The 40,428-nt window shown below is 57.7% G+C and carries 35 protein-coding genes and 1 pseudogene; 13 read left to right on the top strand and 23 right to left on the bottom strand.

Going from position 1 to position 40,428, the window contains the following annotated elements; all coding sequences use genetic code 11:
* Positions 1–440: 440 nt before the first annotated feature.
* Together pbpG and CWM53_RS25120 are read right to left on the bottom strand one after the other, a co-directional pair.
* Positions 441–1,391, bottom strand: coding sequence for a D-alanyl-D-alanine endopeptidase (gene pbpG, locus CWM53_RS25125; protein ID WP_165784241.1), 951 nt, complete (start codon positions 1,389–1,391; stop codon positions 441–443).
* Between the two features lie 188 nt (positions 1,392–1,579).
* Positions 1,580–2,167 (bottom strand): Yip1 family protein, encoded by a 588-nt coding sequence (locus CWM53_RS25120; protein ID WP_100729467.1) that lies wholly within the window; start codon positions 2,165–2,167, stop codon positions 1,580–1,582.
* A 153-nt stretch (positions 2,168–2,320) separates the two neighbouring features.
* On the opposite strand from CWM53_RS25120, the gene CWM53_RS25115 reads away from it, so the two are divergent.
* On the top strand, positions 2,321–2,890 hold the full coding sequence (locus CWM53_RS25115; RefSeq protein ID WP_061153879.1) for a DedA family protein: 570 nt from the start codon (positions 2,321–2,323) through the stop codon (positions 2,888–2,890).
* Positions 2,891–2,922: 32 nt separating this feature from the next.
* Here the strand turns inward: CWM53_RS25115 and mdtQ are convergent, their stop codons facing one another.
* On the bottom strand, positions 2,923–4,362 hold the full coding sequence (gene mdtQ / locus CWM53_RS25110; protein ID WP_074388051.1) for a multidrug resistance outer membrane protein MdtQ: 1,440 nt from the start codon (positions 4,360–4,362) through the stop codon (positions 2,923–2,925).
* Between the two features lie 128 nt (positions 4,363–4,490).
* Here mdtQ and CWM53_RS25105 point away from each other — a divergent pair, with 128 nt between their 5' ends.
* Positions 4,491–5,225 (top strand): class I SAM-dependent methyltransferase, encoded by a 735-nt coding sequence (locus CWM53_RS25105; protein ID WP_100729468.1) that lies wholly within the window; start codon positions 4,491–4,493, stop codon positions 5,223–5,225.
* A 33-nt stretch (positions 5,226–5,258) separates the two neighbouring features.
* Here CWM53_RS25105 and CWM53_RS25100 read toward each other — a convergent pair whose 3' ends face one another.
* From CWM53_RS25100 to dusC, 5 genes and pseudogenes are all read right to left on the bottom strand, one after another.
* A complete protein-coding gene (locus tag CWM53_RS25100; protein ID WP_074388049.1) occupies positions 5,259–6,653 on the bottom strand; it encodes a glycoside hydrolase family 1 protein in 1,395 nt (464 codons plus the stop codon).
* A gap of 15 nt (positions 6,654–6,668) precedes the next feature.
* A pseudogene (gene bglF / locus CWM53_RS25095) lies at positions 6,669–8,643 on the bottom strand (PTS beta-glucoside transporter subunit IIABC).
* Between the two features lie 29 nt (positions 8,644–8,672).
* Entirely contained in the window at positions 8,673–9,506 is an 834-nt protein-coding gene (bglG, locus tag CWM53_RS25090; RefSeq protein ID WP_074388047.1) for a transcriptional antiterminator BglG, read from the bottom strand.
* A gap of 155 nt (positions 9,507–9,661) precedes the next feature.
* Entirely contained in the window at positions 9,662–11,026 is a 1,365-nt protein-coding gene (locus CWM53_RS25085; protein ID WP_074388046.1) for a carbohydrate porin, read from the bottom strand.
* Positions 11,027–11,382: 356 nt separating this feature from the next.
* Positions 11,383–12,315 carry a tRNA dihydrouridine(16) synthase DusC gene (dusC, locus tag CWM53_RS25080; protein WP_074388045.1) on the bottom strand — a complete coding sequence of 311 codons (933 nt, stop codon included), beginning with the start codon at positions 12,313–12,315 and terminating at the stop codon, positions 11,383–11,385.
* 358 nt (positions 12,316–12,673) lie between these two features.
* Here dusC and CWM53_RS25075 point away from each other — a divergent pair, with 358 nt between their 5' ends.
* The 5 genes from CWM53_RS25075 to sanA all read left to right on the top strand — a co-directional run bounded on the left by CWM53_RS25075 (position 12,674) and on the right by sanA (position 15,769).
* Complete coding sequence (locus tag CWM53_RS25075) at positions 12,674–13,078, top strand: CidA/LrgA family protein (protein WP_004201620.1); 405 nt, start codon at positions 12,674–12,676, stop codon at positions 13,076–13,078.
* Positions 13,068–13,763, top strand: a complete 696-nt coding sequence (locus tag CWM53_RS25070; protein WP_008804035.1) for a CidB/LrgB family autolysis modulator — start codon at positions 13,068–13,070, stop codon at positions 13,761–13,763. Before CWM53_RS25075 ends, CWM53_RS25070 begins: the two co-directional genes overlap by 11 nt.
* Before the next feature lie 128 nt (positions 13,764–13,891).
* Complete coding sequence (gene cdd, locus CWM53_RS25065) at positions 13,892–14,776, top strand: cytidine deaminase (protein ID WP_074388044.1); 885 nt, start codon at positions 13,892–13,894, stop codon at positions 14,774–14,776.
* Positions 14,777–14,797: 21 nt separating this feature from the next.
* A complete protein-coding gene (locus tag CWM53_RS25060; protein WP_074388043.1) occupies positions 14,798–15,016 on the top strand; it encodes a hypothetical protein in 219 nt (72 codons plus the stop codon).
* A 36-nt stretch (positions 15,017–15,052) separates the two neighbouring features.
* Positions 15,053–15,769 carry an outer membrane permeability protein SanA gene (sanA, locus tag CWM53_RS25055; protein ID WP_004201624.1) on the top strand — a complete coding sequence of 239 codons (717 nt, stop codon included), beginning with the start codon at positions 15,053–15,055 and terminating at the stop codon, positions 15,767–15,769.
* A 69-nt stretch (positions 15,770–15,838) separates the two neighbouring features.
* Here sanA and mglC read toward each other — a convergent pair whose 3' ends face one another.
* The 6 genes from mglC to folE form a co-directional block, all read right to left on the bottom strand.
* A complete protein-coding gene (gene mglC / locus CWM53_RS25050) occupies positions 15,839–16,849 on the bottom strand; it encodes a galactose/methyl galactoside ABC transporter permease MglC (protein WP_002912871.1) in 1,011 nt (336 codons plus the stop codon).
* 15 nt (positions 16,850–16,864) lie between these two features.
* On the bottom strand, positions 16,865–18,385 hold the full coding sequence (gene mglA, locus CWM53_RS25045; protein WP_100729469.1) for a galactose/methyl galactoside ABC transporter ATP-binding protein MglA: 1,521 nt from the start codon (positions 18,383–18,385) through the stop codon (positions 16,865–16,867).
* Positions 18,386–18,503: 118 nt separating this feature from the next.
* Entirely contained in the window at positions 18,504–19,502 is a 999-nt protein-coding gene (gene mglB / locus CWM53_RS25040; protein ID WP_074388041.1) for a galactose/glucose ABC transporter substrate-binding protein MglB, read from the bottom strand.
* A gap of 296 nt (positions 19,503–19,798) precedes the next feature.
* Positions 19,799–20,821 carry an HTH-type transcriptional regulator GalS gene (gene galS / locus CWM53_RS25035; protein WP_012967553.1) on the bottom strand — a complete coding sequence of 341 codons (1,023 nt, stop codon included), beginning with the start codon at positions 20,819–20,821 and terminating at the stop codon, positions 19,799–19,801.
* Positions 20,822–20,976: 155 nt separating this feature from the next.
* Positions 20,977–22,134 carry a DUF418 domain-containing protein YeiB gene (yeiB, locus tag CWM53_RS25030; RefSeq protein WP_074388040.1) on the bottom strand — a complete coding sequence of 386 codons (1,158 nt, stop codon included), beginning with the start codon at positions 22,132–22,134 and terminating at the stop codon, positions 20,977–20,979.
* Positions 22,135–22,149: 15 nt separating this feature from the next.
* Positions 22,150–22,818, bottom strand: coding sequence for a GTP cyclohydrolase I FolE (gene folE / locus CWM53_RS25025; RefSeq protein ID WP_023290444.1), 669 nt, complete (start codon positions 22,816–22,818; stop codon positions 22,150–22,152).
* A gap of 360 nt (positions 22,819–23,178) precedes the next feature.
* On the opposite strand from folE, the gene fghA reads away from it, so the two are divergent.
* Positions 23,179–24,012, top strand: coding sequence for an S-formylglutathione hydrolase (fghA, locus tag CWM53_RS25020; protein WP_100729470.1), 834 nt, complete (start codon positions 23,179–23,181; stop codon positions 24,010–24,012).
* A 70-nt stretch (positions 24,013–24,082) separates the two neighbouring features.
* On the opposite strand, the gene cirA is transcribed toward fghA, so the two are convergent.
* The 3 genes from cirA to yieE all read right to left on the bottom strand — a co-directional run bounded on the left by cirA (position 24,083) and on the right by yieE (position 28,869).
* Positions 24,083–26,056 carry a catecholate siderophore receptor CirA gene (cirA, locus tag CWM53_RS25015; RefSeq protein ID WP_061153866.1) on the bottom strand — a complete coding sequence of 658 codons (1,974 nt, stop codon included), beginning with the start codon at positions 26,054–26,056 and terminating at the stop codon, positions 24,083–24,085.
* Positions 26,057–26,355: 299 nt separating this feature from the next.
* The gene (locus tag CWM53_RS25010) at positions 26,356–27,825 is read right to left on the bottom strand and encodes an amino acid permease (protein WP_074388038.1); all 1,470 of its coding nucleotides are present in this window, start codon (positions 27,823–27,825) and stop codon (positions 26,356–26,358) included.
* A gap of 177 nt (positions 27,826–28,002) precedes the next feature.
* The gene (gene yieE, locus CWM53_RS25005; protein ID WP_061153864.1) at positions 28,003–28,869 is read right to left on the bottom strand and encodes a DNA-binding transcriptional regulator YeiE; all 867 of its coding nucleotides are present in this window, start codon (positions 28,867–28,869) and stop codon (positions 28,003–28,005) included.
* Positions 28,870–29,136: 267 nt separating this feature from the next.
* Between yieE and CWM53_RS24995 the strand changes: the two genes are divergently transcribed.
* On the top strand, positions 29,137–30,186 hold the full coding sequence (locus CWM53_RS24995) for a YeiH family protein (protein WP_012967550.1): 1,050 nt from the start codon (positions 29,137–29,139) through the stop codon (positions 30,184–30,186).
* A 71-nt stretch (positions 30,187–30,257) separates the two neighbouring features.
* A complete protein-coding gene (gene nfo / locus CWM53_RS24990; protein WP_061153862.1) occupies positions 30,258–31,112 on the top strand; it encodes a deoxyribonuclease IV in 855 nt (284 codons plus the stop codon).
* A 52-nt stretch (positions 31,113–31,164) separates the two neighbouring features.
* On the opposite strand, the gene fruA is transcribed toward nfo, so the two are convergent.
* Genes fruA through fruB form a run of 3 tightly spaced genes read right to left on the bottom strand, consistent with a single transcriptional unit; the run spans position 31,165 to position 34,945 of the window.
* Positions 31,165–32,859 carry a PTS fructose transporter subunit IIBC gene (gene fruA / locus CWM53_RS24985; protein WP_100631147.1) on the bottom strand — a complete coding sequence of 565 codons (1,695 nt, stop codon included), beginning with the start codon at positions 32,857–32,859 and terminating at the stop codon, positions 31,165–31,167.
* A gap of 16 nt (positions 32,860–32,875) precedes the next feature.
* On the bottom strand, positions 32,876–33,814 hold the full coding sequence (fruK, locus tag CWM53_RS24980) for a 1-phosphofructokinase (RefSeq protein WP_061153860.1): 939 nt from the start codon (positions 33,812–33,814) through the stop codon (positions 32,876–32,878).
* On the bottom strand, positions 33,815–34,945 hold the full coding sequence (gene fruB, locus CWM53_RS24975; RefSeq protein ID WP_074388034.1) for a fused PTS fructose transporter subunit IIA/HPr protein: 1,131 nt from the start codon (positions 34,943–34,945) through the stop codon (positions 33,815–33,817).
* Between the two features lie 334 nt (positions 34,946–35,279).
* Here fruB and setB point away from each other — a divergent pair, with 334 nt between their 5' ends.
* Complete coding sequence (gene setB, locus CWM53_RS24965; RefSeq protein ID WP_061153857.1) at positions 35,280–36,461, top strand: sugar efflux transporter SetB; 1,182 nt, start codon at positions 35,280–35,282, stop codon at positions 36,459–36,461.
* 34 nt (positions 36,462–36,495) lie between these two features.
* Here the strand turns inward: setB and CWM53_RS24960 are convergent, their stop codons facing one another.
* Positions 36,496–37,632, bottom strand: a complete 1,137-nt coding sequence (locus CWM53_RS24960; RefSeq protein ID WP_100729471.1) for an HlyD family secretion protein — start codon at positions 37,630–37,632, stop codon at positions 36,496–36,498.
* A 1-nt stretch (position 37,633) separates the two neighbouring features.
* Positions 37,634–37,978, bottom strand: coding sequence for a DUF3302 domain-containing protein (locus tag CWM53_RS24955; protein ID WP_061153855.1), 345 nt, complete (start codon positions 37,976–37,978; stop codon positions 37,634–37,636).
* Between the two features lie 213 nt (positions 37,979–38,191).
* Between CWM53_RS24955 and CWM53_RS24950 the strand changes: the two genes are divergently transcribed.
* Positions 38,192–39,124: a LysR family transcriptional regulator gene (locus CWM53_RS24950; protein WP_061156333.1), complete on the top strand. Its 933-nt coding sequence runs from the start codon at positions 38,192–38,194 to the stop codon at positions 39,122–39,124.
* A gap of 2 nt (positions 39,125–39,126) precedes the next feature.
* On the opposite strand, the gene CWM53_RS24945 is transcribed toward CWM53_RS24950, so the two are convergent.
* Complete coding sequence (locus CWM53_RS24945; protein WP_100729472.1) at positions 39,127–39,381, bottom strand: YkgJ family cysteine cluster protein; 255 nt, start codon at positions 39,379–39,381, stop codon at positions 39,127–39,129.
* A 147-nt stretch (positions 39,382–39,528) separates the two neighbouring features.
* Between CWM53_RS24945 and yeiP the strand changes: the two genes are divergently transcribed.
* Positions 39,529–40,101 carry an elongation factor P-like protein YeiP gene (gene yeiP / locus CWM53_RS24940; protein WP_002912951.1) on the top strand — a complete coding sequence of 191 codons (573 nt, stop codon included), beginning with the start codon at positions 39,529–39,531 and terminating at the stop codon, positions 40,099–40,101.
* The last annotated feature ends 327 nt before the right edge of the window (positions 40,102–40,428 follow it).

Raw genomic sequence — 40,428 nt, 5'->3', positions numbered from 1 at the left:
CAAAGGGGACGAACCCGGCGCCAAATAACGTAGGCCGGATAAGGCGCGAGCCGCCATCCGGCACAAACGCGGCACGGTGCCGGGTATATTGCCCGGCGGCGCTGCGCTTGCCGGGCCTACGAAGAAGATGAACCAGGCACCAAATAACGTAGGCCGGATAAGGCGCGAGCCGCCATCCGGCACAAACGTGGCACGGTTCCGGGTATATTGCCCGGCGGCGCTACGCTTGCCGGGCCTACGAAGGGGGCGAACCTGGCGCCAAATAACGTAGGCCGGATAAGGCGCGAGCCGCCATCCGGCACAAACGCGGCACGGTGCCGGGTATATTGCCCGGCGGCGCTGCGCTTGCCGGGCCTACAAGCCCTGATAACCATTTGATGTATAAATACATCTGTAGCCCGGATAAGGCGCAATGCGCCGTCATCCGGGGGACAGGCAGATTAATCGTTCTGCGCGGTCTGCGCGCCGCCTTTCAGCATCGCCTCTGCCATCTGCGCTTCGCGCTGCTTTTTATAGCTCAGCGCCGAGGCGGGTACCGGCATCACCTTCCCGGTCTCGATCCAGGTCCGCAAGCGGCTGGCGTCGGCGAAGTGGGTGTATTTCCCGAAGGCATCCATCACCACCAGCGCCACCGGGCGTTGGTTAATCACCGTACGCATAATCAGACAGTGGCCGGCAGCATTGGTGAAGCCGGTTTTGGTCAGCTGAATGTTCCAGTTATCGCGATACACCAGATGGTTGGTGTTGCGGAACGGCAGGCTGTAGGCCGGATGGGCGAAGGTGGCAGTCTCTTCTTTGGTGGTGCTCAGTTGGCCGATCAGCGGATACTGCTCGCTGGCGATCAGCAGTTTGGACAGATCGCGGGCGGTAGAGACGTTATGTACCGACAGGCCTGTCGGCTCCACGTAGCGGGTATGGGTCATGCCCAGCGCCTGCGCTTTGGCGTTCATGGCGCGAATAAAGGCGTCGTAGCCGCCCGGGTAATGATGCGCCAGGCTGGCGGCCGCGCGGTTTTCCGAAGACATCAGCGCCAGCAGCAGCATTGTGCGGCGGCTGATTTGACTGTTGAGCCGCACGCGGGAGTAAATCCCCTTCATTTCCGGCGTCTGGCTGATATCCACCGTCAGCATCTCATCCATCGGCAGATGGGCATCGAGCACCACCATGGCGGTCATCACTTTGGTGATCGACGCCATCGGGCGCACCAGATCCGGCTGGCTGGCATAGATGATTTTTTTGCTCGCCAGATCGACGATTATGGCACTGCCGGAGGCGATATCCGGCTGCGAGGCGGCAACCGCCGCGGAGGTTTTTGCTAACGCCTGGGGCGCAAAAGGCACAGCCAGTAGCAAGGTCAGGCTGAGCAAAGAGACTCGAAATTTCGGCATCATGGGCATTCTGAAAAGTATTTTTGCACGTTATGGAACGTACGCCGCGAGGTTAAGTGGGCAACATCGCTGGCAAACGCCATCATACCGCGCCGTAAGGCCCTGTGCCTAATAAGAATCGTGAAGAAATGCTGCATTGCCGACACAAAATACATATTTGCCGGCAATGCATAATAACCCGAGACGTCCGATCAGAAGAGTCGGTAGCCATACCCCCACAGTAACACAGTGATCGCCAGCAACACTTCCAGCACCAGTACCCCGATGGCCAGCGTCGAACTGGCGAAGCTTAACCCCTCTTCCCGGTTAATGCTCAGGAAGGTCGGGATGCCCAGGTAGAGCAGATAGCCGGTGTAAAACAGCGCGATGGTACCGATAAGCGCACACAGCCAGACCAGCGGATAGAGCGCCACAATCCCGCTCAGGAACAGCGGCGTGGCCACATAGCCGGCAAACACCATGCAGCGTTTCAGCGAGGGTTGCTGCGGATATTGCCTGGCCATCCACCAGATAACCCGTCCCATGATCGCCACCCCGGCCAGCATCACGGCGTAAAACAGTACCGCCAGCGCCAGACCGGTCAACATCGACAGTTTAATAACGGTGCCGTCGCCGAAGTTCCAGCCCAGCTGCGTAGTGCCGATAAAGGCGCACACCACCGGAACCGCCGCCATCAGCAGCACATGGTGCGTATAGTGATGAGAAATGGTTTCATTCTCGCTCTTTATCACGCTCATCTCCCGGTTGGGATGAGCGAAGAGCCCCCAGACATGGTTCATAGCGTCCCCCTTGTCACGGCTTCGTACTGCACTGATCCAAGTATAATTCACCCTACAGATTATTTTGTGTACAGCGCAAAAAATCTGCGTCACCGCGTTTTGGTCAGCAGGGTGTATGATTAACAGGTGATGAGGTAAGGAGATAAGCTTTTTATGGATATTAATCACCTGATTTCCCAGTATGGCTACGCGGCGCTGATCGTCGGCAGCATAGCGGAAGGTGAGACCATTACCCTGTTGGGCGGCGTCGCAGCGCATCAGGGGTTACTGAAGTTTCCCCTGGTGGTGATCGCCGTCGCTCTCGGCGGAATGATTGGCGATCAGCTGCTCTATCTGCTCGGCCGCCGCTTCGGCGGGCGCATTCTGCGCCGTTTCGCCAGCCAGAAGGCGCGAATACGTAAAGCGCAGCGCATGATCCAGCACCGGCCGTGGCTGTTTGTCATCGGCACCCGCTTTATGTACGGCTTCCGGGTTATCGGCCCCCTGCTGATCGGCGCCAGCCGCCTGTCGCCACGGGTTTTCCTGCCGCTCAATGTCCTCGGGGCGCTGGTATGGGCGCTGCTGTTTACCACCATTGGCTATCTCGGTGGCGAAGTGATCGGCCCGTGGCTGCATCATCTGGACGCGCATCTGAAACACTGGATCTGGCTGATCCTCGCGGTGGGACTGGTGGTCGCCGCCCACTGGTGGCTCAGGCGGCGAGAAAGAAAGAAGAAAGACTAAGCGGCGCACCCGCAGGCGCGCCGTTGCGCCGGTTATTTCACGCTCTGGTGATAGCCGCCGCCGAGAGCAGAAGTCAGCTGAATGCTGGCGTCAATCCACTGGCCGTGCAGGCGCAATGCGGTAATGCGCTCCTGCAGCGCCGGGAGCTTCGCCATACTGACTCTGGAGCCGGGTAAGATCCCCGCCGCCATTCGGGCCTGCGCCAGGTTCACCACCCGCTGGGCGTCTTTTTCAACCTGCTGCTGCTGCTGGCTTTTGGCCATCAGCGTCTCGACCTGGCTGGCGGTTTTCGCCACCTGGTTGACGGCATCCACCACCGCTTTGTTGTACTGCGCTATCGACAGGCTGTTCTGCGCGCTGGCGATATCCAGATTGGCATTGAGGCGACCGCTGTCAAAGATCGGCAGCGTCAGCCCGGCGGTGACGCCCATCTGCTGCGCCGAGTGACGGAAAAGATCGCTTAAGTGCAGGGCATCCTGCTGCAGGAACGCCATCAGATTGATGTCCGGATAAAACGCCGCTTTCGCCGCGTCCACTTCGCTCAGCGATGCCTCAATGTACCAGTGAGCGACCTGCAGATCCGGGCGGCGCGCCAGTAGCTCATAGCCGAGGGTATCAGGCAGCTGCGCGCTGACGGTCGGCAGGCTGACCGGTTTGAGGTTCAGCGACTGACTCTGGCTGTTGGTCAGGGCCATCAGACGCGCTTCAATCTCTTTCATTGTACCCGCGACGTCCGCCAGCTGCTGGTCGGTTTTGCTGACGTTAATATCATTCTCCGCCCCTTCGGCGGAGTTGGTGATCCCGCGCTGCAACAGCGCCTTGTCGACCGTCACGATATTATTTTGCTCACTCTTCACCTGCTGCAGCACGGCTTTAATCGCCGCTTCCGTCTGCCACTGCCAGTACAGACGCGCCACGCTGCCGGAGAGCAGCTCGCGGGTCTGGGCCTGCTCTGCCACCTGAGCTTTCAGCTCGCCGATACGGGCTTTTACCAGCGCGCGGTTTTTGCCCCACAGGTCCAGATCCCAGCCGGCGGTCAGGCCGAAGGTGCCGTTGGTGTACCACGGGCCGGTGTTGCCGTCGGTGTCGGTGGCGAACGGCCCCATCAGGCCTTCAGCGGACATTTTCTGCCGTTCGATATCGGCGGAGAAATCCATCTCCGGGCCAAGATTCGCCTGCGACATTCGCGCCTGCGCTTCGGCAAGCCTGATGCGCTGTTCGGCAATTTGCATATCCGGCGCATTAGCGAGTGCGCGCTGAATCAGATTATCCAGTTGGGCATCGTGGTAGTCTTTCCACCAGTCGGTCTGCGGCCAGCCATTTTTCACGGCAGCAGGGAGATCCATGGAAACATGGGACGCCGGAATTTGCTGCTGCGGCGGATGAGCAATCTCATGTGATGGCGCGCAGCCAGCCAGCGCGATGGCCAGGGGCAATGCCGCCAGCACGCTTTTATTTAATATCAATTTCATTAGACAGGTCAGATAACTTAATCAGGTTGGTTATCATAAGTTAATTGAATTAAACGCGTTTAGTAAAGCGTGTGACTAAATTATTAGTTAGCTAAAAATAAACAACCTTATCAATTCAAGGGATGAATATGAGCCAGAATATTTATGACGATCCGCACTTCTTTGCCGGCTATGCGACCCTCGATCGCTCGGTGAAGGGGTTGGATGGCGCACCGGAGTGGCCTTCCCTGCAGGCGATGCTGCCGCCGATAACCGGTTTGCGGGTGGTGGATCTCGGCTGCGGCTACGGCTGGTTTTGCCGCTGGGCGCAGCAGCAGGGAGCCAGCCAGATAACCGGTTTCGATATCTCCCAGCGGATGCTGGCGCAGGCGCGGGAAATGACCCGCGGGGATGAGATTGTCTACCGCTTCGCCGATCTGCAAACCCTGACGCTGCCCGCCAACAGCTGCGATCTGGTCTACAGTTCGCTGGCGCTGCATTACTTACCGGACATCGCCCCGCTCTTCGCCACGCTGCATCAGGCGCTGGTCCCGGGCGGCATCCTGGTCTTTTCCGCCGAACACCCCATCTATACCGCGCCGCTGCAACAGGCATGGCAGGTGAATGAGCAGGGGAAAAAAAGCTGGCCGGTCAGTCACTATCAGCAGGAGGGCGAGCGGGTCAGCAACTGGTTTGCGGAGGGCGTCATTAAACAGCACCGCAAACTCTCAAGCTGGATAAACGCGCTTATCGCCGCGGGTTTTGTGCTGGAGCAGCTGGATGAGTGGGGGCCGAGCGCCGAACAGATTGCCCAACAGCCCGCCCTGGATGAAGAGAAAGAGCGTCCGATGATCTTTTTACTGCGCGCGCGTAAACCGGGCTAATCCCCCGCCCGGCGATGGCCGGGCGGGCATCCTTTACGCTTTCAGGCTGGCGCCACGGCTGGCAATCACCTCTTTATACCAGTTAAAACTCTTCTTCTTACTGCGCGCCAGGGTGCCGGTACCGTCATCATGGCGGTCGACATAGATAAAGCCGTAGCGCTTCGACAGCTCCGCCTTCGAGGCGCTCACCAGGTCAATCGGCCCCCAGCTGGTAAAGCCCATCAGCTCAACGCCATCGTCAATGGCTTCCCGCGCCTGCACCAGATGGTCGTTCAGGTAACTGATGCGGTAGTCATCGTTAATGCTGCCATCGGCCTCCACCTTATCTTTGGCGCCCAGACCGTTTTCCACGATAAACAGCGGCTTCTGATAGCGATCCCACAGCACATTCAGCAGCGTGCGCAGGCCCAGCGGGTCTATCTGCCAGCCCCACTCCGAGCTCGCCAGGTGCGGGTTGGGCACCATGCTGAGAATATTGCCGCGCGCCTGCTGGTTCAGCGCCTCGTCGGCGGTGACGCAGCCGGTCATGTAGTAGCTAAAGGAGATAAAGTCGACGGTGGTTTTCAGCGCTTCACGATCGGCGTCGGTAATGGTGAGCGTGATGCCATTGTCGCGGAAAAAGCGCAGCATATAGCCCGGGTACGCGCCGCGCGCCTGTACGTCGCCGAAGAACTGCCAGCTGCGGTTCTCCTGCAGCGTCTCAAACACATCTTCCGGTTTGCAGCTCAGGGGATACATCAGCCCGCCGAGCAGCATATTGCCGATTTTGCCCTCAGGCACCAGCTCGTGACAGGCTTTAACCGCCAGGGCGCTGGCCACCAGCTGGTGGTGAATCGCCTGATACACCTCGCCTTTGCTGCTGCCAGCCGGCAGGCCGACGCCGGTCATCGGGGCATGCAGCGACATATTGATTTCGTTAAAGGTCAGCCACAGTTTGACCTTATTTTTATAGCGGCTAAACACCGTGCGGGCGTAGCGCTCAAAGAAGCCAATCACCTCCCGGCTGCCCCAGCCGCCGTAGTTTTTCACCAGCGCCCACGGCATTTCATAATGCGACAGCGTCACCAGCGGGGTGATGTTGTGCTTCGCCATCTCGTCGAACAGCTTGTCGTAGAACGCGAGGCCGGCGTCGTTGGGCTCGGCGTCATCGCCGTTGGGGTAGATGCGGGTCCAGGCGATGGACACCCGCAGGCAGTTAAAGCCCATCTCGGCGAACAGAGCGATATCTTCCGGGTAGCGATGGTAAAAATCGATCGCCACATCCTTAATACCGCTGTCGCCGGGTACGCGCTCGACCACCTCACCGAACACACCATGCGGCTGCACATCGGAGGTGGATAAGCCTTTGCCCTCTTCAAGATAAGCCCCTTCCACCTGATTCGCCGCGGTCGCGCCGCCCCATAAAAAATCCGCCGGGAATGTTTTCATCTCTCTCTCCTGTGATTAATGGCTGACTGACAACAGCGGCTGACCGGCTTCGACGGCGCTGGACGCCACCGTATCAATCTCCCGGTAGTCGTCGCTGTTGCTGATAATAATCGGGGTCGCCAGGTCGTAACCGGCATCCAGAATCGCCTGACGATCAAACTCAATCAGCAGATCGCCGGCCTGCACCCTGTCACCTTCTTTGACATGCGCGGTAAACGGCACGCCGTCGAGTTTGACCGTGTCGATGCCGACGTGGATCAGCAGCTCAATGCCGCTGTCGCTCTGCAGGCCAATGGCATGTTTAGTCTGAAACAGGGAGGCCACTTCGCCCGAGAATGGCGCAATCACTTTGCCCACCGCCGGGATAATGGCAACCCCTTTACCGAGTAAGCCGCTGGCGAAGGTGCTGTCCGGCACTTGATCGAGGTCGATAACGCTGCCGCTCATCGGCGCCAGAATGTCGTTTGCCGAGGCCGGGGCTACCGCCACGGCGCCCTGTGCGGCGCTGGCACGCGGCAGGCCAGCGAAGAAGGTCAGCAAGCAGGCGAGCACGAAAGCCACGCCGGTGCCGATAAGCCCCCCCCAGACGCTGGCGTCAATGCCGCCAGGCGGGATCATCTGCGCCGGGAAAAAGATATTCGGCACACCGAACGAGTAAGCATGGCTATTACTGAAGGCAGTGATCGCCCCGCCGATGGCGCCGGCGATACAGCCGAAGATAAACGGACGACGCAGCGGCAGGGTCAGACCGTAGATAGCCGGCTCGGTGATGCCAAACAGCCCGGCAGAGAAGGCGGAACCGGCCAGCATCCGCTGACGCGCATCGCGGGTGGCCAGCAAAATCCCCAGAACCGCCCCCACCTGGGCAATCACCGCCGGAAGGATAATCGGCAGCATGGAGTCATGGCCGAGCACCGTCATGTTATTGATCATCAACGGCACCAGCCCCCAGTGCAGGCCGAAAATAACGCACACCTGCCACATGGCGCCCAGTACCGCGCCCGCCAGCCATGGCGCAAACGCGTAGATAAACTGGTAGCCGTTGGCCAGCAGGTGACTCAGCCAGGTGGCGACCGGGCCAATCACCAGAAAGGTAAGCGGGACCACCACCGCCAGGCAGATCGCCGGGGTGAAGAAGTTTTTCATCGATGACGGCAGCAGCGCGTTGCTCTTACGCTCCAGCCAGCAGCAGACCCACGAGGCGAGAATAATCGGGATCACTGACGAGCTGTAGTTGATAAAGGTCACCGGAATGCCGAGAAAGTGTTCCACCGCCGCGCCCGGCGCCTGGCTGGCCTCAAAGGCCTGGATCATCAGCGGGTGGGTTAACGCCCCGCCAATCACCATCGAGATAAACGGGTTACCGCCAAACTTCTTCCCGGCGGTATAGCCAAGAAACAGCGGGAAGAAAAAGAACAGCGCGTCGCTGGCGGCAAACCAGATTTTATAGGTCCCCTGCTCTGGCGTGAGCCAGCCGCAGGTCACCGCCAGCGCCAGCAGGCCTTTCAGCAGACCGGTCGCCGCCATCACGCCGATAAACGGCGTAAAGATGCCGGAGATGATGTCGATAAGCTCGCTTAACACCGAGCCTTTTGCCGTTTTCTCCTCGGCAACCGGCTCGCTGTCATCGCTCAACCCCGCCTCCTGGCGCACCGTCTGCCAGACATCATGGACATGGTTGCCAATCACCACCTGAAACTGGCCACCGCTCTCCACCACCATAATGACGCCCGGATTGGCCTTCAGCCCTTCGGCATCGGCTTTGCCGTTATCTTTCAGTTTAAAACGCAGACGTGTCGCACAGTGAACCAGACTCACAATGTTCTCTTTGCCGCCGACGCGGTTGAGAATATCCTGCGCGAGTGCTTTATATTCCATGCTCTTTTCCTTACTGCCGCTGCCCGCAGACAACCGGCGACTGAGTAGTAAAAAATAAAAAAACCCGAGAACCACGCCGGTGGGCGTCGCGCTCAGGTTTTGCCTGCATCATGCAGTAACAATCCAGTTTTGTTGGGGGTATTAACGCCCCTCTTTTCTTACCCGTTCGATATGAATGGCAAGAAACATAATCTCTTCGGTGGTCAGCGACCGCTGGTACTGCTTTTGCAGATGCGTCGCCACCGTTTCCGCACACTTCCACGCTTTGGCGTAGTTATCTTTCACCGCGCTGTGCAGCGAGACATCGTCATCTTCCACCACCGTGCGCGTCAGCATCCGCTGGGCGAAAAATTTCAGATGGGTAACGAAACGCTGATAGCTCAGCGACTCCTCGTCGTAATTCAGCTGCAGCTGATACTTCACCAGTTGCAGGATCTCCTGCATCACCCGGGTCACGTGCATGACCTCCGGCATTTCGCTGTTGAGCTGCGCCGTCACCAGATGCAGGGCGATAAATCCGGCTTCATCCTCCGCCAGCTCCACGCCAAGCCTTTTGGCAATAATGGCCCTTGCCTCCTGGCCCAGCGCGAACTCCTTCGGATACAGCCGCTTAATCTCCCACAGCAGCACGTTACGCAGTGCGATGCCCTTTTTCTGCCGCTCGATAGCAAAATGACAGTGATCCGTTAATGTGATGTACAAGCTTTCCTGTAGCTTGCCCAGCCGCCCGCGTGCCAGTTCGATAATGCGATCGCAGGTGGTCATCACTTCTAACGGTATCTGACTGAGTAACTCACCTAAGCGGCCTACCAGTTCATCGCTCTGTAAGGCGAAGACTTTTTCAATTTTACTGTCGTCCAGCACGTCGCCCGGGCGTTTCTGAAAGGCCAGCCCTCGCCCCATCACCACCTGTTCGCGCCGGTGCTCGTCGAGAACCACCACCACATTGTTATTGAGTACTTTGGCGATTTGCATATAGACCCCAGAAACAAAAAAACCTGACCCCCGACGAAACGCCAGGTGATCAGGTTTTGCCTGCCGCAGCAGTTGCAATCCAACACCCGCACTGTAACAACTTCTGCTGCGCGCTCAACCTGACAAGTGAAAAAACGTGATTAAGATCGCGACTATCAGAAAGTCACCACCGTTTTCCACTCCACCACCCACGCATCCTGGGTCTGCGCGACGCCGCCCGGACGGTGCCAGTACTGCAGGCCCGGCTGCAGCTCCAGCCAGGAAACCGGGCGGAAGCGATAATAGAGCTCGCCGTTCAGTGAATGACCGGCCACCGGCTGGTAAGCCGGATCGTTATAGTCGGTGGCCCCGCTGATCTGGTTCATATAGCGCTGGTTGCGTGCGTAGTGGCTGCTCATGTCGATCCACGTCAGACCAAAGCCAATCCAGTCCTCCGGGCGGGCGTCAAACAGCCCGCGGTAGCGCATTGAGGCGGCGACGGCGGAGTGGATATAGTTGCTGCGCTGGTCGCTGAGGCTGCCGCTCAGCGAGACGCTCATCCCCCGCAGCGGGTCGTCGGCGTGGCGAGTGATCTGCTGGTTCAGGCCGGCGTACATAAACCAGGTGCTGTCGTGCTCGGCGTAGCCTTGCGGATCGGTCGCCCCGGCGCCGCCGGATTTGCCGCTGTAGAGATCGGTTTGCGGTGCATTAGTCCAGACCACACCCAGGTTATAGGCTCCCGGCAGGCCATTAATCAGCGGACGGGTTTCGATCTCCATCGGCAGTAAAATGCCTTTGCTGCCCTTCGTCGACCAACTCCAGGCGTGGCTGCGCGCGGTAGCCTGCGGGTTTTGCTCCATCACCCCGCCTTTCAGGGTGACCGTCGGCGTCAGCTTGTACTCCAGGGTGGTGCCCCAGGTGTGGATGTTCCAGTTATTCCAGGTCAGCGAGTTGGCCGATTTACCACCGCACTGTGTCAGCAGCTGAAAATCGCAGGGTATGATCTGGTCGAAGGTTTGCACCTTGTTCATCATGCCGATGCGCCAGGTCAGGCGACGGTCGTCAAAGCTGCGGGCAAAGGTCAGCCAGCCGAGGCGGGTGATCGACCCGCCTCCCCAGCTCTCCTGCGACAGATCGTTGAAACTCACCCGCGGATCCTGCAGCCGTTTCGTGGTGAGGTTATCATCGTGGTTACGGTTGACGATGTTGCCTTCGAGACGCGCATCCGGTATGCCGGTCCAGCGCTCCAGATCCTGGGTAAAGGTCAGCGCCACCTGGTCAATATAGGCCAGGTGTTTATCATGGTCATAACCGCCGCCGGCGTTGTATGCCATCTCGTTAAGGTACCCGAGATTATAATGAAAGCCGTTCTCTTCGAGGATCGGACGAATGCCCAGCATATCGCCCAGCAGCCCTTGCTGCCCGGCTTCGAACCCCAGCACGCTGCCGTTCCACGCCGGGGTTTCCGCGGCGCTCACGGCAGGCACCATTGCCGCCAGCGCTGCGCCGATCAAAAGCTGATTTATTTTTTTGTTATGCATTGTGATATCCACCGTGACTGAATAAAAACAAAGGGGATCCCCAGGCTATTTATTTACCTGTTTTCTTTTTTAAAAAATGAATGGCAAGGGGCGTCCGCCGGTAATAAAACCGCGACGATGCCAGAGAAAGCGTTAATTACAATTCATTGTTTTACATCATCATTTTTTCACCATTAAATTTTTGCCAAAAAAAAACCTAAGCACTTTCCGCCACGAATGACGAAAGTGCTTAGGTTTTGCCTGGGTTCAGTAGCAATCCTGAATTGATTGACCGCACATTATCACTTTATTCAACTCATGCCTACCAGCAATAGGCAGGCAAGTAATAATATGTGAAGCAAATAACAGTATGGCGTTTAATAGCGGGCAATGGCCGCCGCTATTTCAGCAGAGGTTTGCAGGGCACGAATTTCATTAAACAGGGTCAGCGCCTCGCTATATTCCTTGCGTAAATAGCCTAACCACTGCTTAATTCTCGCCACATGATACAGACCGGTGTCGCCCTGCTTTTCCAGGCGGGTATATTTTTGCAACAGCTGGATCACCTGCGGCCACGGCATCCGTTGTTCATTGTATTTGATCACCCGGCTGAGGTTCGGCACGTTGAGTGCCCCGCGGCCAATCATCACCGAATCGCAGCCGGTGACGGCCATGCAGTCCTGGGCGCTTTGCCAGTCCCAGATTTCACCGTTGGCGACCACCGGGATAGTCAGGCGCTGGCGGATCTCGCCGATCGCCTGCCAGTTGATGCGTTCGGCTTTGTAGCCATCTTCTTTGGTGCGGCCGTGAACCACCAGCTCGCTGGCCCCGGCCTGCTGCACCGCATCGGCGATTTCGAAGCGCCGTTCGCCGCTGTCCCAGCCGAGTCGCACCTTGACGGTCACCGGCAGATGATCGGGAACCGCTTCGCGCATGGCTTTCGCACCGCGATAGATCAGCTCCGGATCTTTCAGCAGCGTCGCCCCGCCGCCGCTGCCGTTCACCAGCTTAGACGGACAGCCGCAGTTTAAATCCACACCCCACGACCCCAGCGCCACCGCGCGGGCGGCGTTTTCCGCCAGCCACTCGGGATATTGTCCCAGCAGCTGGACGCGCACGCGGGTGCCGGACGGCGTGCGACTCTGGTGATGCAGTTCCGGGCACAGCCTGTAGAACGATTTTACCGGCAGCAGTTGATCCACCACGCGCAGAAATTCGGTGATGCACAGATCGTAATCGTTAACCTCGGTCAGCAGCTCGCGCACCAGCGAATCGAGCACGCCTTCCATCGGCGCCAGTAGAACACGCATATCGTTACCCGGAAAAAAAAGAGGCGCTATGGTAGCGCCTCCGGACACTGGTGGAAAGCGCTCAATGCGTCCGGCCCGCCGTACGCTGTTCCCCGTTCGGCGAATGCGGCAAAGCGAGGAGATAATCTCTATGCTTTACAGGAGTCTGCGGCGTCTCATGCCGCCTTTGTTTGCCGCGCCTCGTTCAAAAAGGTAGCGTGGGGCCCGATATACCCTAAGCTGCGAGCTGTCGGGTCCTGCCAGGAGAGGCTATTGTTCCCGTACGCTATCAGCGCTATGCGTAGAATTCATGATGTGATCGGTAGCACATTTTAGGGATTAATTGTATGATGAATGTACTTCATCAAGGGTTATTACCATGAGTAAATCGCTGACTATTATCTGGCAGTACCTGCGGGCCTTCGTCCTGATTTACGCCTGCTTATACGCCGGAATTTTTATCGCCGGGCTGCTGCCCATCACTATCCCCGGCAGCATCATCGGCATGCTGATCCTCTTCGTGCTGCTGGCGCTGCAAATTATGCCGCCGCAGTGGGTCAATCCTGGCTGCAATATCCTGATCCGCTATATGGCGCTATTGTTCGTGCCGATCGGCGTCGGCGTGATGCAGTACTGGGATCTGCTGCGCGCCCAGCTGGGGCCTGTGGTTATCTCCTGCGCCATCAGCACCCTGGTGGTATTCGTGGTGGTGAGCTGGAGCTCTCACCTGGTGCATGGCGAACGTAAAGTGATTGGGCAAAAGGAAAAGAAAAATGATGCATGAAATCTGGTGGTCGCTGCCGCTAACCCTGATCGTCTTTTTTCTCGCCCGCAGGCTGGCGGCCCGCTTTAAGTTCCCGCTGCTCAACCCGCTACTGGTGGCGATGGTAGTCATAATTCCGTTTCTGCTGCTGACCGGGATCTCCTATGAGCGTTATTTTGCCGGCAGCAAAGTCCTGAACGATCTGCTGCAGCCGGCGGTGGTCGCGCTGGCCTTTCCACTGTATGAGCAACTGCATCAGATCCGCGCGCGCTGGAAATCAATCATCACCATCTGCTTTATCGGCAGCTGCGTGGCGATGATCACCGGTACTACCGTCGCCCTGCTGATGGGCGCCACGCCGCAAATCGCCGCCTCTATTCTGCCTAAGTCAGTCACTACGCCGATTGCCATGGCGGTCAGCGGCAGCATCGGCGGCATTCCGGCCATCAGCGCCGTGTGCGTGATTTTTGTCGGCATCCTCGGCGCGGTATTCGGCCATACGCTGCTTAACCTGATGCGCATTCGCACCAAAGCATCACGCGGCCTGTCAATGGGTACCGCCTCGCACGCCCTCGGCACCGCCCGCTGTGCGGAACTGGACTATCAGGAAGGGGCGTTTAGCTCGCTGGCGCTGGTGCTGTGCGGGATCATCACCTCGTTGATGGCGCCGTTCTTATTTCCGCTGATCCTCGCGGTGGTGGGATGAATTGTGATTTAAGTCACATTTTTTAATGCAACAAATCAAAGTTGCATAAACAATGAGATATTCATCACATATGAGACCGCGGGACGCCCGTACACTGGCTTCCCATTACATTGTTATGAGGCAACGCTATGCACTCACGTTTTCAAGCTGCTTTGACGACTCTGGCAGCAGACCTGCAGGCAGCCATCGCCCCGATGCTCGCCGACCCGCACTTCCCGGCGCTGCTCGAAGCCGATCAGGTGGCGACGCTGCAGCAGGCGACAGGTCTGGACGAAGACGCGCTGGCCTTTGCGCTACTGCCGCTTGCTGCCGCCTGCGCGCGCGCCGACCTTTCTCATTTTAACGTCGGGGCTATCGCCCGCGGCGTCAGCGGCCGCTGGTACTTTGGCGGCAATATGGAATTTCTCGGCGCGACCATGCAGCAGACCGTTCACGCGGAACAGAGCGCCATCAGCCACGCCTGGCTGCGCGGCGAGACCTCCCTGCGCGCTATTACGGTGAACTACACGCCGTGCGGCCATTGCCGTCAGTTTATGAACGAACTGAACAGCGGACTGGCGCTGCGCATTCATCTGCCGGGCCGCGAAGCGCATGCCCTGGAGCACTATCTGCCGGACGCCTTTGGTCCGAAAGACCTGGAGATCAAAACCCTGCTGATGGATGAACAGGACCATGGCTTCCCGGTGAGCGGCGATGCCCTGACCCAGGCAGCCATTCAGGCCGCCAACCGCTGCCATGCGCCCTACAGCCACTCGCCTTCCGGCGTGGCGCTGGAGCTGAAAGACGGCACCATTTTCAGCGGCAGCTATGCGGAAAACGCGGCGTTCAATCCGACGCTGCCGCCGTTGCAGGGGGCGCTGAATCTCCTGAGCCTCAATGGCTATGATTATCCCGATATCCAGCGGGCAATCCTGGCGGAGAAAGCCGACGCGGCGCTGATCCAATGGGATGCCACCGTCGCCACCCTGAAGGCGCTGGGCTGCCAGAATATCGAGCGGGTGCTGTTAGGTTGATCAGCCTGAGCAGATTGCCGGATGACGGTTTCGCCTTATCCGGCCGACCTGCTATACCGTGATGTTGTCGGGTGGCGCTACGCTTACCCGACCTACGGTTCGCGCCATGGCGAGCTGAAGCTCTCTATGTCGGGTGTCGGCTCACGCCTTACCCGACCTGCGTTCGGCGATCTGTCTATATTGCTGAAAATCCCCGCAATCAAACGCGGGTTTCTTGCGCTTACCCGACGGGTAAAGTAGCCTGAAGACTCCGTTGTCTATTATTGAGCCAAGTTCATGTTAAAGCGTGTGTTCTACAGCCTGTTAGTCCTGCTCGGCCTGCTGCTGTTGACCGTGCTGGGCCTTGACCGCTGGATGAGCTGGAAAACCGCGCCCTATATCTATGATGAGCTGCAGGACCTGCCCTATCGTCAGGTCGGCGTGGTGCTGGGCACCGCCAAATATTACCGCACTGGCGTCATCAATCAGTATTACCGCTACCGCATCCAGGGTGCGCTGAACGCCTACAACAGCGGCAAGGTCAACTATCTGCTGCTGAGCGGCGATAATGCTCTGCAAAGCTACAATGAACCGATGACCATGCGTCGGGACCTGATTAAAGGCGGCGTCGATCCCGCCGATATCGTGCTGGACTATGCCGGCTTCCGTACGCTCGACTCGATTGTCCGCACCCGTAAAGTGTTCGACACCAACGACTTCATTATCATCACCCAGCGCTTCCACTGCGAACGGGCGCTGTTTATCGCCCTGCATATGGGGATCCAGGCCCAGTGCTACGCGGTGCCATCGCCGAAGGATATGTGGAGCGTAAGGCTGCGCGAGTTCGGCGCCCGTTTTGGCGCGCTGGCGGACCTCTATATCTTCAAACGGGAACCGCGCTTTCTCGGCCCTCTCATCCCGATTCCGGCTCAACAGCATGACGTACCGGATGACGCCCAGTCCTACCCGGCAGTCACTCCGGAGCAGCTGCTGGAGCTGCAGAAAGAAAAGTAGCCTCCATCAACGCATTCGTTTCAGATATAAAAAACCCGCGCCAGGCGCGGGTTTTTTATGCGTTCAATCTTATTTCTTACGGGCGTATTTCAGGGAGTCCAGCGCCACGGCGAAGATAATAATCGCCCCCTTAATGATGTACTGCCAGTAAGGGTTGACGCCGATATAGGTCAGGCCGTAGTTGATGACGGTAAAGATAATCACCCCGGTCACCACGCCAAACACTGTCCCTACCCCGCCGCTGAACGATACGCCGCCCACCACGCAGGCGGCAATGGCGTCCAGTTCATACATAAAGCCGAGGTTATTGGTCGCCGAGCCGATACGCCCGGCTTCCAGCAGGCCGCCGAAGGCGTAGAACACGCCGGAGAGGGCATAGATCATCAGCAGGTTCAACGCTACGTTAACCCCGGAGACTTTCGCCGCTTCCGGGTTACCGCCGATAGCGAAGATGTTTTTACCAAAACGCGTCTTGTTCCACAGGATCCAGACAAAGAAGACGGCAATCAGCGCGTAGAAGGTAATGTAGGACAAGCGGAACGAGCCCAGCGCCACAAACCCCTGGGCGAAATGGGAGAAGTGGCTGTCAAAACCGGAGATCGGCGACGCGCCCACAAAGTCGTAGTACAGCGAGTTAATACCGTACACGATGATCATGGTGCCGAGGGTGGTAATAAACGGCGTCACGTTCAGGTAGGCGATGACAATCCCGTTAATCAGGCCGATGACCGCCCCGATGGCGCACACCAGCAGGATCACCAACGGGATCGGCATGGTCGCCATATCCGGGAACACCTTGTTGGCATTATCCACCGCCTGCAGCATGGTGGCGGCAATGACCGCGGCCAGTCCCACCTGACGTCCGGCGGAGAGGTCGGTCCCCTGCGTGACGATAAGTCCGGCCACGCCCAGGGCAATAATAATACGCACCGAGGACTGGGTCAGAATATTACTCAGGTTGAGCAGACTTAAAAATGTCGGATCCTGGAAAATAATAATGGCCAACAGGACCAGAAGGACGACATATATCCCACCCTCTTTCAGGTAAGTGAGAAAACTCTTTTTATTTAACGCACTCATGTGAAGCCCCTGATCTTAAAGGTGCAATGACGCAAGACGCAGTATCTCGTTTTGCGTGGTGGTTTTAGTCTCAACAATGCCCGCGACAAGGCCATTGCTCATCACCAGAATGCGGTCGGTAATCCCCAGCAGTTCCGGCATTTCGGAAGAAATAATAATGATCCCTTTGTCTCTTTTAGCCAGCTCGGCAATCAGCTGGTAGATCTCGAATTTGGCGCCGACGTCGATACCGCGCGTCGGCTCATCCAGCATCAGGATCTCCGGCTGGGTCAGCAGCCAGCGGCCTATAATGACCTTTTGCTGGTTACCACCGGAAAGCGAACCGATCTGCGTATGCTGGCCGGGGGTTTTAACGCGCATCGAGTCAATAACCCACTGGGTGTCGCTCTTCATTCGCGAGTTATCCAGCAAGCCGAGGCTGTTTTTATATTTCTTAATATTGGAAATCAGCGAGTTAAAACCGATATCCAGATAGGCGTAAATCCCGGTGGACCGGCGCTCCTCGGTCACCAGCGCAAAACCGTGGTTAATCGCCTCATTGGCGCTGTGGTTGTTGATCTTCTTACCGTGCAGGGTGATGGTGCCGCTGGCCTTCTCACGGATCCCGAACAGCGTCTCCACGATATCGGTGCGTTTAGCGCCCACCAGGCCGGCGATACCGAGAATTTCGCCTTTATGCAGGTCGAAGGAAATATCACGAATGGACGGCTGGCGCAGCGACGTCAGATTGCGCACCTCGAGGATCACTTCGCCTGGGGTGTTTTCACGATCCGGGAAACGCTGATTGAGCGAGCGCCCGACCATCATGGCGATGATCTTGTCCATATCCAACCCTTCCAGCGGCTGGGTGGCAATCCACTGGCCGTCGCGCAGGATGGTAATTTCATCGCACAGCTGGAAAATTTCTTCCATCTTGTGCGAGATATAGACGATACCGCAGCCGCGATCTTTCAGCTTGCGGATGATCTTAAACAGATGGTTGACCTCTTTTTCCGTCAGCGATGACGTGGGCTCATCCATGATGACGATTTTAGCGTCATAGGAAAACGCCTTAGCGATCTCAATCATCTGCATCTGGGATACCGATAAGGTGCCGACGCGGGCGCGCGGGTCGATATCAATATCCAGTTCATCAAAAATCGCCTTGGTATCCCGGTACATTCTCTCCTGATCGACGAACATGCCTTTAGTTGGATAACGCCCAAGCCACATGTTATCCATGACCGAACGCTGTAATACCAGGTTTAATTCCTGATGCACCATCGATATACCGTTTTCCAGGGCTTCTTTCGCCGAATGGAAATCGATCTCTTTTCCCTGAAAAAGAATGCTACCGGAATCTTTTTGATAGATCCCAAAAAGGCATTTTAATAATGTCGATTTGCCGGCGCCGTTCTCACCCATTAACGCATGAATGGAGTGCGGACGAACCTTCAGGTTGACATTATCAAGAGCCTTGACGCCAGGAAACGATTTGTTGATGTTGGTCATCTCCAACAAATACTCGCCTGACAGTTCGCTATTATTGCTGACCATAGTTATACCTGGCTGCGTTCATGCACGCCCCGTCCGGCGCAATAACGCCAGCAGGAGTCTGGTTCTGTATCAGGAATAATCGGGCGTGGATGAACCACGCCCGCAACTCACATCACGATTATTTGCCGGTAAACTGGCTCAGGTTGTCTTTATCGACGCCCACGTAAGGTACGCGAACAATTTTGTTGTCAATTTTCCAGTTGGTGCCCGCCGCGGCTTCTTTACCTGCTGCAAGGTTTTTCGCCAGATCGAAGGTTGCTTTCGCCTGGTTGTTGGCATCGTTCAGCACGGTACCGGCCATCGCGCCGGATTTCACCAGCGCCAGCGCTTCTGGCAGGGCATCAACGCCGAATACCGGAATGCTGCTCTTGTTGTGCGCTTTCAGCGCTTCAACCGCACCCATCGCCATGGCATCGTTATTGGCGATCACCACTTCAATCTTGTTCGCATTCGGGCCGGAGAGCCAGGCGTCCATTTTGTCTTTCGCCTGCGCGGTATCCCACATGGCGGTATCCAGCTGCAGCTGTTGGGTCTTCAGACCTTTATCATTCAGCTCTTTGATAACGTAGGTGGTACGCGCTTCCGCATCCGGATGGCCCGGCTCGCCTTTCAGCAGGACGAACTGAATCTGGCCATCTTTGTTCAGATCCCAGTTCGGGTTGGCTTTCCAGTGCTTGGCGATCAGATCGCCCTGAATAATCCCGGACTCTTTCGAATCGGTACCGACGTAATAAGCTTTGTCGTAACTATCCAGTGCTTTGCGGGAAGGCTCTTTGTTGAAGAACACCACCGGAATATTCTGCCCGCGCGCTTTTTCGATCACCGTTCCCGCTGCCGCCGGGTCAACCAGGTTAATCGCCAACGCCTTCACGCCTTTCGCCAACAGCACGTCAATCTGATCGTTTTGTTTCGACTGGTCGTTCTGCGAATCATTCATCAGCAACTGGACGTCAGGCGCGGATTTGCCATCTTTTTCAATCGCCTTACGCACCACCGACATAAAGTTGTCGTCATATTTATAAATCGTCACGCCGATACGGGTATCTGCTGCGTGTGCTGCGGCGCCAAATAACAGACCAGCCATTACAGCAGACAGGGTAAACACCTTCTTATTCATGGAATCTCCGGTTTTATTATGCAGGGTCATTATTGTGAAAAAGTGCGGGCGGGATTTGTTGCATTAGTGTTACCGCACAACGCATTTCACGACGAAAATTCGGTCTTCCGTGTCGGGTAACGCTCCAGAAAAATACGACTCTAAAACTCGTTTAACGCCTTGTTCCTACTTAAAAAAGTGAGGATAACCCATCACCTCGTGGTTCAGACTGGTAAACGCTGCCATCATAATCAGGCGAATGTTAATATACTGTGAATTTACTCACAAATTGAAAGCGGTTACATCCCATCACCGCTTCAGTTAGTGATCGGCCCCACAGTTTGCCGCTGGGCAACGGAATGACGGCGCACCAGCGTCGGCATAAAGCAGTGCGTTGCCTCGCGATCCAGCTTGCCGGCCGCCCCCAGCAGCGCCAACTCGGTGGCCAGTTTCGCCATCGACATCACCGGATAGCGCACGGTGGTGAGCTGAGGATCGGTGTAACGGGAAATAGGAATATCATCAAAGCCAATCAGCGACAGATGCTGCGGCACGACAATGCCGTTGTCCTTCAGCGTCGTCAGCGCGCCGGCCGCCATGCTGTCGTTATAGGCAAACACTGCGGTGAGACCGAGATTACGCCCCAGCAGTTCGACCATCGCCGCTTCGCCGCCCTGCATATCCGGGGAGCCAGAACCGACCCAGCTATCCGGGGCGATGATGCCCTGCTCCTGCAGCGCTTTGCTCCACCCTTCCCGGCGCATATCGTCATCTTCAATGCCGTGATTCGAGGAGAGGTAGCCGATGCGCTGGTGGCCGTGATTGAGCAGCATGCGGGTGGCCATCAGCGCGCCGCTGACGTTGTCGAGCCCGACGCAGCGATGGGCAAAGCCCGGCACGATGCGGTTGATCAGCACCATCCCCGGGATATGTTGCATAAAGTCGCTCAGTTCATCATCGCTGAGCGCTTTCGAATGGACGATCAGCGCCGAGCAGCGCTGGCGGATCAGCACCTCGATGGCGTGGCGCTCTTTTTCTGCCTCGTGATAGCTGTTGCCGATCAGCACATACTTCTGATGCTGCTGGGCGACGGTATCCACCGCTTTCACCAGCGCGCCGAAGAAGGCGTCGGAGACGTCCATCACCACTACACCGATGGTATCGCTCACCTGGGTGGCCAGTGCCTGGGCGTTGGCGTTGGGCCGGTAGCCCAGTTGGGTCACCGCTTTCATCACGGCGTCGCGCGTATCCGGACTCACCAGCGCGCTGTTGTTCAGCACCCGCGACACGGTGGCCACGGATACGCCCGCCTGGCGGGCGACATCACGAATGGTGATCATACTCTGCGACCTTAAGAGAATTACAGCACGTCACATTCACCTCCTGTGCTCAGCAAGGAGGCTATTCTGGCAGCGACCCACGGTCCGCTACGTGAGTGAAGTCACACGGCTGGAAACGTTTACATCCGTTTTGTTAATGATTGTGATCGAGATCGTTATCTGGATGTGTCTTTCAATGATGTGCCTGACGCACGCAGGGTTAACTGACGCCACAGCCATTCCACCGGCCCCTGGCGGAAGCGGCGCAGCCACAGCGATGAGACGAGGAGGTTAACAGCCCAGATGGGGGGAACAAAGGCCAGCAGCTGCAGACGATCGAAGCGCATAAACAGCCCGAGATGATAAAACAGGGTGGTGCAGATCAGGGTCTGCAGCAGGTAGTTGGTCAGCGCCATGCGTCCAACGCAGGCGATAGCGCCCACCAGGCGGAAACGGCACAGCTGCGGCCAGTAACCCCAGGCCAGCGAGGCATAGCCGATAGCCTGCAGGGGGGCGCTCAGTTCGCGCGGCGCCTGCAGCAAAAACGCGCACCAGCGATAGTCCCAGGCCAGATACCACTGGGCGAATATTGCCGGCAGATTCACCGCCATCCCGGCCACCACCAGCAGCACCCCCGTGCGCCGGTAGTGACGCAGGCTGAACTGCCCTTTGAGCCAGCCGCTGCGCATCAGCGCTGCGCCCATCAGCATCATCCCCGCCAGCTGCCAGCCATACTGGGCGCCCAGTGCCAGCAGATTGTCCGATAGCATATCCGCCCGGTTGCTGACTGCCTCCATGCCTCCGTGCAGCTTCCAGTACTGCTCATATTGCAGGTTCGCTGCGTCCGGCACCCAGGAGCGATTCGCCGCCGTCCCGGAGATCATCCCCAGCAGGACCAGCACCGCAATGCCGATGAGGTAGAGCACCACCCCGGTATTGAACAGCGATTTGACATGGTGCGCCTCACGCACCATGCGCCAGCTCACCAGCCCCACCAGGGCGTAGGCCAGCAGAATGTCGCCATCCCAGAAAAAAAGACCGTGAATGAAACCGAGCAGCGCCAGCAGCGTCAGCCGCGACTGGATCCAGCGCTTCCCTCGCGGGAGCAATAGCTGCAGACCGGCGCCAAACAGCAACGCGAACAGGGTGAGAAACTTCACCTGTGCCAGCAGGTCGAGGAGTGCCCACGTCCAGGTATCGCTGAGGGACGCGCTTCCTGACCAGGCGGGATTGAGGTAAGCGGCCTTCGGCAAGCCGAAGGCGCTGATATTGAGAAGCAGGATACCGAGGATGGCGACGCCGCGGACAAAGTCCAGCGTGACATTTCTCTCCATGTACCCTGCTCCGTTTTAGTTGTGGTGACGTACTGCGCGCAGGAATTCCTGGCGGGTATTCTGGCTGGATTTGAACAGGCCGCCGAGAGAGGTGGTGGTGGTTGCGCTGGTCGCGTCGCGGATGCCGCGCGCTTTCACGCAGTAATGCACCGCGTCAATGGATACCGCCACGTTGCTGGTGCCGAGCAGCGTCTGCAGCGCAATCAGGATCTGCTGGGTCAGACGCTCCTGGACCTGCGGACGCTGGGCGAAGAACTGCACGATGCGGTTGATTTTCGACAGGCCGATAACCGAATCTTTCGGGATATAGGCTACTGTCGCTTTACCATCGATGGTGACGAAATGGTGTTCGCAGGTGCTGGTCAGGGTGATATCGCGCACGGTAACCATTTCATCAACCTTCATTTTGTTTTCAATGACGGTGATTTTTGGGAAGCGGGAGTAATCCAGCCCGGAGAAGATCTCATCGACATACATTTTGGCGATGCGATGCGGGGTCTCCATCAGACTGTCATCACTCAGATCCAGATTCAGCAGTTGCATAATCTCGGTCATATGACCGGTAATCAAACGCTTGCGTGTTTCGTTATCAATTTCTTGTACTGGCGCACGCATCGGCGTCTCCAGCCCACGAGCGACCAGCGCTTCATGAACGAGGACGGCTTCTTTACTCAGTGATGACATTTGGGTTTCTCCTGCAGGTGTGGCGCTCTTTGCTTTTTCTGGGGGCAAAGTTTGTATTCATTGTGCGTGAGGTGGCGCACAGAATCCAGTAGCCGTAACGATAATTATTGAAATTGGCGCTGCCTTTTATTAGGGCCTGGAGCCGCGCCTCAGGCGCAGCGCCAAATCCTTATCGCCGAATCCGGAATGATCTAACCGCTGTACGCATCCATAAGCGCCATCGCTACACCGGCATGTTGGCTATAAGTTGCATTAATGATGCAGTAAGTTCTCAAAAGGAGAAAGTGAAAGTTACTCACCGGCTAATGAAATATCTGTATTATGAACGTTTACGCGCCCCCCCCTTTCGAGGAGCCTTGCATGGAACTGCTTGAAGAGCATCGCTGTTTTGACGGTCGGCAACAACGCTGGCGTCATCACTCCCCTGTCCTGAACTGCGCCATGACGTTCAGCATTTTTTTACCGCCTGAGCGCGAAACGCCGCCGCCGGTACTGTACTGGCTGTCCGGGCTGACCTGTAACGACGAAAACTTTACCACCAAGGCGGGCGCCCAGCGCATTGCCGCTGAGCTGGGCATCGCGCTGGTGATGCCGGATACCAGCCCGCGCGGTGATGAGGTCGCCAACGATGACGGATACGATCTGGGGCAAGGCGCCGGCTTCTACCTGAATGCCACCGAGGCGCCGTGGGCGGCGCACTATCGAATGTATGATTATCTGCGCGATGAACTGCCCGCGCTGATCCGTAGCGAGTTTAGCGTCGGCGAACGCTGCGCCATCAGCGGCCACTCGATGGGCGGTCACGGCGCGCTGGTGATGGCGCTCAAAAATCCGGGCCGCTACGCCAGCGTCTCCGCCTTCGCGCCGATCGTCAATCCCAGCCAGGTGCCGTGGGGCAAGAAAGCGTTTACCGCCTATCTGGGCGCGGATGAATCGACATGGCAGTCGTGGGACAGCTGCGCGCTGATGCAGGCCAGCCAGCCGGCTGACGCCGTGCCGACGCTGATCGACCAGGGCGATAACGATCCGTTCCTCGCCGGGCAATTACAGCCGGCCGTGCTGGCGGAAACCGCCCGCCAGAAGTCCTGGCCGTTAACGCTGCGTATCCAGCCTGGCTACGACCACAGCTATTACTTCATTGCCTCGTTTATTGAAGACCATCTGCGCTTCCATGCGCAGCATCTCTTTGGCTAAACACCAATACGCCGCGAAGCAGCTTCGCGGCGCATGCTCAGGCCCGCAGGCCACGTTTTAGTGCCGACGATCAGAAGCGATAATCCACCGCCATAAAGTAGCGACGGCCCTCTTCGGTGTAGCTGTAGTCGTCCCGGCTCAGATCTTTATCACCCACGTTCTGCACCCCGGAGCGCAGTTTCACGTTTTTGGTCACCTGCCATGCCGCGCCAACGTCAAACAGGGTGTAGCCGCCCGGCGTTTTCCCGGTGGCGCTCACCGAGCGCTGCTGGCCGGTATAGTTGGCCGTCACGTAGAAGGACCAGTCGTCCAGCGGTTTCCAGTCAAGCGTGCCGTTGGCGGTATGGAACGGCAGCGTCTGCAGCGGTTTGTCGCCGCCATTGCTCAGATCGCGGCCATCGTTGTAGGTGTAGTTCATCGTCAGCTTCCACTCATCGCCAAACGGGATCTTCACCTCCGTCTCCACCCCTTTGATGCGGGCTTTGTTGACGTTGAAATAGCGGAAGATCGGCACGCGCTTGCCGTTGACGGTTTTCCAGCCGACAAAGTTCGGGTAGCCCGGCGCTTCGCTGGCGCTGGAGGTGCGCAGAACATCGATCATATCGTCGACATTATTCTGGAAGGTGGTGATGCTGCCTTCGACATCTTCCAGCCAGCCCTCTTCCCCACGGTAGTAGAGACCGAGCTCGAAGCTTTCACTGGTTTCCGGTTTCAGATCCGGGTTACCGATGATGCTGCACGAGCCGCGGCAGGAGTTGGTGGTCCAGTCAGGGTTAAGCTGCAGCAGCGACGGGGCTTTAAACGCCGTCGCCCAGCCGCCTTTGACGGTGACGGTATCGGTGGCGTTATACACCAGATAGGCACGCGGGCTCCAGTGATCGCCATAGGTCTGGTGGTCGTCCATACGAATGCCGGTGGTCAGCGCCAGCGGCTCGATGATGCGCCATTCGTCTTCGATAAACAGGGCATACTGGCTGGCGGAGGTCGACTGGCTGCCGCTGCTCAGGTTGACCGGATCTTTCAGTTTATCGTGGCGCCATTCGCCGCCGAAGGTTACCAGCTGGTTAATCATGTCCAGCGGCAGGACATATTTGCCGTCGATGGCATTGCTTTCCGAGGTAATGGTCCCGTTCTGTCCCGGATTTTTGTTATCCACCTTTTCGCCGTAGAACTTGAGCTCGCTATTGCCCATATCCCAGCGGCCGTTATGGCTCAGGGAGTAGTTCTCACGCTCAAGGCGGTTGCGGTCAAGGGAATCGGAATCACGATCCTGACGGTCAAAGCCATAGCCCGCCGTAAAATCATGGTTTTCGCCCGGCGTCCAGGCGAATTCAACATTGCCATCGCGACTGGTGAAGCCCTCAATGCGCGGCGTCTCGCCAGTGGCGCTGCTGGAAGACTGCGGATCGTCCTTGGCGCGTTTTGCCAGGCTGCCGTAGGCCTTCATCCCGAGCACGCCGTCGATCAGCGGACCGCTGGTGAAGAACTGGCCGTTCCAGGTATCGCCGCGGTCGCGGTGTTCCTGAATGGTGGTATCGGCACTCAGCGTCCCGGTCCATTTCTGGCCGATTTTTTTGGTAATAATGTTGACCACGCCGCCGAGCGCATCGGAGCCGTAAAGGGAGGACATCGGGCCGCGCACCACCTCGATACGTTCGATGGCATCCACCGGGATCCAGTTCAGGTCGAAGTCATTATGGCGGAAGACGGCGTTCCGGGAGTTGACGCGTTTCCCGTCGACAAGGATCAGGGTATAGCTGCTGCTCAGACCGCGAATGCTGACGCCCTTGCGGTTATCCCCTTCGTTAGTGAGCTGGACCCCAGGGACATCGCGCAGTACGTCTTTCAGGTTCTGGACGGGCTTACGTTGTAAATCCTGCTGGGTGATGACGCTGATGCTCGCCGGCGCGTCTTTGACGCTCTGTTCAGTGGCCGAGGCGGTCACCACCAGCGTTTCTTCATTTACATCGGCGAGGGCCGGAAACGCCAAGGATACGACGGACGCAGACAATCCCGCCCGGATAAAAGGGTTTAACCTGAACATTCCAAATCTCCATGAGGTGTACAACCAAACAAACAAAAAGGTGCTGCTCACACGCGCTGGCGGCCTGTCGCTCTGTCGGCGGCATGCTCGCGCTGTTTTCTCGTCGATGTGGCTGGTCGCCCAATGTCAGTCTGACCCAATGGCAGAGACGGGGAGTGGCTTCATCCGTAATGGGCGAAAATGATAAAGATAATGATTACGATTATCAATATAATTATGAAGAATTGTGTCAAGCTGTAACCGTGCGGACATAAAAAAAGCCCTCTTTTCAGAGGGCTTTTATCACACAATCGCGAAGATTAACGCTTAAAGCGGTCCGGGAAGGTCATTTCGCTGTAGCGAACAAAGCGGGTGCCTTTCGCCAGCTTGTAACCAAACCAGATGACGAGGAACAGCGGAATACCGATGTAGGTCGCCGCCACGCCGCCCCAGTCGATTGTGTCCTTGAGGAACGCTTCGTAGTTCTGCCCGAGGGTGATGATCAGGCACAGCACGAAGGCGAAGATCGGCCCCAGCGGGAAGAACCCGGAACGATACGGCAGATTATTAATATCGTTACCCTGCAGAACATAGCCACGACGGAAACGATAGTGGCTGATCGCAATCCCCAGCCAGGCGATAAAGCCGGTCATCCCGGAGGTGTTCAGCAGCCACAGGTACACCGTCTGGTTGCCGAACATGGACGTCAGGAAGCACAGCGCCGCGATAACAGTGGTCGCGTACAGCGCGTTGCGCGGCACGCCGCCACGCGACAGCTTCGAGAAAATACGCGGCGCTTTGCCGTCGCAGGCCAGGGTGTACAGCATACGCGTGGAAGCGTACATCCCGGAGTTACCGGCCGACAGAACGGCGGTCAGGATAACCGCGTTCATGATCGCCGCCGCCGACAGCAGACCGGCGTGCTGGAAGACCAGCGTGAACGGGCTGACGGAGATATCCTTCACGTCGTTGCGCAGCAGGCTCGGGTCGGTGTACGGAATGATCAGGCTGATAATCAAAATGGCGAAAACGTAGAACAGCAGGATACGCCAGAAGACCTGGCGCACCGCGCGCGGGATGTTCTTCTCCGGATCCTCAGACTCACCGGCCGCGATGCCGATAAGCTCGGTGCCCTGGAAGGAGAAGCCGACAATCATTGCCACGCCGATCATCGCCGAGAAGCCGCCGGCGAACGGCGCATCCGCGATCCCCCAGTTGCTCCAGCCGGTAGGCTGCGACCCTTTGAAGATGCCGACAATCATCATCACGCCGACAATAATAAAGATAATGACGGTGGCGACTTTGATCAGCGAGAACCAGTATTCCGCCTCGCCAAAGCCGCGAACCGAGATCCAGTTCAGCAGGAACATAATGCCAAGGAACAAGGCGCTCCAGATCCAGCCCGGCGAGTCAGGGAACCAGTAGCTCATCACCAGCTGCGAGGCCACGAGGTCAACGGCGATCGTCACTGCCCAGTTGTACCAATAGTTCCAGCCCAGCGCGAAGCCAAAGCCTTCTTCAACATAATTCTGGCCGTAGGTGGCAAAGGAACCGGACACCGGCATAAACGCCGCCAGTTCACCCAGGCTGGTCATCAGGAAATAGACCATCAAACCGATCAGAATATACGACAGCAGCGCCCCGCCGGGACCTGCTTGCGAAATGGTTGCGCCAGAGGCAACAAAAAGACCCGTACCGATGGAACCGCCGATGGCGATCATGGTCAAGTGGCGCGCCTTGAGTTCACGACGTAGCGTGGGCGCTTCTGTGGTTTTAGTTTCCGAAACCATGTGATAATGCTATCCATCCAAAAAATGAGGCGCGATTGTAGCAGACGATCGGGGTTCCATCCGGTACAAATGCAAAGTTATAAGAGAGCTTCATGATCGCCCGCAAATTATTAGTAAAGCACTAACCTGCGGAATTGCCAGCGAATTCAGCCCGTTATGAGGCGGAAAAACCGGGTGCTACACCTGGCAATAATGCAGAAAACGTTGTAATGCTTTGGAAATATGTTTCTGCCGATGATGGATCCGCCACAGCGTGCGCGTCAGCCGGGGCAATGGCACTTTCAGCTCCGCCAGCGTGCCCGAGGCCAGTTGTTCGGCAATGACCCGCCGCGATAAACAGCTGATGCCCAGCCCATGCCGGACCGCATGTTTGATCGCCTCCGAGTTGCCCAGCTCCATGCCCATATGAAACGCCGGCAGATGCGACAGCAGAACATAATCGACAATCTCCCGGGTACCGGACCCATGCTCGCGCAGGATCCACGGCGCCTCGGCCAGCTGCTGCAAAGTCACCTCTCCCGCCAGCAGCGGCGAATCAGGCGCGGCAAACACCACCAGCTCATCTTCCAGCCACGGCTCGGCAATAATATCAGCGGCATGGCACGGCCCTTCAATCAGACCGAAATCCACCCGCAGGTCGGCGACGGCGTTGATCACATCCAGACTGTTACCCACGCTCAGCTCAACCGGCAGCTCCGGGAAGTCATGGCGATAGCGGGCAATGATCTCCGGCATAATATAGTTGCCGATGGTGCTGCTGGCATAGACCCGGATTGCCCCATTATCGCCGCGGAACAGCTGTTCGATCTCCAGCGCCCGCTCCAGCAGCGCCAGCGCACGCGGGTACAGCAGCCGTCCATGCTCATTCACCACCAGTCGTTTACCGACGCGGTCAAACAGCTGCACGCCGAGCTGCCCTTCCAGATCGGTCAGCGCGGCGCTGACCGCAGATTGCGAAAGCGCCAACATCTGTGACGCCTGAGTGGTTGACCCACTCTTGTGGACTTCGGCGAACACTTCCAGCTGCCGCAGCGTAATATGCATAACCCACCCGTTTAGTAATCCAACCTGAATAACCTTCCTTACTATGGTGACACAAATCGAGGCGGCTGAAGGAAGGAAAATCCGCTTATGTCACAAAATCATCGTCTTGCCGGGGGAAACCGCCCCGCTTCCGCCGCCTCAGGCCCCTGACCCGTTGTCAGCGACGATGCGGCCATTAACCACTTATTACGATTGATTATAAACATATAATCAATTTTATATTTAACCCCGCGCGGCGTAACCTTTAGGCAGACAAAGGAGAAGGTTATGACAGCACTCACTTTACCCACCAAACATCGTTCCCTGTGGCATTTTGTCCCAGGCCTGGCGCTGACCGCCGCGCTGACCGGCGCCGCCCTGTGGGCCGGTAGTTTCCCGGCCATCGCCGGCGCAGGCTTTAGCGCCCTGACCCTCGCTATCCTGTTCGGGATGGTCGTCGGCAACACGGTCTACCCGAAAATCTGGCAGCCCTGCGACGGCGGGGTGATCTTCGCCAAGCAGCATCTGCTGCGCCTGGGGATCATCCTCTATGGCTTCCGCCTGACGTTCGCCCAGATTGCCGACGTCGGCGTGAGCGGTATTTTGATTGACGTACTGACGCTCTCCAGTACCTTTTTCATCGCCTGCTTCCTTGGCCAGAAAGTGTTTGGTCTCGACAAACACACCAGTTGGCTGATCGGCGCCGGCAGCAGTATCTGCGGCGCGGCGGCCGTGCTCGCCACCGAGCCGGTGGTCAAAGCCGAAGCCAGTAAAGTGACCGTCGCCGTCGCCACGGTGGTTATCTTCGGTACCATCGCCATCTTCCTCTACCCGGCGATGTACCCGCTGCTGGCGCACTGGTTTACCCCGGAGACCTACGGGATCTATATGGGTTCCACCATGCATGAAGTGGCGCAGGTGGTTGCCGCCGGCCATGCGGTCAGCCCGGACGCGGAGAACGCGGCGGTTATCGCTAAAATGCTGCGCGTCATGATGCTGGCTCCGTTCCTGCTGTTCCTGGCGGCGCGTGTTAAACAACTGACCCCGGCAGGCAACGGCGAGAAAAGCAAAATCACCATTCCGTGGTTCGCGATTATGTTCATCCTGGTGGCGGTGTTTAACTCCTTCCATCTGCTGCCGAAAGCCGTGGTGGATATGCTGGTGACGCTGGATACCGTTCTGCTGGCGATGGCAATGGCCGCCCTCGGGGTCACCACTCACGTCAGCGCGCTGAAAAAAGCCGGGGCGAAACCGCTGCTGATGGCGCTGATGCTGTTCGTCTGGTTGATTGTCGGCGGCGGGGCTATTAACGTCGCTATCCACAGCCTGATGGCATAAAGCACTACATCTTTCTCCAGTTAAGCCGCTATCATTACCCACCCCCCAGCGGCTTTAACTGGAGTTTTTTTATGAAATACGTAGGAGCGCACGTGAGCGCCTCAGGTGGACTGGCCAATGCCGCCATTCGCGCCGCCGAAATCGAAGCAACCGCCTTCGCCCTCTTCACCAAGAACCAGCGCCAGTGGCGCGCCGCGCCGCTCAGCGACGAGACCATCGCCGAATTCAAAGCCGCCTGTGAAAAGTATCACTTTGGCCCGGGGCAGATCCTGCCGCACGACAGCTATCTGATTAACCTCGGCCACCCGGTGGAAGAGGCGCTGGAAAAATCCCGTGATGCCTTCATTGATGAAATGACCCGCTGCCAGCAGCTGGGGCTGACGCTGCTCAACTTCCACCCCGGCAGTCATCTGCAGCAGATCCCGGAGGAGGCGTGCCTGGCGCGCATCGCCGAATCGATCAATATCGCGCTGGCGAAGACCGAAGGCGTCACCGCGGTTATCGAAAATACCGCCGGCCAGGGCAGCAACCTCGGCTTTAAGTTCGAGCACCTCGCGGCGATTATCGACGGCGTGGAAGATAAATCCCGCGTCGGCGTCTGCATCGATACCTGCCACGCGTTCGCCGCCGGCTATGACCTGCGCAGCGCGGAAGCGTGTGAAAAGACTTTCGCCGAGTTTGCGCGCATCGTCGGCTTCCAGTATCTGCGCGGCATGCACCTGAATGATGCCAAGAGTACGTTTGGCAGCCGCGTTGACCGTCACCATAGCCTTGGCGAAGGCAACATCGGCCACGACTGCTTCAGCTGGATCATGCAGGACAGCCGCTTCGACGGCATTCCACTGATTCTGGAAACCATCAACCCGGATATCTGGGCGGAAGAGATTGCCTGGCTGCGGGCACAGCAGACCGCCGAAGTGGCGTAAAACAGAGATAAAAAAAGGGCCGAACAATCGGCCCTTTTTTATTACGGTAAGATTATGCCGCTTTTTCGACTTCCACTGCCTGCGCTTCCGGGCGTTTCAGCACCGCGTAGGAGAGGCCCGCCACCAGCGTCCCGGCAACAATCGCCAGCAGGTAGCCCAGCACCGGCGTAATCGCTCCCGGGATCAGCAGGACAAACAGACCGCCGTGCGGCGCCATCAGTTTCGCGCCAATCGCCATCGAGATAGCGCCGGTTACCGCGCCGCCGACGATACAGCAAGGCAGAACGCGCATCGGGTCACGGGCGGCAAAAGGAATCGCCCCTTCAGAGATAAAGCACAGGCCGAGAACCAGCGCGGCTTTCCCCCCTTCACGCTGCCCTTTGTCGAACTTATTGCGGGCAACCAGCGTCGCGATACCCATCGCCAGCGGAGGCACCATACCGGCCGCCATGATCGCCGCCATCGGCGCGTAGGTCTGGGTACTCAGCAGGCCCACGCCAAAGGCATAGGCCGCTTTGTTCACCGGCCCGCCCATGTCGGTACACATCATCGCGCCGAGGATCGCGCCCAGCAGAACCGCGTTCGCGGTGCCCATGGTTTGCAGCCAGTGGGTGAGCCAGGTGAGGATACCGGCTACCGGTTTACCGATCAGGTAGATCATCGCCAGACCCACGATCAGGCTGGAGACCAGCGGAATGATCAGGATTGGCTTCAGCGCTTCCATACTCTGCGGCAGTTTCAGCTTAGTGCTGATGGCTTTCGCCACGTAACCGGCAAGGAAACCAGCGATGATTCCGCCGATAAAGCCGGAGCCGCCGCTGACCGCCAGCATACCGCCAATAAGACCCGGGGTCAGACCCGGACGGTCGGCAATGGAGAAGGCGATAAAGCCTGCCAGCACCGGCACCATCAGCGCGAAGGCCGAGCCGCCGCCGATCTGCATCAGCGCCGCCGCCAGGGTGTCTTTCACTTCAAACGCTTTGATCCCGAAGGCGAAGGAGAGCGCGATACACAGGCCCCCGGCCACCACCATCGGCAGCATGTAGGAGACGCCGGTCAGCAGGTGGCGATAGGCGCCCGCCGACTCTTTTTTCCCTTCGCCAGCAGCCTGAGGTTTACCGGAAGGCTGGTACGGTTTGGCTTCGGCCACTGCTTTATCCAGCTCAAGAGCGGTTTTCTTCAGTGCCAGACCGGTAGTCGTGCGATACATTGGCTTACCGGCGAACTTCGCCAGGTCCACCTCGATATCGGCGGCGACGATCACCAGATCCGCCTCGGCCACCTCTTCCGGGGTGATAGCATTGCCAGCCCCGACGGAGCCGCGAGTTTCCACCTTCACCCACCAGCCGCGTTTTTTCGCTTCGGTTTCGATGGCTTCCGCCGCCATAAAGGTATGGGCAACGCCGGTCGGGCAGGCGGTGACCGCGACAATACGTTTCGGTCCTCCGGTGGCCGCCGGGACTGCTGCCGCGGCAGGGGCCGCGTACGGCGTCGCGTGACCTTTGGCTTCGCTGAGGAACAGCTCCGGGTGCGCCACGGCGCGATTAATATCGCCAAGGTAGACCTGTTTGCCGTTCAGTGCGCTGTCGGTGGGCAGCGCCGCGCCCAGCACAATCACCAGTTCGGCATCGTTCGGGTTATCAATCAGTTCAAGGTGCGCTTTAGGCGCTGCCGCTCCCAGCAGGGTTTTCGCCATATAGGCGCGTGCCTGTCCGAGTCCGGCATCAATAATCAGCAGCGTTTTCATTATGCCTCTCCTGCTGTCAATTAAAGGGTTGTAAGTCGACGCGCGCCATCATCGCGGCCAACTGGGTACGGTCGGTAATACCCACGTTGCTCTGGCTGACGGCCAGGGCAGCGACGGCAGTCGCCAGGCGCAGGGTATGCTCGCTGGATTCACGCATCAGCAGGCCGTAAATCAGGCCGCCAACCATCGAATCGCCGGCGCCGACGGTGCTGACCACTTCCACTGAAGGCGGTTTGGCAATCCACTCACCGGAGGCGTTCACCCACAGCGCGCCCTCTTCACCCAGGGAAATCACCACGTGGGCGATACCCTGCTCGCGCAGCGCATGGGCGGCTTCGATAACATCTTTCATCTCCGGCAGCTTGCGCCCGGCCCAGATTTCCAGCTCGCGACGGTTCGGTTTCACCAGCCACGGCGCCGCTTTCAGTCCTGCAACCAGCGCTTCGCGGCTGCTGTCGAAAATAATGCATGGGCACTGGCTGCGCAGACGGGTCATCCAGTCAGTGAAGGCCTCCGGGCTGACGCCGGACGGCAGGCTGCCGCTGACGCAGACCATATCGAACTGCCCAAGCCAGCTCAGGGAGTCGTTGACGAAGCGTTCCCAGTCGCCCGGGGTGACTTCAAAGCCGGAGAAGTTGAAATCCGTCACTTCGCCATCTTTTTCCGTCAGCTTAACGTTGATGCGGGTCCGGCCCTGCACCACCTGGAAACGGTTGGCGATACCCAGCTCGCTGAACAGCTGCTGAAAGCCATCCTGATTGTCTTTGCCCAGGAAGCCGCCGACGGTGACATCAATGCCGAGATCTTTCAGCACTTTCGCCACGTTGATGCCTTTCCCGGCTGCGTGCAGGCCAGTGGTGCGCACCAGGTTCACTTCACCGCGTTCAACCTCCGGGGTGAACCCCACCAGATCGTACGCCGGGTTTAACGTAATCGTTGCTACACGTCTGCTCATTTATGCGCCCTCCCCAAGGCCTGCGGCGATCGCTTCGCCAATCGCATCCAGCGCTTGTTGCGCATCCTCACCCTGCGCGGTGAAACGCAGACGGTGACCTTTTTTCACACCCAGCGCCACGACCTTCATCAGGCTACGACCGTTGGCCGGCTTGCCGGAACCGTCGAGGTTGGTGACGGTGACGTCGCTGGAGAATTGTTTAATCGTATTGACCAGCATAGTGCCCGGACGGGCATGCAGGCCATGCTCATTGCGCACGACGAATTCGGCGCTCAGCACATCCTCCGCAATGGCATCGTCGCTGGTCAGCAGCGCCAGCACGGTGGCGGCGTCGGCTTTCAGCAAACGGTCAGCTTTCTTATCCAGCAGCAGCTTGCTCAGGCGGTTCAGCACCGCAGTCGGCTGCTCATCGGCCATCGCCACCGTGACCAGCAGGGAAACCGGCTGATCGTCGCGGGTAAAGGCATTAGCCGCACGACTGACCGCCACGGCGCTGCGCAGATTGCCTTCCGCACTGTCGTTCAGCCAGATGCCCTGACCGAGGTTCAGCGGCGTATCGTTGATAGCGTGGCTAACGAATGCCGTGTCAGCAGCACCCACTTCTTTCAGCCGCGCCGCGTTCAGCGCCTGCAGGGTCAGCAGATCGCTGGCCGCCACGTCAAGGCTCAGGGTCTCGTTGTCCAGCTTCAGCGCTTCGCTCTGTTTTTCCCCCATCAGCAGCGCACGCAGCTCTTCCGCGGTGGTAGCGGACTGCAGCTGAGCGGCGACCGCGTCATCACTTAGCACATGGGTCAGCTGACGCAGCAGGCCGAGGTGTTCATCTGAGCTGGCGGCAATACCGATCGCCACATAGGCGGTCTGCCCTTCGCCCCAGGTGACGCCCTGCGGGAACTGAAACACCTGGACGCCGGTCTTCAGCACCTGGTCACGGGTGTCCGTCGTGCCGTGCGGGATCGCAATCCCGTTGCCGAGGAAGGTCGAGGTCTGCTGCTCGCGAGCCAGCATACCGTTCACGTAGCCATCAGCCACGTTGCCGGCGCTGACCAGCGCGGCGGCGACCTGCCGGATGGCCTCTTCTTTATTACCGGCCTGCTGGCCGGGATGAATATCCTGCACAGATAACTGGAACATGGTTCTCCTCTCCTGCTGAATTGAATCGTTTCAGCTAACTTGAGAAAAAAGGCGCCATCTGACGGTGAACGGATTGTCGAATGACGCTGAAACGTTTCAAGAATTTTGTACCTTTCTTGCTCAACGCGCAAGGTACGTCAGCGACTTGATTGCAGAACTTAGAGGTACTGCACACTTTTGCTGAAGCCTTTGCTAGCGACTACCGCAAACGTCAGCTTTTTGCTGAACCTTATATTTTGAAACGCCTTTTTAATTATTCGTGTCATACTACTGTTTATTTTCAGCCAGCAGGCGTAAACTCCGCGCCGTCTCCTGAAACTACAGAAAACCGAACATGCAAAACCGTAGCGCCGCCCTTCCCCGACGCGGGTTCGATGTAACCTCTTCCGCATTCTTGATCGTCGCCTTTCTGACAGGCATTGCCGGGGCGTTGCAAACCCCAACCCTGAGCCTCTTTTTGACCAACGAAGTGCACGTCCGCCCGGCGATGGTCGGCTTCTTTTTTACCGGTAGCGCCGTCATTGGCATTCTGGTCAGTCAGTTCCTCGCCGGCCGTTCCGACCGCAGGGGCGATCGCAAGCAGCTGATTGTCATCTGCTGCCTGCTGGGGGTGCTGGCCTGCCTGCTGTTTGCCTGGAACCGGAACTACTTCATCTTGCTGTTTATCGGCGTCTTCCTCAGTAGCTTTGGCTCGACTGCCAACCCGCAGATGTTCGCCCTCGCGCGCGAGCACGCCGACAAGACCGGTCGCGAAGCGGTGATGTTCAGCTCCATTTTGCGCGCCCAGGTCTCCCTGGCGTGGGTGATTGGTCCCCCGCTGGCCTACGCCCTGGCGATGGGGTTTGGTTTTACCGCGATGTATCTCAGCGCCGCGGCGGCGTTTATCGTCTGCGGGATCATGGTCTGGCTGTTCTTGCCCAGCATGCGTAAAGCGACGGCAGTGGCGACCGGCCGGCTGGAAGCCCCGCGCACGCACCGTCGCGATGCGCTGCTGCTGTTCAGCATCTGCACGCTCATGTGGGGTACCAACAGCCTGTACATCATTAATATGCCGCTGTTTATCATTAATGAGCTGCATCTGCCTGAGAAGCTGGCCGGGCTGATGATGGGCACCGCGGCCGGACTGGAAATTCCTACCATGCTGATTGCCGGTTACTACGCCCGGCGCTTCGGCAAACGCTTTCTGATGCGCCTTTCGGCAGTAGCCGGTGTGTTGTTTTACGTGGGCATGTTGACGGTGCATACGCCAGCGCTGCTGCTGGCGATGCAGGTGCTGAACGCCGTCTATATCGGGATCCTCGCCGGGATCGGCATGCTCTATTTCCAGGATCTGATGCCGGGACAGGCGGGCGCGGCCACCACCCTCTACACCAATACCACCCGCGTTGGCTGGATTATCGCCGGTTCACTGGCGGGGGTAGTGGCGGAAATTTGGAGCTATCACGCGGTGTTCTGGATTGCGCTGGTCATGGGTATCGCCGCTCAGGCTTGCCTGTGGCGGATCAGGGATGTATAGGCAAGACGGCCCGGCCGCGACCGGGCCATCCTGATTAATGATCCAGATAGAGGTAATGCAGCCAGCTGGTCATCCGTAGCAGGACTTTGCGCATAATCGACACATGGGCAAAATAATCGGTATAAACCGCCGCCTGCGCACTGACCCCGTCCGGTAAATGTTCCACTTCCGGGTGGGGATCGAGGTCGATCAGCACATAGATGCCCTCTTTTCCTGCCCCGGCGCTCAGCCCCTGCAGCGCACCGCTGGCCTGATAGCTGCCATCCGGTATCGCCGGCAGCACCCGCGATACCTTACCGCTATAGACGCTGCCTGGCAGACCATTAAACACCACCTCCGCGCTATCCCCGGCCGTCAGACGCAGAACCGAGTTCTGGCGGAATACCGCCACCACCTGGCGCTTTTGCTGGGGAATAAACACCAGCACCGGCTTGAAGGGCAGACGTACCGCGGTCATCCCCGGCCGCGCCAATAGCTGGGTAACGTAGCCGTCACTCGGCGCACGAACCACGGTTTGCGCCAGATTATACTCCGCCTCGAGGATCTGCGATTTCAGACTGGCAATGTTGGCATCAAGCCCATTATAGCGGCCAGACACCTGCTCTCTGGCGTTTTGTAATTGCGCTTTCGCCGCCTGCAATACCGCCGTCTGGATCTGCACCTGCTGCCTGGCGTGAGTCACATCCTGTTCCGAGAAAGGATTGACCGGCATGGCCGCCCCCTGAGCATAACGCTGGTCGTCACGGGTAACGCGATCGTACTCGGCCTGCGCCTGCTGCACTCTGGCGCTGGCATCGTCAATGGTCGCCTGCTTCGCCCGTAGCGTCGCCTCCTCGGCCGCCAGATCGGCCTGCAGTTTGTTCAACCGCGCGCGGTAGCGGGTGTCATCGATGCGGAACAGCAGTTCGCCCTTCTTCATTAACACGTTGGTTTTACTGGTGACCTCAACCACCTCGCCTGAGACCTGAGGCACCATCGGAATAGAGACGACAATTTTTTGCGCCCGCAGCGTATAGGGATGGTTATAGTTCATCGTTAATATTAACGTGCCTACGACCACTATTCCGCCTAATATAGCAGTGGGGATCGTCCATTTATTTACTGGAATGCGAAATATCTTAAAAACGCCCCAGGCGATGGCGACATAGCAAAGGATAATTAACAGATCCATATTATTTCTCGTTATTCCCCGCTGACGCTTGCTGACTATTTTTTAACGCTGCTTCGAGTAACGCAATGCGTTTCTCCAGTTCCTCGCGTTGCAGACTATCCTCGGTCTGCGAAGCCATCCCCCACCCGCGGTCAGGGCGGTACAAGGTGGCCCAGATCCACAGAAAAGGCCAGATAGCATGCAGGGTAAACAGGCTTATCCAGCCCGCCACATGAATCGCGTCCTGATGGGGGTGCTGTCGTTTTTGCGCGATATGATAGGGAATATCGTGGATAATAATCACTCCATAAAATAATATGAGAAAAACCAGTATTAATACAAACAAAGCAAAATAATTAAGCAGCATGGTGCATATACACTCAGTAAGCCAGCGGGAAGATCATTATTTTTAATGACGTCGAGGACCACAAAAGAAGCGATAAAACGCACAATTTTCCTTAAATAACGGACTGTTCAACGCAAAGGCCATCATACGTTTAGCGGATCAATAAATCACATGGCAATTCCGCCAAACTGGTATATCATTTTTGATATATTACAGATATCAGGCAGCGATAAGATGTTGAAAGACTTTAAAATGGATGAGCTCAGAGTTATCAGCGCCATCGCCGAAACCGCCAGCGTGAGCCGGGCGGCCCAGCGCCTGAATATGCCCCAGTCTAACGTCTCGCGGACGCTGACCAGCGTGGAGCGGAAAGTCGGTTTGGCCATTTTCCTGCGCACCGCCCGAGAACTGGTGCGCACCGAGTTTGGCGAGCAGTTTATCCATGCCAGTCGCGCGGTTCTCGAACAACATGAGCAGCTTATCAACCTTGCCGACCGTTATAAGAACACGCTGCAGGGCGTGGTCACGCTCGGGGCCCCCATCGGTATCCATCAGTTTCTCGGGCGGTATATTCTGCCGGCGCTGAGAAAAACCCTGCCGGAGCTGCAGATCAATCTGGTCACCCGCAACGCCAGTGAGCGGGAACAGAAATACGGCGCCATTTTTAATAGCGACTGCGATCTGCTGATAAGCCCCTTTAAGCCGCAGAATGAAAATCTCATCGCCCGCCCCTTTACCCGCTTTCGCACCGGCGTCTTCGCCTCTCCGGACTATCTGGCGCAACATCCTATCGCCGAGCCGGAGGCGCTGGTGGATCATGAGTGCATTACCCTGCGCATGCTGGGCGGCAGCGACAATATCTGGACCTTCAAAAGCAAAAACGGCAAACCGCTTAATCTCACGGTAAAAGGGGGATTCGTTTGCGATAACACGCTACCGGCGGTGGAGCTGGCGAAGCTGGGGATGGGGATCGTCTATGCGCCCTACTATTCACTTGCCACCGAGCTGGCGGCGGGACAGCTGGTTCCCTGTCTGAAAAAGGAGCGCTGTATCGACCTGCAGGCCTGGCTTATCTTCCAGCGGCGGGACATTCTCCCCCTGCGCGTACAGGCGCTACTCGACGGCCTCAGCGCCCATATCAAAAACCTGTCTCATCTGCTGCTTTAAGCTCAGGGTGCGGTGGCCAGTTCAAGATCCAGCAGCCAGGTGATGGCGTCATCGCGGTTGGTGAAGCACATCTCGGGCGAGGGCTGCAGGCTGGCGCACACCTTCGGGCGCAGAGGGGAGCCGAAAATCAGGCATAAATTGTGCTCGGAAAGCTGAATACAGCGGGTATTGGCGGGCTTGCCCTGCGGCATGCCGGGTATTGGCGATGATATAGAGGGAGCGATGCAACATGCGCCACACTCGGTACGACATTCCACAACCCAGCTCCCAAACGCTCATTTTGTGCCACAGCCTAAACGTTTTGCCAGAAGATAGCAAAACTCGCGAATTCCGCTTGCCTGAAGGCGCGGGCGCGAGTAGTTTTACGCGATATTTTTGACTCGTTAAGTGACAGGATTACTGCAATGCCAAGAGCGAATGAAATTAAAAAAGGTATGGTGCTGAATTACAACGGCAAGCTGCTGATTGTGAAAAATATCGATATTCAGTCACCCAGCGCCCGTGGTGCTGCGACACTGTATAAAATGCGCTTCTCCGATGTGCGTACCGGCCTGAAAGTGGAAGAGCGCTTCAAAGGTGACGATATCGTCGATACCGTGACTCTGACCCGCCGTTTCGTTGACTTCTCCTATGTCGATGGCAACGAATACGTGTTCATGGATAAAGAAGACTATACCCCTTACACCTTTACCAAAGAGCAGATCGAAGAAGAGCTGCAGTTTATTCCGGAAGGCGGTATGCCGGATATGCAGGTGCTGACCTGGGACGGCCAGCTGCTGGCCCTGGAGCTGCCGCAGACCGTTGACCTGGAAATTATCGAAACCGCGCCGGGTATTAAAGGGGCATCCGCCAGCTCCCGCACCAAGCCAGCCACCATGAGCACCGGCCTGGTCATTCAGGTGCCGGAATACCTGACCACCGGTGAGAAAATCCGCATTCATATCGAAGAGTGCCGCTATATGGGCCGCGCGGATTAATCCTCTGTGACGCACCGACAGTAAAAAAGGACAGCCGCTGGCTGTCCTTTTTATTTGGCGACGGTATACCCTGTGCCGGGTAATATTCATTCAACACGGTTCCCGTATTTGTGCCGGATGGCGGCTGACGCCTTATCCGGCCTGGGGGCCGGGCGCCCTGTCGTTAATTTATTCACTATTCTTGCTGAAACTGCCGGTGGTGGCGGCCTCAACATCGCTGAGACGTTCCCGGAAGGCCGGGGCAGCCCGCATGGATGCGGGCTGAGGGCCGTGTTTTGCACGGACGCTGCCTCGGCCCGACCCGAAGCCTGCAGGGATAAGTCGAAG

Origin of the sequence: Klebsiella sp. A-Nf5, assembly GCF_002810545.1 — a bacterium.
Taxonomy (GTDB): Bacteria; Pseudomonadota; Gammaproteobacteria; order Enterobacterales; family Enterobacteriaceae; genus Klebsiella; species Klebsiella variicola.
Note: the sequence above shows the minus strand (reverse complement) of the source record. Positions and strands in the feature narration are given on the sequence as shown.

What these genes read in the sequence shown, in the direction of transcription:
- mglB (WP_074388041.1), bottom strand. Translation starts at nt 19,502, where the DNA reads ATGAATAAGAAGGTGTTTACCCTGTCTGCTGTAATGGCTGGTCTGTTA.
- CWM53_RS24960 (WP_100729471.1), bottom strand. Translation starts at nt 37,632, where the DNA reads ATGGATCTGTTAATTATCCTTTGCTATGTCGCCATCGCCTGGGGCGTT.
- galS (WP_012967553.1), bottom strand. Translation starts at nt 20,821, where the DNA reads ATGATCACCATTCGTGATGTCGCCCGCCAGGCGGGCGTATCCGTGGCC.
- pbpG (WP_165784241.1), bottom strand. Translation starts at nt 1,391, where the DNA reads ATGATGCCGAAATTTCGAGTCTCTTTGCTCAGCCTGACCTTGCTACTG.
- mglA (WP_100729469.1), bottom strand. Translation starts at nt 18,385, where the DNA reads ATGGTCAGCAATAATAGCGAACTGTCAGGCGAGTATTTGTTGGAGATG.
- setB (WP_061153857.1), top strand. Translation starts at nt 35,280, where the DNA reads ATGCAAAACCGTAGCGCCGCCCTTCCCCGACGCGGGTTCGATGTAACC.
- CWM53_RS25105 (WP_100729468.1), top strand. Translation starts at nt 4,491, where the DNA reads ATGAGCCAGAATATTTATGACGATCCGCACTTCTTTGCCGGCTATGCG.
- CWM53_RS24995 (WP_012967550.1), top strand. Translation starts at nt 29,137, where the DNA reads ATGACAGCACTCACTTTACCCACCAAACATCGTTCCCTGTGGCATTTT.
- cdd (WP_074388044.1), top strand. Translation starts at nt 13,892, where the DNA reads ATGCACTCACGTTTTCAAGCTGCTTTGACGACTCTGGCAGCAGACCTG.
- fruA (WP_100631147.1), bottom strand. Translation starts at nt 32,859, where the DNA reads ATGAAAACGCTGCTGATTATTGATGCCGGACTCGGACAGGCACGCGCC.
- CWM53_RS25070 (WP_008804035.1), top strand. Translation starts at nt 13,068, where the DNA reads ATGATGCATGAAATCTGGTGGTCGCTGCCGCTAACCCTGATCGTCTTT.
- folE (WP_023290444.1), bottom strand. Translation starts at nt 22,818, where the DNA reads ATGTCATCACTGAGTAAAGAAGCCGTCCTCGTTCATGAAGCGCTGGTC.
- CWM53_RS25060 (WP_074388043.1), top strand. Translation starts at nt 14,798, where the DNA reads ATGACGGTTTCGCCTTATCCGGCCGACCTGCTATACCGTGATGTTGTC.
- yeiB (WP_074388040.1), bottom strand. Translation starts at nt 22,134, where the DNA reads ATGGAGAGAAATGTCACGCTGGACTTTGTCCGCGGCGTCGCCATCCTC.
- fghA (WP_100729470.1), top strand. Translation starts at nt 23,179, where the DNA reads ATGGAACTGCTTGAAGAGCATCGCTGTTTTGACGGTCGGCAACAACGC.
- fruK (WP_061153860.1), bottom strand. Translation starts at nt 33,814, where the DNA reads ATGAGCAGACGTGTAGCAACGATTACGTTAAACCCGGCGTACGATCTG.
- CWM53_RS24955 (WP_061153855.1), bottom strand. Translation starts at nt 37,978, where the DNA reads ATGCTGCTTAATTATTTTGCTTTGTTTGTATTAATACTGGTTTTTCTC.
- CWM53_RS25100 (WP_074388049.1), bottom strand. Translation starts at nt 6,653, where the DNA reads ATGAAAACATTCCCGGCGGATTTTTTATGGGGCGGCGCGACCGCGGCG.
- yeiP (WP_002912951.1), top strand. Translation starts at nt 39,529, where the DNA reads ATGCCAAGAGCGAATGAAATTAAAAAAGGTATGGTGCTGAATTACAAC.
- nfo (WP_061153862.1), top strand. Translation starts at nt 30,258, where the DNA reads ATGAAATACGTAGGAGCGCACGTGAGCGCCTCAGGTGGACTGGCCAAT.
- CWM53_RS25085 (WP_074388046.1), bottom strand. Translation starts at nt 11,026, where the DNA reads ATGCATAACAAAAAAATAAATCAGCTTTTGATCGGCGCAGCGCTGGCG.
- CWM53_RS25075 (WP_004201620.1), top strand. Translation starts at nt 12,674, where the DNA reads ATGAGTAAATCGCTGACTATTATCTGGCAGTACCTGCGGGCCTTCGTC.
- CWM53_RS25115 (WP_061153879.1), top strand. Translation starts at nt 2,321, where the DNA reads ATGGATATTAATCACCTGATTTCCCAGTATGGCTACGCGGCGCTGATC.
- mdtQ (WP_074388051.1), bottom strand. Translation starts at nt 4,362, where the DNA reads ATGAAATTGATATTAAATAAAAGCGTGCTGGCGGCATTGCCCCTGGCC.
- CWM53_RS25120 (WP_100729467.1), bottom strand. Translation starts at nt 2,167, where the DNA reads ATGAACCATGTCTGGGGGCTCTTCGCTCATCCCAACCGGGAGATGAGC.
- mglC (WP_002912871.1), bottom strand. Translation starts at nt 16,849, where the DNA reads ATGAGTGCGTTAAATAAAAAGAGTTTTCTCACTTACCTGAAAGAGGGT.
- sanA (WP_004201624.1), top strand. Translation starts at nt 15,053, where the DNA reads ATGTTAAAGCGTGTGTTCTACAGCCTGTTAGTCCTGCTCGGCCTGCTG.
- dusC (WP_074388045.1), bottom strand. Translation starts at nt 12,315, where the DNA reads ATGCGTGTTCTACTGGCGCCGATGGAAGGCGTGCTCGATTCGCTGGTG.
- CWM53_RS25010 (WP_074388038.1), bottom strand. Translation starts at nt 27,825, where the DNA reads ATGGTTTCGGAAACTAAAACCACAGAAGCGCCCACGCTACGTCGTGAA.
- cirA (WP_061153866.1), bottom strand. Translation starts at nt 26,056, where the DNA reads ATGTTCAGGTTAAACCCTTTTATCCGGGCGGGATTGTCTGCGTCCGTC.
- bglG (WP_074388047.1), bottom strand. Translation starts at nt 9,506, where the DNA reads ATGCAAATCGCCAAAGTACTCAATAACAATGTGGTGGTGGTTCTCGAC.
- fruB (WP_074388034.1), bottom strand. Translation starts at nt 34,945, where the DNA reads ATGTTCCAGTTATCTGTGCAGGATATTCATCCCGGCCAGCAGGCCGGT.
- CWM53_RS24950 (WP_061156333.1), top strand. Translation starts at nt 38,192, where the DNA reads ATGTTGAAAGACTTTAAAATGGATGAGCTCAGAGTTATCAGCGCCATC.
- yieE (WP_061153864.1), bottom strand. Translation starts at nt 28,869, where the DNA reads ATGCATATTACGCTGCGGCAGCTGGAAGTGTTCGCCGAAGTCCACAAG.